At 39.4% G+C, this 49,888-nt stretch carries 39 protein-coding genes, 6 tRNA genes, 1 rRNA gene and 1 riboswitch; of the genes, 34 read left to right on the top strand and 12 right to left on the bottom strand.

Features of this window, described 5'->3' with window-relative positions; translation table 11 throughout:
• The 3 genes from rrf to glgP form a co-directional block, all read left to right on the top strand.
• Positions 1–87 (top strand): 5S ribosomal RNA (gene rrf / locus LO761_RS10735); the annotation flags it as partial.
• Positions 88–200: 113 nt separating this feature from the next.
• Positions 201–1,916, top strand: coding sequence for a glycogen/starch synthase (locus LO761_RS10730; RefSeq protein ID WP_272818279.1), 1,716 nt, complete (start codon positions 201–203; stop codon positions 1,914–1,916).
• Positions 1,900–4,464: an alpha-glucan family phosphorylase gene (gene glgP, locus LO761_RS10725; RefSeq protein WP_272818278.1), complete on the top strand. Its 2,565-nt coding sequence runs from the start codon at positions 1,900–1,902 to the stop codon at positions 4,462–4,464. The genes LO761_RS10730 and glgP overlap by 17 nt, the downstream gene beginning before the upstream one ends.
• 265 nt (positions 4,465–4,729) lie before the next feature.
• On the opposite strand, the gene LO761_RS10720 is transcribed toward glgP, so the two are convergent.
• Together LO761_RS10720 and LO761_RS10715 are read right to left on the bottom strand one after the other, a co-directional pair.
• On the bottom strand, positions 4,730–5,827 hold the full coding sequence (locus LO761_RS10720; protein ID WP_272818277.1) for a TlpA disulfide reductase family protein: 1,098 nt from the start codon (positions 5,825–5,827) through the stop codon (positions 4,730–4,732).
• Positions 5,828–5,903: 76 nt separating this feature from the next.
• Positions 5,904–6,845: a ribose-phosphate pyrophosphokinase gene (locus tag LO761_RS10715; RefSeq protein WP_272818276.1), complete on the bottom strand. Its 942-nt coding sequence runs from the start codon at positions 6,843–6,845 to the stop codon at positions 5,904–5,906.
• Positions 6,846–7,047: 202 nt separating this feature from the next.
• On the opposite strand from LO761_RS10715, the gene LO761_RS10710 reads away from it, so the two are divergent.
• The 11 genes from LO761_RS10710 to LO761_RS10660 all read left to right on the top strand — a co-directional run bounded on the left by LO761_RS10710 (position 7,048) and on the right by LO761_RS10660 (position 16,080).
• Positions 7,048–9,387: an ATP-dependent helicase gene (locus LO761_RS10710; protein WP_272818275.1), complete on the top strand. Its 2,340-nt coding sequence runs from the start codon at positions 7,048–7,050 to the stop codon at positions 9,385–9,387.
• A 9-nt stretch (positions 9,388–9,396) separates the two neighbouring features.
• The gene (gene nspC / locus LO761_RS10705) at positions 9,397–10,560 is read left to right on the top strand and encodes a carboxynorspermidine decarboxylase (RefSeq protein WP_272818274.1); all 1,164 of its coding nucleotides are present in this window, start codon (positions 9,397–9,399) and stop codon (positions 10,558–10,560) included.
• 117 nt (positions 10,561–10,677) lie between these two features.
• Positions 10,678–10,750, top strand: a tRNA-Gly gene (locus LO761_RS10700).
• Positions 10,751–10,763: 13 nt separating this feature from the next.
• A tRNA-Leu gene (locus LO761_RS10695) sits at positions 10,764–10,847 on the top strand.
• 6 nt (positions 10,848–10,853) lie between these two features.
• Positions 10,854–10,926, top strand: a tRNA-Gly gene (locus LO761_RS10690).
• Positions 10,927–10,932: 6 nt separating this feature from the next.
• A tRNA-Leu gene (locus tag LO761_RS10685) sits at positions 10,933–11,013 on the top strand.
• A gap of 13 nt (positions 11,014–11,026) precedes the next feature.
• Positions 11,027–11,099 (top strand) — tRNA-Gly (locus LO761_RS10680).
• Between the two features lie 61 nt (positions 11,100–11,160).
• Complete coding sequence (locus tag LO761_RS10675) at positions 11,161–11,499, top strand: hypothetical protein (protein ID WP_272818273.1); 339 nt, start codon at positions 11,161–11,163, stop codon at positions 11,497–11,499.
• A 39-nt stretch (positions 11,500–11,538) separates the two neighbouring features.
• A riboswitch (cobalamin riboswitch) is annotated at positions 11,539–11,743 on the top strand.
• 107 nt (positions 11,744–11,850) lie between these two features.
• Positions 11,851–13,428 carry a PL29 family lyase N-terminal domain-containing protein gene (locus LO761_RS10670; protein ID WP_272818272.1) on the top strand — a complete coding sequence of 526 codons (1,578 nt, stop codon included), beginning with the start codon at positions 11,851–11,853 and terminating at the stop codon, positions 13,426–13,428.
• 136 nt (positions 13,429–13,564) lie between these two features.
• Positions 13,565–15,019: an ATP-binding cassette domain-containing protein gene (locus LO761_RS10665; protein WP_272818271.1), complete on the top strand. Its 1,455-nt coding sequence runs from the start codon at positions 13,565–13,567 to the stop codon at positions 15,017–15,019.
• A gap of 62 nt (positions 15,020–15,081) precedes the next feature.
• The gene (locus tag LO761_RS10660) at positions 15,082–16,080 is read left to right on the top strand and encodes a YitT family protein (RefSeq protein ID WP_272818270.1); all 999 of its coding nucleotides are present in this window, start codon (positions 15,082–15,084) and stop codon (positions 16,078–16,080) included.
• A gap of 440 nt (positions 16,081–16,520) precedes the next feature.
• Here LO761_RS10660 and LO761_RS10655 read toward each other — a convergent pair.
• From LO761_RS10655 to LO761_RS10620, 8 genes are all read right to left on the bottom strand, one after another.
• Positions 16,521–16,593: transfer RNA gene (locus LO761_RS10655), tRNA-Gly, on the bottom strand.
• 79 nt (positions 16,594–16,672) lie between these two features.
• Complete coding sequence (locus LO761_RS10650; protein WP_272818269.1) at positions 16,673–17,323, bottom strand: HAD family hydrolase; 651 nt, start codon at positions 17,321–17,323, stop codon at positions 16,673–16,675.
• On the bottom strand, positions 17,323–18,030 hold the full coding sequence (locus tag LO761_RS10645) for an ABC transporter ATP-binding protein (RefSeq protein ID WP_272818268.1): 708 nt from the start codon (positions 18,028–18,030) through the stop codon (positions 17,323–17,325). Before LO761_RS10645 ends, LO761_RS10650 begins: the two co-directional genes overlap by 1 nt.
• 11 nt (positions 18,031–18,041) lie before the next feature.
• Positions 18,042–19,529: a DUF5687 family protein gene (locus LO761_RS10640; RefSeq protein ID WP_272818267.1), complete on the bottom strand. Its 1,488-nt coding sequence runs from the start codon at positions 19,527–19,529 to the stop codon at positions 18,042–18,044.
• A 12-nt stretch (positions 19,530–19,541) separates the two neighbouring features.
• Complete coding sequence (locus LO761_RS10635; protein WP_272818266.1) at positions 19,542–22,367, bottom strand: M16 family metallopeptidase; 2,826 nt, start codon at positions 22,365–22,367, stop codon at positions 19,542–19,544.
• 10 nt (positions 22,368–22,377) lie between these two features.
• Positions 22,378–23,310 carry a thioredoxin-disulfide reductase gene (trxB, locus tag LO761_RS10630; RefSeq protein ID WP_272818265.1) on the bottom strand — a complete coding sequence of 311 codons (933 nt, stop codon included), beginning with the start codon at positions 23,308–23,310 and terminating at the stop codon, positions 22,378–22,380.
• 37 nt (positions 23,311–23,347) lie between these two features.
• Positions 23,348–23,962, bottom strand: coding sequence for a LolA-like putative outer membrane lipoprotein chaperone (locus LO761_RS10625; protein ID WP_272818264.1), 615 nt, complete (start codon positions 23,960–23,962; stop codon positions 23,348–23,350).
• A gap of 1 nt (position 23,963) precedes the next feature.
• Positions 23,964–26,396, bottom strand: coding sequence for an FtsK/SpoIIIE family DNA translocase (locus LO761_RS10620; protein WP_272818263.1), 2,433 nt, complete (start codon positions 26,394–26,396; stop codon positions 23,964–23,966).
• Positions 26,397–26,502: 106 nt separating this feature from the next.
• Here LO761_RS10620 and LO761_RS10615 point away from each other — a divergent pair, with 106 nt between their 5' ends.
• From LO761_RS10615 to LO761_RS10605, 3 genes are read left to right on the top strand one after another with little or no spacing between them, the layout of a single operon-like run.
• A complete protein-coding gene (locus LO761_RS10615; protein WP_272818262.1) occupies positions 26,503–27,072 on the top strand; it encodes a DUF5063 domain-containing protein in 570 nt (189 codons plus the stop codon).
• Positions 27,073–27,074: 2 nt separating this feature from the next.
• Positions 27,075–27,749 carry a 3'-5' exonuclease gene (locus LO761_RS10610; RefSeq protein ID WP_272818261.1) on the top strand — a complete coding sequence of 225 codons (675 nt, stop codon included), beginning with the start codon at positions 27,075–27,077 and terminating at the stop codon, positions 27,747–27,749.
• Positions 27,739–28,923 carry a class I SAM-dependent rRNA methyltransferase gene (locus tag LO761_RS10605; RefSeq protein WP_272818260.1) on the top strand — a complete coding sequence of 395 codons (1,185 nt, stop codon included), beginning with the start codon at positions 27,739–27,741 and terminating at the stop codon, positions 28,921–28,923. Before LO761_RS10610 ends, LO761_RS10605 begins: the two co-directional genes overlap by 11 nt.
• A 381-nt stretch (positions 28,924–29,304) precedes the next feature.
• Here LO761_RS10605 and ilvA read toward each other — a convergent pair whose 3' ends face one another.
• On the bottom strand, positions 29,305–30,498 hold the full coding sequence (gene ilvA, locus LO761_RS10600; protein WP_272818259.1) for a threonine ammonia-lyase: 1,194 nt from the start codon (positions 30,496–30,498) through the stop codon (positions 29,305–29,307).
• 272 nt (positions 30,499–30,770) lie between these two features.
• On the opposite strand from ilvA, the gene LO761_RS10595 reads away from it, so the two are divergent.
• The 17 genes from LO761_RS10595 (at position 30,771) to LO761_RS10515 (ending at position 47,451) form a co-directional block, all read left to right on the top strand.
• The gene (locus tag LO761_RS10595) at positions 30,771–32,120 is read left to right on the top strand and encodes a Na(+)-translocating NADH-quinone reductase subunit A (protein WP_272818258.1); all 1,350 of its coding nucleotides are present in this window, start codon (positions 30,771–30,773) and stop codon (positions 32,118–32,120) included.
• Positions 32,121–32,141: 21 nt separating this feature from the next.
• The gene (locus LO761_RS10590) at positions 32,142–33,326 is read left to right on the top strand and encodes an NADH:ubiquinone reductase (Na(+)-transporting) subunit B (protein WP_272818257.1); all 1,185 of its coding nucleotides are present in this window, start codon (positions 32,142–32,144) and stop codon (positions 33,324–33,326) included.
• Between the two features lie 12 nt (positions 33,327–33,338).
• Positions 33,339–34,016 (top strand): Na(+)-translocating NADH-quinone reductase subunit C, encoded by a 678-nt coding sequence (locus LO761_RS10585; protein ID WP_272818256.1) that lies wholly within the window; start codon positions 33,339–33,341, stop codon positions 34,014–34,016.
• Positions 34,017–34,029: 13 nt separating this feature from the next.
• Complete coding sequence (locus LO761_RS10580; RefSeq protein WP_272818255.1) at positions 34,030–34,665, top strand: NADH:ubiquinone reductase (Na(+)-transporting) subunit D; 636 nt, start codon at positions 34,030–34,032, stop codon at positions 34,663–34,665.
• Positions 34,666–34,692: 27 nt separating this feature from the next.
• Complete coding sequence (gene nqrE / locus LO761_RS10575) at positions 34,693–35,319, top strand: NADH:ubiquinone reductase (Na(+)-transporting) subunit E (protein ID WP_272818254.1); 627 nt, start codon at positions 34,693–34,695, stop codon at positions 35,317–35,319.
• A 19-nt stretch (positions 35,320–35,338) separates the two neighbouring features.
• On the top strand, positions 35,339–36,613 hold the full coding sequence (nqrF, locus tag LO761_RS10570) for an NADH:ubiquinone reductase (Na(+)-transporting) subunit F (protein WP_272818253.1): 1,275 nt from the start codon (positions 35,339–35,341) through the stop codon (positions 36,611–36,613).
• Positions 36,614–36,677: 64 nt separating this feature from the next.
• Positions 36,678–37,259, top strand: coding sequence for a porin family protein (locus LO761_RS10565; RefSeq protein ID WP_272818252.1), 582 nt, complete (start codon positions 36,678–36,680; stop codon positions 37,257–37,259).
• Positions 37,260–38,124: 865 nt separating this feature from the next.
• Complete coding sequence (locus tag LO761_RS10560; RefSeq protein WP_272818251.1) at positions 38,125–38,610, top strand: PqqD family protein; 486 nt, start codon at positions 38,125–38,127, stop codon at positions 38,608–38,610.
• Positions 38,611–38,622: 12 nt separating this feature from the next.
• Positions 38,623–39,114 carry a hypothetical protein gene (locus LO761_RS10555; protein WP_272818250.1) on the top strand — a complete coding sequence of 164 codons (492 nt, stop codon included), beginning with the start codon at positions 38,623–38,625 and terminating at the stop codon, positions 39,112–39,114.
• Between the two features lie 231 nt (positions 39,115–39,345).
• Complete coding sequence (locus tag LO761_RS10550; RefSeq protein WP_272818249.1) at positions 39,346–40,662, top strand: DEAD/DEAH box helicase; 1,317 nt, start codon at positions 39,346–39,348, stop codon at positions 40,660–40,662.
• 128 nt (positions 40,663–40,790) lie between these two features.
• Positions 40,791–41,867: a 3-phosphoserine/phosphohydroxythreonine transaminase gene (gene serC, locus LO761_RS10545; protein ID WP_272818248.1), complete on the top strand. Its 1,077-nt coding sequence runs from the start codon at positions 40,791–40,793 to the stop codon at positions 41,865–41,867.
• A 12-nt stretch (positions 41,868–41,879) separates the two neighbouring features.
• Positions 41,880–42,800, top strand: coding sequence for an NAD(P)-dependent oxidoreductase (locus tag LO761_RS10540; protein WP_272818247.1), 921 nt, complete (start codon positions 41,880–41,882; stop codon positions 42,798–42,800).
• Positions 42,801–42,811: 11 nt separating this feature from the next.
• On the top strand, positions 42,812–44,059 hold the full coding sequence (locus tag LO761_RS10535; protein WP_272818246.1) for a DUF1015 domain-containing protein: 1,248 nt from the start codon (positions 42,812–42,814) through the stop codon (positions 44,057–44,059).
• 107 nt (positions 44,060–44,166) lie between these two features.
• Complete coding sequence (locus tag LO761_RS10530) at positions 44,167–45,207, top strand: nucleoside hydrolase (protein ID WP_272818245.1); 1,041 nt, start codon at positions 44,167–44,169, stop codon at positions 45,205–45,207.
• 100 nt (positions 45,208–45,307) lie between these two features.
• Entirely contained in the window at positions 45,308–46,225 is a 918-nt protein-coding gene (locus LO761_RS10525; protein ID WP_272818281.1) for a DMT family transporter, read from the top strand.
• Positions 46,226–46,357: 132 nt separating this feature from the next.
• Complete coding sequence (locus LO761_RS10520; RefSeq protein WP_272818244.1) at positions 46,358–46,846, top strand: 3'-5' exonuclease; 489 nt, start codon at positions 46,358–46,360, stop codon at positions 46,844–46,846.
• Positions 46,843–47,451, top strand: coding sequence for an IMPACT family protein (locus LO761_RS10515; RefSeq protein ID WP_272818280.1), 609 nt, complete (start codon positions 46,843–46,845; stop codon positions 47,449–47,451). Before LO761_RS10520 ends, LO761_RS10515 begins: the two co-directional genes overlap by 4 nt.
• A 128-nt stretch (positions 47,452–47,579) precedes the next feature.
• Here the strand turns inward: LO761_RS10515 and LO761_RS10510 are convergent, their stop codons facing one another.
• Positions 47,580–49,112: a carboxylesterase/lipase family protein gene (locus LO761_RS10510; RefSeq protein ID WP_272818243.1), complete on the bottom strand. Its 1,533-nt coding sequence runs from the start codon at positions 49,110–49,112 to the stop codon at positions 47,580–47,582.
• Positions 49,113–49,888 lie beyond the last annotated feature (776 nt).

The following is a 49,888-nucleotide window of genomic DNA, read 5'->3' as shown; positions in this document are numbered from 1 at the left end:
CCACCTCTTCCCATTCCGAACAGAGAAGTTAAGCCCCGTCACGCCGATGGTACTGCGTCAGAGTGGGAGAGTAGGCAGCTGCCTTCTTGAGGAGTCTTCCTTGAACAGGAAAGACTCCTCTTTTTTTTATAATTAACTCTTGAAAACTTTATCAAGTCATTTGATTTATGTAATTTTGCATTTGATTTAAAAAGGTTTAAATGACAAATGATTTAATGAAGCCAGATTATATCTTTGAAACAGCATGGGAAGTCTGTAATAAGGTTGGTGGCGTGTATACAGTCTTATCTACTCGTGCAAAAACATTGCAAAGCTTTTTGAAAGATAAGATATTTTTTTTAGGGCCTGACATTTGGCAGCATAAGGATAACCCTAACTTTATTGAAGACACGGATTTATTTGTCGCATGGAGGAATCATGCAACAGATGTTGATGGATTAAATATTCGAATCGGACGATGGAATGTTCCGGGGAAACCTATTGCTATACTTGTTGATTCTCATTCTATTTTTTCTCAAAAAGACAATTTATATGGAATGATGTGGGAAAAATTTCACGTTGATTCCTTACATGCATACGGTGATTATGATGAATGCTGTATGTTTGCTGTTTGTGCGGCAAAAGTTGCAGAGAGTTTCTATCATTTTAATAATTTGTCAAAATCGAATGTAATCTTTCATGCGAATGAATGGCAAACTGCTATGGCAGCTCTTTATATTCAAAATCGGGTTCCTGAGATAGCTACAGTTTTTACTACGCATGCTACAACTATAGGGCGTTCTATAGCTTTCAATAATAAGGATTTATATAAGTATATGGATCGATATGATGGTGATCAGATGGCCGGCGAATTGAATGTTCAGGCTAAGCATTCGGTAGAGAAACGGGCTGCTCAGTGTGTAGATTGCTTTACTACGGTGAGTGATATTACAGCAGCAGAATGTAGTCAATTGCTTGATAAATCTGTTGATGAAGTTCTGATGAATGGTTTTGATAATAGTTTTGTTCCGGATACTAAAGATTTTGCGTCAAAGAGGAAGATTGCTCGTAAAACTATACTGAATGTGGCGAATAAACTGATGGGTGCGAATATGGATGATAATACATTGATTTATGCTATCAGCGGACGTTATGAATTCCGGAATAAAGGCATTGATGTCTTTTTGGAAGCATTAAATCAATTGACTTCGGATTCGAACTTGAAGAAGAATGTATTAGGCTTGATAACTGTTCCTGCATGGGTAGGCAATGTTCGCGGGGATTTAAAGGAACGTTTGAATGAGAATAAATCTTATAATACTCCATTGGAATATCCTTATATCACTCATTGGTTGAATAATGCGGATAGTGATCAGATTTCATCTATGCTGAATAAATATGGAATGTCGAATGGAAATTCTTCAAAAGTGAAAATCATGTTTGTTCCTTGTTATTTAGATGGGAACGATGGCATCATTAATATACCTTACTATGATGTTGTTATAGGAAATGACTTGACAGCTTATCCGTCTTATTATGAACCTTGGGGATATACACCGCTTGAGAGTATCGCGTTCCATGTTCCAACTATTACTACCGATCTTTCCGGATTTGGACGTTGGGTGAATAAAGAATTGGGTAAAGAAGGAGAGCTTACTGACGGTGTGAAGGTCATTCATCGTACGGATGATAATTTTAATAATGTTGTCGGTCAGATAGAAAAAGTAATGGTTGAATTCTCAAACTTGACTGATAAAGAAATTGAACAAGTTCGGAGAAATGCTTATGTTTTATCGAAAAGAGCGCTTTGGAATAACTTTATTCAATATTATTATAAGGCTTATGACATTGCATTTCGTAATGCTCGAAAGCGATTAATGGATAAAAAATCGAATTTGAAATTATTATATTGTTACAAATATGAAAATCAAAATTAGTAATGCAAATGCTCCTGCTTGGCAGCCGATGGTTGTGAAGTCTCATATACCTGAGAAGCTTAAAAAACTGGAGGAGATGTCTCGCAATATTTGGTGGGCTTGGAATTATGAAGCTACTGAGTTGTTCAAAGATCTTGATCCTGAGCTTTGGAAAGAGTCTGATCGTAATCCTGTTGTCTTATTGGAACGTCTGAGTTATGAGAAACTGCAGAACTTGGCCAATGATAAGGCTATTTTGAAACGCATGAATGATGTTTATGTAAAGTTTAGAGCATACATGGATGTGAAGCCTAACACGAATCGTCCTTCGGTAGCTTACTTCTGTATGGAATATGGATTGACAAATGTATTGAAAATATATTCCGGAGGATTGGGAATACTTGCCGGTGATTATATGAAAGAAGCTTCGGATAGTAATGTTGATATGTGTGGTATAGGATTCCTTTACAGGTATGGTTACTTTACACAGACTCTTTCTATGGCAGGGCAGCAGGTGGCTAATTATGAAGCTCAGGACTTCGGAAGTTTGCCTATTGAGCGTGTCATGGATGAAAATGGTCAGCCGATGGTTTTGGATGTCCCTTATATGGATTACTTCGTTCATGCCAATATTTGGAAAGTAAATATTGGGCGTGTTTCATTATATTTGATGGATACGGATAACGACTTAAACAGCGAGTACGATCGTCCAATCACTTACCAGCTTTACGGTGGCGACTGGGAAAACCGTTTGAAGCAGGAAATCCTTTTGGGTATTGGTGGCGTACTGCTACTCAAGAGGTTAGGTATCAAGAAGGATATTTATCACTGTAATGAGGGGCATGCTGCTCTTTGCAATGTAGAGCGTCTCTGTGAATACGTTGAGGATGGTTTAACATTTGAAGAAGCGATGGAAGTTGTTCGTTCTTCTTCACTTTATACTGTTCATACTCCTGTTCCTGCCGGTCACGATTACTTTGATGAAGGTCTATTTGGTAAGTATATGGGAGGTTATCCTCGGCGTATGGGTATTGGATGGCAAGATTTGATGGATCTTGGTCGTACTAATCCGGGTGATTCTAACGAACGATTCTGTATGTCTACATTTGCTTGCAATACATGTCAGGAGGTTAATGGCGTTAGCTGGCTGCATGGAAAGGTGAGTCAGAAAATGTTTTCAGGTATATGGAAAGGATATTTCCCGGAAGAGAGTCATGTTGGTTATGTAACGAATGGTGTGCACTTTGGAACATGGAGTGCTACAGAATGGAAAAAGCTTTATGAAAAGCACTTTGATCCTTCTTTCTTGACTGATGAATCGAATGAAAAGATTTGGGAAGCTATTTATGAAGTTCCTGATGAGGAGATTTGGAAAACTCGTTGTGTGTTGAAACAGAAATTGGTTGATTATATCCGTAAGCAGTTCAGAGAGAGTTGGTTGAAAAATCAGGGGGATCCGTCGCGTATCGTCTCTTTATTGGATAAGATTAATCCAAATGCTTTGTTAATAGGCTTTGCCCGGCGTTTTGCTACTTATAAGCGTGCGCATTTGTTGTTCACAGATTTAGACCGTCTGGCAAAGATTGTTAATAATCCCGAACATCCTGTTCAGTTTTTATTTGCCGGTAAAGCGCACCCGCACGATGATGCAGGTCAAGGATTAATTAAACAGATTGTTGAGATTTCCCGTCGTCCGGAATTCTTAGGTAAGATTATTTTTCTCGAGAATTATGATATGCGGTTGGCCCGTTGTTTGGTATCCGGTGTTGATATCTGGATGAATACACCTACTCGTCCGTTAGAGGCTTCAGGTACATCAGGCGAAAAAGCGTTAATGAATGGTGTTGTTAATCTTTCTGTACTTGATGGTTGGTGGTATGAAGGCTATCGTGAAGGAGCCGGTTGGGCATTGACCGATAAGCGTACTTATCAAAATCAGGCGCATCAGGATCAATTAGATGCTGCGACTATCTACAGTTTGCTTGAACACGAGATTGTTCCTTTATATTATAACAGGAATGAGAAAGGTTACTCGGAAGGATGGGCAAAGACTATTAAGAATTCTATTGCCCAAGTTGCTCCGCACTATACGATGAAGCGGCAATTGGACGATTATTATGAGAAGTTCTACATAAAAGAGGCAAAACGTAATCATGAACTGGTTGCCAATAATTTTGCGAAGGCAAAAGAATTGGCTGCATGGAAGCTGAAGGTTGCTTCTGTTTGGGATCAGATTCAGGTTGTGTCTATGGAGAAGACAGAATCGCTGGTTAATGGAACAATGATTACAGGAAAGGATTATGAAGCCACTATCATTGTAGATGAGAAAGGTTTGGACGATGCCATCGGTATTGAATTGATAACGACTCATTTGTTACACGATGGAACAGAAAGCTTGTATTCGGTTGAGCCTATGGATGTTGTAAAGCGTGATGGTAACTTATTTACGTTTAAAGGTCAGATTAATATGTCTAATTCAGGCAGCTTTAAGATGGCGTTCCGTATGTTCCCTAAAAATGCAGATTTACCACATCGTCAGGATTTCTGCTACGTTCGTTGGTTTAATTAATTTAAGTAGAACTTTAAATAAAATAAGTAGGAGGGTGAACCATTTAGTTGGTTTACCCTCTTTTTATGGTCTGAATGTTTAGGTTATCAGATGAGTGTCTGTGTTTGCCAAGAAATAAAGTAAAATGATGCTGATGACTTGTTGTTTTGATGCGTATGAGAAAGACAAGTCATCAGCATCATTTTACTTTTTCTTGATTATAAAAATGTTTAGGTAAAAAGAAAGGGCGGTAAACTGCCGCCCTTCACATGAAAAGTATATATTGTTATTGGAATAATTCTCCCAAACGTTTTGTCAATGCATCACCACGCAAATCGCGCTCAACAATAATTCCTTGTTGATCGATAAGTACAGTTGCCGGGATTGCATTTATACCGTAAGCTTTTGCTCCGGCACTTTCCCAATATTTTAAATCCGACATTTGAGGCCAGGTAATACCCAAGTCTTTGATGCCTTTTTTCCAAGCATCGCCATCTTTATCCAATGAAATTCCTACAATGCCGAAGCCTTTAGGCGCAAATTGTTTGTATGCTGCAATCACATTCGGCATCTCCTGTCGGCATGGACCGCACCAGCTTGCCCAGAAATCTACCAGTGTATATTTGTTCTTAGTCACATAAGTAGAAAGACTGATATCGTTTCCGTCAGGATCTTTCATGGATATATCTGTATATTTCTGCCCAACGGCTGTTTTGTTCATCAATGTAACGTGCTCCTGCATTTTCTGAATAGTCGGAGTGTTGGCATATTGAGCAGGAATTTTCTCAAGTAAAGACTTAATTTGATTCAATTCAAAGGCAGAAACGTATCTTTGGAAGATTAAATAGCCTACAGGATTCTCGATATTCTTATTAATAGTCTGATAAACCATATCATAGATAAGGCTATCTTTTTGATTGGTAATATTATCCAACGAGTCGCGTTGAGCATCAGTCAGCGTAGAATCGTTTTTATAATTCATATAAAAATCGTTCAATTCCTTTGACATCGAAGAGAATTTGTCCTTGAATTCCTGATAGATATCGTTGTTGGTTGTTCTGGAAGCTTTACTTTCCTCACCTAAAAAGGCAGTGATATTACCGTTTTCAACAAACAATTCGTCGAAGAAGTGTTTATCGCCTTTTACATAGGTGATATAACGAGATACGGCAGTATCTTGACGGCCGGTGAAAATAAACTTCCCGTTTGTAACGATAGCAGAATCAAGTTTAATTAAGTTTCCGCCATCCAACTGCTGAAGATAGACGGTATCGCCATCGGCAATGCCTTCAGCACTACCATTAATTTTATAGCTTGGAGTGTTGTTGCAAGCAGCGAAAGCAAATGTGCTTAGTACTGCCATAGTGTAAACTAACTTTTTCATTTTACTTTAATTGATTTATAAAAGAAGAGGATACCTGAGACGGTGTCCTCTTTATATCTTACTAATAAGTATAGAATTAAATGATATACTGGTCGGAAATGGATTCGTTGTTCATGACACGACGAATGGTTTCAGCGAACAAGTCGGCAATGGAAAGCTGTTTTACTTTCGGACATTTGGATACATCGAAAGGAATACTGTCTGTGAATACCATTTCTTCGAGTTCAGACTTCATGACACGTTCGCAGGCCGGACCAGACATCACTGCGTGTGAAGCAATAGCACGGACAGACAATGCGCCGGCGTTTTTCATAACGTCGGCAGCCATGGTAATTGTTCCGGCTGTATCAACCATATCATCCATTAAAATAACATTTTTTCCCTTTACATCGCCGATAATCTGAATTGCGGCAACAACATTAGCTTTTTCACGAGTCTTGTTACAGAGTACCAAGGGAACACCTAAATACTTCGAATAAGTGCTTGCACGTTTGGAGCCACCAACGTCGGGTGTCGCGATAACCATATTCTCCAATTTCAACGACTGGATATAGGGCGCAAAGATTGCCGATGCATATAAATGATCAACAGGAATATTGAAGAAACCCTGAATCTGGTCTGCATGTAAGTCCATAGTTATCAAGCGGTCGATACCGGCAACACTCAGTAAATCAGCAACTAATTTTGCTCCGATAGATACGCGTGGTTTATCTTTACGATCTTGGCGAGCCCAGCCAAAGTAAGGGATGACAGCGACGATGCTCTTTGCCGATGCACGTTTAGCGGCATCAATCATGAGCAGCAATTCCATCAGATTGTCTGAATTAGGGAATGTAGATTGAACCAAGAATACATCACATCCGCGGATAGATTCTTCGAAAGAAACAACGAACTCACCATCGGCAAAATGTATGATGTTTAGATTACCAAGTTCACAGCCAAGACTTTTACAAATCTTTTCAGCAAGGTATCTCGATTTAGTACCCGAGAAAACTTTAAAAGGACTTTTTGAATTCATAATATTGCAATAGATATTATCTTAGTTTGAATGTTTTGCAAAGGTAAGACTATTCTTATAATTAGGGAAACGAATGAATGAAATATTTTCGTGAATTTATAAATAGGAAAAGTTCCCCTTTTCAAACATCTGTTTTTGCAAAGTGTTTTTGTAGCATTTATTTCAGTTTTTATCATTACATTTGTAGGTTAAACGAAAGAATATGTCTAATTATTTAGAAGAACTGAACGATAACCAGCGTGAGGCTGTACTTTATAATGACGGCCCCTCACTGGTTGTTGCCGGTGCCGGTTCGGGGAAGACGCGTGTTCTCACCTATAAAATAGCTTATTTACTTGAACAGGGAATGGAGCCGTGGTCTGTTCTGGCATTGACCTTTACTAACAAAGCGGCTCGTGAGATGAAAGCCCGAATAGAAAAGCAGGTGGGAGAACGGGCAAAATATTTGTGGATGGGTACGTTTCATTCTATTTTCTCTCGTATTCTCCGTCGAGAAGCCGAAGTAATTGGCTTTTCATCTAATTTTACCATATATGACGCGGCAGATTCCAAGAGTATGATAAAAACGATTATTAAGGATATGCAGCTTGATGATAAAACATATAAGCCGGGAATTATTCAGAATCGAATATCACTATCTAAGAATTATTTGATTCTCCCTGCCGATTATAGCAAAGATGTGGAAGCCCTGCAGGATGACGCGAATCATAGAATGCCTTTGGTAAGTGAAATTTATCGCCAATATGTAGATCGCTGTAAAAACAGCAATGCCATGGACTTCGATGATTTGTTGGTATATACGTATGTTTTGTTCCGCGACCATGAAGATATCCGGCGTAAATATGCTGATCAGTTTAAATATGTATTAGTTGATGAGTATCAGGATACCAATTATGCCCAGCACTCCATTGTTCTTCAGCTTACGAAGGATAACCAACGAGTTTGTGTAGTTGGCGATGATGCTCAGAGCATTTATTCTTTTCGTGGGGCGAATATTGATAATATCTTGAAATTTACTAAATTATATAAGAATGCGAAGCTTTTTAAATTGGAGCGTAACTACCGTTCTACACAAGAAATTGTAAATGCGGCTAATAGTTTGATAGCTAAGAATACAGACCAGATTAGGAAAGATGTGTATTCAAAGAAGGAGATAGGCGATCCGCTTCAGGTTTTTTCGGCATATAGTGATGTTGAAGAGGGAGCTATTGTGGTGAAACAGATCAATCATTTGCATTGTCGGGAGAATTGTAGTTATAGCGATATCGCCATTCTTTATCGTACGAATGCGCAGAGTCGTATTTTTGAGGAATCACTTCGAAAACAAAACATACCTTATAAAATATATGGCGGACTCTCGTTTTATCAACGTAAAGAGATTAAGGATGTTATATCCTATTTCCGATTAGCGGTGAATCCAAACGATGAGGAAGCATTCAAGCGTATTATTAATTATCCTACTCGTGGTATTGGTGATATTACACTGAATAAAATTTCTGTGGCTGCGTTGGAGAATAATGTGAGTCTTTGGACTATTTTGACCGATTTTGCAAATAACGGATTGGATATTAGTAAGGGAACTCTGAATAAATTGAATGGATTCCGTACGTTGATGGAGGAATTTCAAAAGCAAGCAATGGAAGTAGATGCTTATCAGGTGGGCATGAACATTGTGAAAGAATCCGGTGTTATTAATGATATCTACCAAAGTACAGATCCTGAAGATCTTAGTCGGCAGGAGAATTTGGAAGAGTTAATGAACGGTTTGAAAGATTTCGTTGATGGCAGACAAGAGGAAGGGAATGAGCACGTTTTGCTATCCGATTATTTGGCTGAGATATCTTTGCTCACTGATCAGGATAATGATAAGGATGAGAATGCCGATAAAGTGACATTGATGACCATTCATTCGGCAAAAGGGTTGGAATTTAGAAATGTATTCATTGTTGGATTGGAAGAAAATCTCTTCCCAAGTCCGATGTCACTCAATTCCGAACGTCAGTTGGAGGAAGAGCGTCGGTTGTTTTATGTGGCTATTACACGGGCCGAAGAACATTGTTTCCTTTCGTTTGCAAAGATGCGTTATAAATACGGACAGACAGAGTTTAGTAGTCCGAGCCGGTTTCTACGAGACATAGACAGTCGGTATTTGAATATGTCTCAGGATAGGGAAGAAGGGGTAGATACAGACCATGATGAGGAGCATTCGCGATTATCATTCCGTTCGACTAATTTACACCGTAAGCCTTTATTTGCTCAAACGAATAAACCGACCGCGCCAAACTCAACCGTTTCAAAATCTATTGTAAGTTCTGAAAGACACTTTAAAAAGATGAGTGTGGCAACCTCTGGTTCAACGGTTGGAAATCATGCCCCTGTCGGGCTTGATATTGGACAGGTTATTGAGCATGAACGTTTTGGAATAGGTGATGTAATCAATATAGAAGGTAGTGGTGATCAGTGTAAAGCGACAGTTAAATTTCGTAATGCAGGAACAAAGCAGTTGCTTTTGAAGTTTGCTCGATTTAAAGTGATAGAATAAAGTTATAATATGTTAGATATAAATAAAGTACCATCTCCTTGTTATGTGATGGAGGAGAGGTTGCTCCGTAAGAACCTGAGTTTGATAAAACATGTGGCTGATACAGCAGGTGTAGAGATAATTCTTGCATTTAAAGCATTTGCTATGTGGAAATCGTTCTCTATCTTTCGCGAGTACATTCATCATACTACAGCCAGTTCGAGGTATGAAGCGCGTCTGGCGTTTGAAGAGTTTGGCAGTAAGGCTCATACTTATTCTCCGGCATATACAGAAGAAGACTTTCCTGAAATTATGCGTTGCAGTGGATATATTACATTTAACTCGTTTAGTCAATTCAATCGTTTTTATCCTATGGTAAAAGCGAGTAATGAAAAGATTTCCTGTGGCATTCGGGTTAATCCGGAATATTCGGAGGTGAAGGTGGAATTATATAATCCTTGTGCACCCGGTTCCCGTTTTGGGATTACGTCAGATCTGTTGCCTGACGAATTGCCTGAAGGTATTGAAGGATTTCATTGTCATTGTTTATGTGAGAGCGATGCGTATGAGTTCGGACGTACACTTCAGCACTTTGAAGATCGATTCGGGCACTGGATGAATCAACTGAAATGGGTGAACTTCGGAGGAGGTCATCTCATGACTCGAAAAGGTTATGATGTGAATCACTTAATTAATTTGTTGAAGGAGTTCAAGTCTCGTTATCCTAACTTAAAAGTGATACTTGAGCCGGGGTCGGCCTTTGCATGGCAGGTAGGTCCATTGGTATCTTCTGTAGTAGACATAATTGAAAATCATGGTATTAGGACAGCGATATTAAATGTTAGCTTTACTTGTCACATGCCTGATTGTTTGGAGATGCCATATCAGCCAACAGTACGTGGGGCAGAGACATTGTCGTTTGATGCAGTGAAAAGTGCCAAACAAGAGGACCATATCTATCGGCTGGGGGGTAATAGTTGTTTAAGCGGAGACTATATGGGGAGTTGGAAATTCGATCATGAGTTACGGATAGGAGAACGAATTGTATTGGAGGATATGATTCATTATACAATGGTAAAAACAAATATGTTTAATGGTATACAACATCCGTCAATTGCTATTTGGCATTCTGATGATACGTTGGAAATATATAGAGATTTCCATTATGAGGACTATAAGAATCGGATGTCATAAAATCCTTTTTGTTCTAATGAAAAAATAAATAAAATGTTTGCTTGTTAGGAAAACAAGCACTACCTTTGCAACCGCAATCAAAAATTAAGGAGTTAATAGTTGTTTTGGTTGTCGTTTGCGGAAATAGCTCAGTTGGTAGAGCACGACCTTGCCAAGGTCGGGGTCGCGAGTTCGAGTCTCGTTTTCCGCTCGATTTATTGAATGGAGGAATGGCGGAATTGGTAGACGCGCTACTTTGAGGGGGTAGTGACAGTTTTGTCGTGTGAGTTCGAGTCTCATTTCCTTCACACACCGCGGAAATAGCTCAGTTGGTAGAGCACGACCTTGCCAAGGTCGGGGTCGCGAGTTCGAGTCTCGTTTTCCGCTCAGCAAGCCCAGGTGGCGGAATGGTAGACGCGCACGTTTCAGGTGCGTGTGTCGAGAGGCATGCAGGTTCGAGTCCTGTTCTGGGCACTAAAAAATGACCGCGGAAATAGCTCAGTTGGTAGAGCACGACCTTGCCAAGGTCGGGGTCGCGAGTTCGAGTCTCGTTTTCCGCTCGTAAAAGAGGAGTTTGAGCGTTCAGGCTTCTCTTTCTTTCTTTCTTTTCACAGTTTATTTATGGACATACGAAAAGCTCAAAAGTTGTTTGCCATCCGGAAAAATGTAGGAATGTTTATTGGATTAGGCTTTATACTCACAGCACTTATTTGTTTGCTGGGACTGACTTTCTATCCGCTCGATTTGAAGAATGCTCTTTTTGTTGGTATTCTTATCCTATTAGGTTTGGATAGTATTATTTCTACTGTTCGTCTTCAATTGGGACTTTATGTTCACGAGGCCAACAGATGGACGGTATGGAGTGTGCGCTTTCTGCTGGTTGTATCTGTTTTGGTGTTTTTCCTTATCTTTATTGTCGGCTATATGGTGCTTTTTCTGCACCGTCCTGTTTTTATTTAATTTTTTTATCCTTTGTTAGGAAAGTTGTAATACCTTTCGTATCTTTGTATTTGCAAAGGTTCAATATCCATCGCTTTTGATGGACATGATTAAATGGGAATCAGGTGAAAGACCTGAACAGTTCCCGCTGCTGTAAGTTCCATCTCTCTTGAGATAAGGGTAGCCAATCTTGCCACTGGTGTTAAACTGGGAAGGCGGGCTATCAGGAATAAGTCAGAAGACCTGCCTGTGCGTTTAGGATTGCGGTCTGCGGGTTATGGACTCTTATCTGTCTGACATTTCTTTAAGTCAAGGAAATATCTCGCCGGTGTAATCCTTTTGTATTTGAATACTAATTTAATAGATACAAGTATGAAAAGGATTTTTGGTCTTTTGATGGTTGTAATGACCATTTTTACCGTAACCTCATGTTACGATGACGATGATTTGTGGAATTCCGTAAATGCGCTCGATGGTCGTGTCACTAATTTGGAATCTCAGGTACAAACTGTAAATTCAGGTATTGCTACGATTACTTCTGTTATCTCTAACATCCGTCAGAGTACGATGATTTCCAGCTATACGCAGACTGCTGACGGTTATACGCTGACTTTCTCCGATGGCAAATCTATTTCCCTGAAGAATGGAACAAACGGGAAAGATGCTCCGATAATTGGAGTAAAAGCTGATACGGATGGTGTATATTATTGGACAATCACTACGAATAAAGAAACTACTTTACTCACCGACGCAGAAGGAAATAAATTGGCTGTTTCCGGAGTTACCCCTTTAATGGGAATTGACTCCGAAGGTTATTGGACGGTTGATTTGGGAAAAGGGGTTGCTCGTATCCTCAATGCCAAAGGTAAAGCTGTTAAAGCTACCGGTGAGCCGGGTGATAGTTTCTTTAAATCGGTTGTTGAAAACGAAGATATGGTTGTTCTGACATTGTCCGACGGCTCTGTTATCAATCTTCCCAAAGTTTTTGCTTATGGGCTAACGGTTGTTGATTTTGATGGTGGTTTCAAAGCCGGTGAGACAAAATCATTTGCATACACACTGAAGAATGCAGATGATTGCATGGTTTACAGTTTTCCAGATGGTTGGAATGCAAATGTAAAAGAAGGAAAGTTAAATGTTACCGCTCCTGCTTCTGCTGGATCCAATGGTTATATTAAGCTGATAGTTGCTGATGTTAATGGAAATCTGAAGATGTCTAAACTTGCTGTTTATATTTATAAGGGTGTGAAGACGGTAGATTTTGAAGGTGACTACTGGAATGCGCTGATTCCAACTCTCGATTATAACGATCCATTAATTTATGGTAAAGGTTATGGTAGTAGCGTAGACTATAAGTGGAGCGATGCTGCAACTTCTCTTTCTCATGAGTTCCCTTCTGTATGGGGTAATAAGAATTATATGGGCGCAGGTATTGCTATATCCAATAAAGTATTGACCGACTTGACTCAAGGGAATTATAATCATGAGTTAGCTGTTCCTGTTACCGGTGGTCATGGCGGATCAAAGAACTTTGCTGTTCATCATGGTAACAGCGATGGTATGAACGGAATAAATGAGACCAGTTTGCCGAATGTTTATTTCAGCGATGGAACAGAAAAGGTGATTGACAATATGTATGTTTGCCCAACAACTTATTTGTTAAATTGCGTTTCTGCGGATGGTGCCTATACAAAGGCACTGACTGCTGAGGACACATTGTATCTCACAGCTACGGGATACGACGCTTCCGGTAGTAAAACCGGCGAAGTTACTTTCTACATAGCTAAAGACGGTAAGTTTGTGAAAGATTGGACGAAATGGAATCTGGCTCCTTTGGGTAAAGTTAGCCGTGTTTACTTTAATGTGGACGGAAGTGCTAAAACTTATAATACTTACGGCTTTAGTCAACCGGCATATTTTGCTTTCGATGATGTAGCTGTTCGTTATTAACATTCCCAATAATTAATTATATAGATTTGATAGCTTGCGGTGTAGACTTTATGTCTGCGTCGCAAGTTTTTTATCTGTTTCTTTCATTCTATACCGATTTAGCCGTACTTTTGCATTGGTTTTAATGGAAGATATTATGCACAAGATCATTGAAATAGAAAACGGCGTTACACGTCATCCTAATCACCGAATGGTGAATCCCATCGATTTTACGATGTGCGATGGTGAACAGATAGCTGTTGTGGGCGCGAATGGTGCCGGCAAGACTATGTTTGTTGAAACTATTACGGGTAAATGGCCTTTATTGTATGCGAACAAAGTAAAATATGATTTTTCTCCTTCAGCCTCACCGTTAATTTCCGATAATTTGAAATATATAGCTTTCCGCGATGCCTATGGCGATGCTGATGTGAACTATTATTACCAGCAGCGTTGGAATTCGCAAGATTTGGAAGATGTGCCTCTCGTCCGTGATCGACTCCCGGAAGCTACCGACCTTGAATTTAAAAAAGAGATATTTAATCTTTTTCAAATGGATGAGATGCTTGATAAGCCTATCGTCTTACTTTCCAGTGGTGAACTCAGGAAGTTTCAGCTGACTAAAATGCTTTTGAACCATCCGCGGGTACTTATTATGGATAATCCGTTTATCGGACTGGACGCTCCGACGCGTAATCAACTCAAGGAACTGATAAATAAGCTGATACATCATTCAAATTTGCAAGTCATTCTGGTTCTTTCGAAGACGGATGATATTCCTTTGTTCATTACACATGTTGTTAGTATTCATGACCGCTTTATGGAAGAGAAGATGCCTGTTGATGAGTATTTGAAACAACGACGGCTTATTCCTGCACATGTTCTTTCGAAGAAGAAGATACAGATGATTTTGGACTTGCCATACGCTGCTAATCTTTATCATACTGAACATATAGTTGATTTGAATAAGGTGAGTATTCGTTATGGAGAGCGGACTATATTGAAAGAATTAAATTGGACAGTGAAATGTGGAGAGAAATGGGCATTGAGAGGAGAAAACGGTTCGGGAAAATCTACATTACTGAGTTTGGTGTGTGCCGATAATCCGCAGAGCTACGCTTGCGATATTACGCTTTTCGACCGTAAAAGAGGTACCGGAGAAAGTATTTGGGAGATAAAGAAACATATTGGATATGTTAGTCCGGAAATGTATCGTGCTTATCTAAAGAGTTTGCCTACTGTTGATATTGTCGCCAGCGGATTACACGATTCGGTCGGATTATACAAAAAGACTCTTCCCGAGGAGAAAGCTATTTGTGAGTGGTGGATGGATATTTTTGGAATAGGCGATTTGGCCGATCGCAATTATTTGGATCTTTCGAGTGGTGAGCAACGACTTGCGCTGTTGGCTCGTGCATTTGTAAAAGATCCTGAGTTATTAATTCTTGATGAACCCCTTCACGGCCTTGATCTTGTTAATTGTCGGCTTGTTAAAGATATTATCGAAGCATTCTGTCGTCGAAAGGATAAGAGTATGATTATGGTTACCCATTACGATGAAGAACTTCCTTCGTGTATTGACCACACGATATTCTTAAAAAAGAATGTATGATTAGTTGGTGGGTATTATTATAATTTGTATATTCGCTGCATTAAAAATCGAAGTTTAAGTATATGACTCAGTTGAAAGAGATTTTAGCGCCGACTAAGCATCTGGATTGGTGGTTGGAATGGGGATTGTTGTTTTTTGGATGTACGATGATGGCAATCGGTTTTGTCTATTTCATCAATCCTTATAAGATAGTCCCCGGCGGGGTATATGGCGCAAGCATTGTTCTTCATAATATATTTCCAGGTATTCAGGTAGGAACGTTCGGATATATGTTTGATGTACCTTTGATGTGTATTGCCATGATTCTATTGGGTAAAGGATTCGGTAGCCGTACAATCATTGCCGCTCTGACGTGTCCGTTGCTGATGAACTTAATGTCTAAGTTTTCGTATCCGAATCAGGCTGCTTTAGAAGCTTTAGACCCGAAGCTGCTGTTAGGCGGAGTGATGGATTTCTCTAACCACTTAATGCTTACCACTTTAATTGGCGCGTCGGTTATTGGTATTGGTTGTGGTCTGATTGTTCGTGCGAAAGCTACATCGGGTGGAACGGATATCATCGCGATGATTATCCAGAAGTATTTCCACATTAAATTTTCGAAAGCAATCTTTATGTGCGATGCGGTAGTTGTTCTTTCCGGCTTGATTGTCATTGGATTTGGAATAGGCAGCCGCCAGTCTACAGGAGAACCTTCCATTTATCTTTCATTATACTCATTGATAGCAATTTTTGTAAATTCAAGGGTAGTAGCGTATGTCTTGAACGGTTCGAAGGATGATAAGATTATCTTTATTATTACTGAACGGAATTTGCCGGAACTACATCGTTATATTTTAAAAGATATGGATCGTACGGCAACTTCTATTAAGAGTAGCGGACTGTATACCGGGAATGAGAAAGAAATGTTGTTTCTGGTGGTTAGTCACCGTGAGGTCATCTCGATTAACAAGAAGATTAAAGAAGTAGATCCATCGGCTTTTGTTGTTGTGACCGATGCTTACGATACGTATGGAGAGGGGTTTAAACCGCTTCCTTCGATGAATGATATCCAACCGGAATAATTTCGAATTAATAATTAAAACTCAAAGTTGATATCTTTATTCTTTTTTGTTAAGAGGAAGAATGTTGTGGAGTGAAGGATGTGAACGATTGAAAAGTTCGCATCCTTCATTTTTATTTTCTAACTCATCAGAAGTTTTGAACAACTCATGCGTATCATTTACTTAACTCATGCGTATGAGTTGAACGATTCATCCGCATCATTTATTCAACTCATGCGTATGAGTTGAGTGGTTCATGCGTATCATTTAAACAACTCATCTGTATGACTTTCTAAAATGACGCTGTGACCTTATCGGTTGATGGTCGTTTATCCGGATGTTATTGCTTCAACTCTTTAGTATCGGTAAAGTCGGTAAATATAAATCTGTGATGAAAAAGATTAAATATGCTTAGAATTATTTGCATTATGGGAAGTAATTACCCATTTTATTGCAATAAGAGCGGTAAACGGGGCTCGAACCCGCGACCTTCGGCTTGGGAAGCCAACGCTCTACCAACTGAGCTATTACCGCGTTTGTTTGTGCTGCAAATATACTATAACTTATTAATTTGGCAAACTTAATACGGTTTTTTATTATTGAATATATATATCTATTCCAACTTTTTGAGATAAGGCAGCAAAAACAGGTTATTGAGTATTTTACGATGAGGATAAATCTCCAGTTCCTTACGAGAAGTTATCCCGTTTAGTACTCCACAGAAATCAATATGGGCGTTTTGGGCAGTTTGTGCGTCAATTACACTATCTCCGATATAAAGTGTTTTTGTACGATTGGCATGGAGTGCTTTCAGTACTTTATTGATGCCTTCAGCATCCGGTTTTGATTTCTTTACGTCGTGAATGCCTAAAATAACATCAAAGAAATTATCAGGGAAGTATTGCCCCATCATTTCATGAATAAGTTCTTTTCCTTTGGAGGAAATAATCCCAAGTTTCGCGCCGTTTTTCTTTAATAATTCAAGTACTTGTTTTGTTTCCGGATACAGACAAGTAAGGGAAGTCATGTGCTTAGCAGCTACCTCATGGTATTCACGAGCATATTTGGCAATAAGCGTTTGGTTTGTTACTTCGGTAAGAAGCCTAAACGAATCTTCCAACGTTTTTCCGATGGTTTGTTTTATATCATCTTCTTTCGCTACATAGCCATATCTTTTTAAAATAGTCTGAAAACAAAAGACTATACCTCGTGAAGAATCCACTAAGGTATAGTCAAAATCAAAGAGATAGGTGGTATATTTCATTATTCGGCTACTTCGAAATAGTCCTCTAATTCTTTTTCAGCCGAACCATCTGCGTTTGCTATGTCACGGAGAATTTTACCATTCTCAAGGAGCGCAATACGCGGACAAATATCGACGGTATGTGTTAAGTTATGGCTGGAGATAAGGATAGTAGCATTGGTTTCATCGTGATAAGTTTTCAGCTCATGTTTGATAACCGACTGTGAGGTAGGGTCAAGAAAATTGAAAGGTTCATCAAGGATAAGCACTTGTGGATTGTTCAGCATAGCGGCGATAATCCCAATTTTTTGCTTATTACCTGCCGAGAAGTCTCGGATAAGTTTCTTTTGGTTAAGAATCTCATCATGCATCAGTCGTTCAAATCGTTTCAGTCGTTCAAAGATATGGTCTTTTTTTATATTACATATCTTTCCGATGAATTCAAAATATTCTTCCGGAGTAAGATAATCGATTAAGAATCCATCATCAATGAAGGCGCCGGTGAATTCTTTCCAGTCTTCATTCCGACTGACGATAATATCATTGATAGATACCTGCCCTTCATCAGCTTTCAGTAAATCCAGAATAAGTCGGAAAAGAGTAGTTTTTCCGGCTCCATTATTACCAACCAATCCGAGCATATCGCCACTGTTAATGGTGTAATTTTCTATATTGACGGCTTCTTTTTTGCCAAATCGTTTTATTAAATGATCAATAGTTATATTCATAAGTTTTATTTTTAACGGGTAGCACGGAAGCCTTCCATATTCTGATATCTGCGTTTCATCAAACGGTTATAAATGTTCTTTATCCAGAAGCGATGAGTTATGATGAAGCCCAGTCCTACTACCGACTCGATAATAAAGGCTCCATTTTGCCCGAGGATAGTTTTTAGGAATATATCAACGAGGAATGGAATAAGGAACGCGCTTAGTGTGATAACCATTTGTACCGGTGAGTTTGCTTTGTTACTTTTCATGATAGAAGCGTTCAGGGGAAGTGTTCTGTTATTATATACTGCGAGTTGTAGCAGCAATGCAAATACAAATCCCATAGTGAACAACGCATAAGCAACCGGTCCGATGAATGGCATTTTATCTTTATATACCGGTACTAACATTACCACAAAAGGAATGATGACAAACAGACAGTTAATGTAGTACTTTGCTCTAAGCAGCGTGTAGATAGATTCTTTACGACTCATCAGTCCGTCAATGTAATTACCTTCATAGCACATTACTTGTCCTAACATCATGACTCCCAACACACAGAAAGTATAAAAAGAAATATACGACTGCATGCCCTGACCATCATAAACATTGCTAAACGCCAATCCAAATACAAATATGAGCATAAAGATGAATGCCGAGACGAATTGTTTCTTTGCAGTCTTATTACGTGTATAAAGTTTTAGTTCCAATCGCATATAATCGCCGACAAGTCCGTATTTGTCAAGAAATTTATATTGTGATACATGTTTGATCTTGGAATCTTGCTTCTTTGATATTTCATCGTACAGATAATGCAATTGCATGGTACCGCATAGCCAGAACATGAAGAGGATTCCTAATAGAACTATAAGATAATAGATTACATTGCCTTCGATGAACTTTTCTCCTAAGTTCATGGTAAACATGCTGATATGGTTTCCGGGGATTCCGAATTCTAAGAAAGTGATTAGTGCATAAGCAATAACCGGAACTATAATAAGGAATTGATGCTCATCATAAAGTATTTTACAGAAAGTAAACCAGTATGCATTCAATATTATAAGTAACCATATACCTATTAAATAGGTAAAAATACCAAGAAAGCCATAGAACTTTATGATGGTAATAAATGCAAAGGGAACAAAGAAAAAGAACCAGAGGAAGTTATAGCTGCTTGTTCCTTTTTGCAAAAGGAAAGAATTGATTAAAACATTTTTCTTGACCGGCAATAGTAAGTAAGGCTTGAGTTCTTGTGAGATAGGAGGTTCAGCCATAATACGCAGGAGTACGTCTGCTAACAAGATGTAAATCAAATTCTTATTTAGGACGTGGTATGGCTCCATAGTAGGAAAACTTTCTTCAAATGCCATAGGAAGCATTACTCCCATAAAGATAAGGAGTGCCGCGAAGTATGCAATCATAAAATAAATAAGAAACTTGGCAAAACGGTTTGTATCAAATGCAGGATTCCGTTTTGCTGCAAGTTTCTTATTTTTCCGAATGATAGGGAATAGCATAAACTATCTGTATTATTTTATATCGCCAGATGTCATACTTAACTGAATAATATTCTTTTGTTTCAACAATGCATTAGCAAATTCTTGAATATCATTCATGGTAATCGCGTCGACAGTATTGTCATAATCCGTATTCATATCTGTCTTATACCAATAGTACTGATAGAGTTGATTTATCCAATAACCATTTAATTTTTGGTTTTCTTTATATTGCTTGTGAAGAAATTCTTTCGCTTTAGCCAAGTTTTCAGCCGGTGCGCCGTTTTTTACAAAGTTATCAAGTTCATCGATGACAATTTTTGTCATGGCAGAACGTTTGTCAGGATCGGTATCGAAATAGATTTGAAGCATAGCTTCACCTTCCGGTTTTGGATACTTACTGATTTCTCCGTAAACAGATACACCGTATGAAGCCCCTTCTTTTTCACGTACGCTTTCCAAGTAAGACATGTTTAATAATTGAGAAAGCATACTCATTTTCAAATCGTTCTTTAAGTCGTAATCCGTTTTTCCACTGGCAACGATGATGACGGTTGCCTTTGGTGTCTGTAAATCCTTATGGAATACATTAGTATATTCCCCTTTACGGATATCCATTTCCCGATCAACAAAGTTTTCTTCACGATTTATGGAAGGAAGGCCTCCTAAGTATGTTTCAATTAACGGAGTAGCAGTTGTTTGATCTATATTTCCAACAAAAATGAAAGTAAAATCGCTTGCATCCTTGAAGCGGTCTTTATACATATTTAAGATATTGTTGTAGTCTATCTTGTCAACCATTTCAGGAGTAAATGAAATAGCACGCGGGTGATGATTATAGATGGCAACACGAATAGAATCACTGAATGCTTTTTGCGGCATAGCTTTTGCGTTCTCCAATTGAGTTTTCAAACGAGTCTTGTAAGATTCGAATGCTTCTTGATCCATACGTGGAGCAGTGAAAGTGAGGTAAGTGAGCTGGAGCATTGTTTCCAAATCCTTAGGAGAGCATTTACCGTTAATTTGTTCTGTTAAGTCACCAATATTAGATGACGCGGACGCATCTTTACCGGCTAATGCTTTTTCTAAGTTGATAGCACTAAAATTACCTAAGCCACCTAACTCAGCCACACTGTTCAGTTGATTAATGTTAATAATGTTGCTGGTTTCGTACAAGCTTGATCCTCCGGGGCTGAAAGCTTTCATAGAAATTTCATCAGCTTTAAAATCTGTAGTCTTCAGAATAACTCTTACGCCATTTGACAAAGTAAGGATCTTAGAATTAAATTTACCTTCTTCAGTCTTAATGACTTTCCCTGCCTGTGGTTTATCATTTATCAGAGGTTCATTAGAAACTTTATCCTGATATGGAGTTAGCTTTTCAGACTTCACGTAGTTGATTAAATCTGTGATATGTTCTTTAGTGGGGTAATTGAACCCTTCCTTGTCAGGCATGAACAAGGTTACTACCATATTAGAGTCGTTGACTATTTGTGGAATAATCTGATTGATTGCTTCTACAGGAATGTTAGGAACGATTTGATTATATAAGGTATATTCGTTTTCAATTCCCGGAATGGGTTCACCATCAAGGAAATTGTTAACATATTCATTAACATAGCTATTGTTTTGAGTTTTGTTACGCTCGTTATATTGCTTCTCCAGACTGCGGAGAAAATTAGCTCTGGCACGTGCATACTCTGATTTAGTAAATCCGAAATCCTTCATACGCTTTACTTCACGGAGGGAAGCAACAAATGCTGTATCAATGCCATCATCCTTAGCTGAAGCAAAAAGAGTGAAAGCATCTTTTGTTTTTGAAATCATGTAACTTTCATCTCCACCACTTGCTCCCAGGTATGGAGGATTAGCTTTTTGAGTCAACTCTGTTAAACGGTCGTTAAGCATAGTAGAAGCCATCTCTTTCATATACTCAATAAGCAGATATTCTATATTGTTCTTTTGCTCTGGCTTAATAGCCTCGTGTTTGAACATAGTGAGGATTTGAGTAGTTGGAATTTCTTTATCTTTAGCCATACTGATAATGGTATAGTCTACATCAGGAACTTCGAAATATTCTCTTTTGGCAGGATTTTCCGGCATCTTTACATCTGCGAATATATTTTTTATTTTAGCCTCAATATTATCAACATCAACATCACCAACGACAATAATACCTTGCTGGTCGGGACGATACCACTTCTCGTAGTAGTCGCGTAAAGCTTGATGAGGAAAGTTGTCTACTACAGACATTAAGCCGATAGGAAGACGGTGACCGTAACGACTGTTGGGATAGATTTCGGGAAGTACCTTCTCATACATTCGCATCATGGCATTCTGGCGAGTACGCCATTCCTCATGAATAACACCTCTCTCAGAGTCAATTTCTTTCGGATCGAGGGTTAATCCGTCAGCCCAATCATGTAGGATGAGCAGGCAGGAGTCAGCAATACCGTCACGTGATGTTGGAACATTCGATATATTATATACTGTCTGGTCGATACTTGTGTATGCGTTCAGATTCTGACCAAACTTCACTCCAATGGTTTCCAAATAGTTGATGATGCCTTTGCCTGGGAAATGTTTGGTACCATTGAAGCACATGTGTTCCAAAAAATGAGCCAGACCACGCTGATTTTCTTCTTCAAGTACAGAACCCACTTTCTGGGCTATGTAATAGTCTGCCTGATGCTGTGGTAGTTCATTATGACGAATATAATACGTAAGTCCGTTATCTAATTTACCTGTTCTTACATTAGGATCATTAGGCAACGAAGACATTTGTTGTTGCGCAAAACAAAATGTAGCACTGCCAAGCAATACTGTATACAGAAATATTTTTTTTAATAGCTTTTTCATTGTTGTGTGATTATAATGTTGTTAAATATCTTTCTACTTCAATAGCTGCTTTACAACCACTTGCTGCTGCGGTAATAGCCTGACGATAGCGCGGATCTGCTACGTCGCCGGCTGCGAATACTCCTGGAATTTTAGTTAGTGGAGTACCATTTATGGTTTTGATATAACCAACTTCGTCAGTTTCTAAGTATGACTTGAATATATCAGAATTGGGTTTATGCCCGATAGCTAAGAAGAATCCGTCTATTGGAAGGTCATAGTAGCTTTCATCTTCTTCTCCTTTACGTTTAACTAAGTGAACGCCTTCTACACCTTTCTCTCCATATAGACCTATTGCATTGTGCTCAAACAGGACTTCAATATTTGGGGTGTTCAGAACACGTTCTTGCATAATCTTAGATGCACGCAAGTATGTTTTTCTTACAATTAAATAAACCTTTTTTGCTAAGCCGGCCAAATAAGTAGCATCCTCACAGGCTGTATCGCCACCTCCGACTACGGCTACCACTTTCTTACGGTAGAAAAAGCCATCACAGGTAGCACAGGCACTTACACCTTCACCGGCATATTTCTTTTCATCAGCTAATCCTAAATATTTAGCACTGGCACCGGTAGAAATAATCACACTATCGGCCTCTATCTGAGTACCTTCATCTGTAGTTACAATAAATGGCTTCTTGTCTAATTCTGCCTTTGTAATAATTCCTGAGCGGATATCAGCTCCGAAGCGAAGGGCTTGTTGACGTAAGTCTTCCATCAGTTGTGGACCGTCTACACCTTCAGGATAGCCTGGGAAATTATCAACTGTTGTAGTAGTGGTTAATTGTCCGCCAGGCTCCAGTCCTTCATATATGACAGGTTTTATATTTGCTCGTCCTGCGTATATAGCGGCAGTATATCCCGCCGGTCCGGATCCAATGATTAAACATTTTACTCTTTCCATATTATATCAAGTTTTATTTTTTTATTTATTTGCGGAATTATCTTAAATCAATAATCTCTGCATTTGGATATTTACTTTTGTCATATTTAAATATGGCATCGTTATACTTCTGATGCAATTTATATGATATTATACTGATGATCTGTTCCGGCTGATTTTTTGCCTTTATTTTTATGTCTTGAGGTAAATAATCTTTTGTTATATACAAGACAATTTCGATGATGTTAACTACCCTTTGTGGTTTTAAGATAACTTTATAGTAGATCTTTCCTTTTACATTCTTTGTGCCTTCATATATATAGTTGTATCCTTGTTTATAAAAAGAAAGAAGGGCATACGGATTGATATTTTGCAATTCTTCTGAAGTGGGATTACTGATATTCACTTCTTCGTTATCTTTCATATAGCTCCATTGAGTCTTTCCATCGAACCAACTTTCAACATTTCCGTTGTTCAGATAGAATTTCTCTCCTTCCAATAGGATAGAACCGTTTTGTGAACCACTAAATGTAACACTGATGCCTCCCGCGTTCTTTATGTTTTGGGCTGTCTTATCCAAAATCTCCATGGCTTTATCGCTTTGCTGGGCATAGGCTGTAGTGCAGCAGAGTAGGAGAGTAACTATGCAAATATATATATTCAGTTTTTTCATTTTATCCTTTATTTCTAACATTACTTAATTTCGCGTCCAGATCCATTTGATCCATACAGAGTACTTCACGAGCTTTACTACCTTGTGACGGACCAACAATACCTGCATTTTCCAACTGATCCATGATTCGTCCTGCACGATTATAACCTAATGCGAATTTACGTTGAATCAATGAAGTAGACCCTTGTTGGTTATCTACAATTAGTCTGGCAGCTTCCTCAAATAAAGGATCTACTTTATTTATATCCATATCACCGATACTGGAAGATGCATTGTCGACTGTTTCCACTTCCGGTAGAATAAATGCAGTGGGATAGCCCTGCTGCTCATGGATATGATTAACGACGTTCTCTACTTCCGGAGTATCGACAAAAGCACACTGAACACGGACAGGCTCATTGCCCTGAAGGAACAGCATATCACCTTTACCAACCAGTTGCTCTGCGCCCGGACGGTCGAGAATCGTTCTGGAGTCAATGTTCGATGCTACCTTAAATGCAATACGGGCAGGAAAGTTAGCCTTGATGGAACCGGTAATGATATTGGTTGTAGGACGCTGTGTAGCAATAATCATGTGAATACCTACGGCACGAGCCAATTGTGCAATGCGGATGATTGGAAACTCTACATCTTTTCCTGCTGTCATAATAAAATCACCAAATTCGTCAATGATCACTACAATATAAGGTAGGAATTGGTGTCCATTTTCAGGGTTCAATTGGCGGTTAATAAACTTGGCATTATACTCTTTTATATTACGTACTGAAGCTTTTTTTAATAGGTCATAGCGGGTATCCATTTCTTTACAGAGTGAGTTCAATGTATTGATAACTTGAGTAGTATCTGTCAAAATAGGTTCTTCTGTATCAGAAAGCTTGGCTAAATAATGGTCTTCAATAGGAGCATAGATAGAGAACTCTACCTTTTTAGGGTCAATGATCACAAATTTCAACTCTGCTGGATGCTTTTTGTATAGTAAGGATGTTACGATAGCATTCAGTCCCACTGATTTTCCTTGACCGGTAGCACCTGCAACTAATACGTGTGGAGCCTTGGTCAAATCGAACATAAACACATCATTGGTAATAGTTTTTCCCATAGCGACAGGCAGTTCCATCTTAGTTTCTTGGAATTTCTTACTGGCCAGGATAGGGCGCATGGGAACTATCTGAGGATGTTCATTGGGAACTTCAATACCTATGGTTCCTTTACCGGGGATAGGAGCAATAATACGGATGCCCAATGCTGCCAAATTCAAAGCAATATCGTTTTCCAGATTCTTGATTCTGGCGATGCGAACTCCTTCTGCAGGAGTAATTTCATAGAGTGTAATGGTTGGACCAACACTTGCCTTAATGGAACTGATTTCTATTCCAAAACTATGTAACACTTCGATGATACGATTTTTATGGGCATTTTGTTCATTCATGTCCACATTAGGTATGGCATCATCGTATGCCTTCAGAAGGTTTAGTGTAGGGAATTGGTAATGTTCCAAATCAAGTCGTGGGTTATAAGGAGTTGTTATTTTTCCTCTTTCTGCATCCTCCGGAATTTCATTTATAATGGTGAAGTCCGGTTCTTTTGCTGCCGACTTTGCTGTCATTGACTGTTGTGACTTTGCCGGTTCTTTATTTAAAGAAGATTGAATGAAATTTTCCGGATTCACATTCTCTGTTAGTCCGTTCACTTTATGTTTGTCTTCATTTAAATCAAAATCTATTTCTGTCGTTTCCGAATCTGTGTATTCTGTCTGTGAAGCTTCTCTATCATCACTTACCTCTGGTTTTGGAGTCCGTTTAAAATTCGGATGAAGAATCTTTCGGATAATATAGATTGTTTCATTACTTACATAGATGAGAAATAAAATAGCAACTACTAGTAGCAACAATACTACTCCGGGAACTCCTATAAGTCCTTTCAGAAATTCACTGGCATTATGTCCATGCAAACCTCCCGGATAGAAGAAACTATCTGCCATTGGTTTCTCAAAGAAGAAGCCCATCGCGATAGAGAACCATATCATCAGAATAGTACAACTCAGAAACCATTTCCATAGGTGAAACTTATAGGCACGCATTAACTTTAATCCGGCTATGGCAAGGAACAAGATAATAAAGTATGCTGCGAATCCAAAACAACGATTGATAAAGAAGTCAGATACATGTGCTCCTCCCAGTGCTCCGTAGTTCTGTACCTGACGAGTCGCTTCTTCCAAATTCCCTGAAGTATTTTCAACAATACTTTGGTCGGCAGCACCGGTGAAGAAATAAGAAGTGAAGACCAGAAGCAGATATACGGCAACAATGAGGAAAATTAATCCGATAGCGAAATGAGTAGTTTCACTCTTAAAAATATTCGAAATCGTATGTATCTTCCCTTCTTGGTTATTTTGAGTTCTGTTATTTTTAGGATATATATTTTTCTTTGGCATAAATATTCTATATAATAATTTTACAAATGTACGTGAAAAAGATGAGAAACCCGATTATTTTCTTCTTTTTTTCATATCTTTGCATTTCAAAAGTACAATTATACTTATGAAAAATAAGAGTGAAGTCATTTTTGACAAAAACACTATCGAGTTCGTTACTGTAGCGGCAGAGTTTTGTTCTTTCCTTGAAAAAGCAAATGAAAGAAGTCGTGATGAATTTGTAAATACAGCTTTGAAATTCCTTCCTCTATTGTATCTGAAAGCATCACTTATTTCTCCATGTGAGAGAATGGGAGTAGATGAACTTGAACAATCGGTTTCTGAGGGAGACTATGAATTTATCCGTACTTCTGTCAAACAGGTGATGAACTCTCAAGATGACTATTTAGAAGTGTTTACCCCTGATATACAGTATAGCGAGGGAGCGCTCACATGTGAAATCTCAGAGGATATGGCAGATATTTACCAGGATGTGCGTGATTTTGTCGAGATGTTTAAAACCGGAAATAATATAACGATGAATGATGCGCTTGTTACTTGCAAGGAACATTTTGCCGATTATTGGGGGCAGAAATTAGTGAACTCCATGCGGGCTCTGCATGATGTGAAATATAATCAGCATGATGAAGAGGATAATGGTAAAACGCAAACTGATTATGCTGATAATGACGATTAATTATGTCTAAAATTATTAAAGATTATATCATAAAACAAGAGATGGCAGAGATGCCGAAGATTCTGTTTACCGGACGAATTATCATTGTTAATACTGTTTCTGACGCAACTAAGGCTGTTAATTATCTGAATTCTTTTCCTGTGGTTGGAGTGGATACAGAGACTCGTCCCAGCTTTAAGAAAGGGGTGATCCATAAAGTGGGATTGCTTCAAGTTGCTACTGATGACACTTGTTTTTTGTTCCGTTTACATAAAATAGGTATACCCGACTGCTTACACGAATTCTTGGAGAACAATGTGCTGAAGATAGGTTTGTCACTAAAAGATGACTTTAGCAAGCTGTGTATTCGGAAAAAGTCAATCGACCCATCGAAAGGTAATTGGTTGGAGTTACAACAGTATGTTCTTCGATTTGGTATCAAGGACATGAGCTTACAGAAGATTTATGCTAATCTGTTCCGGATGCGTATTTCTAAAACGCAACGACTTTCTAATTGGGAGGTTGATGCTCTTACAGATGGACAACAATTATACGCTGCTACTGATGCTTGGTGCACATTGCGTATCTATAAAGAGTTGAAGCGGATGGAAGAGGAAAACGATTATGAATTGGTGGTGACCAAACCGGATGTACCTGTATATTCAGAAGTCGAAAATATAGAAAATGATGGTATATAAAAGAGTACAATTAAAGCCAGGCAAAGAAGCTTCTTTGCAACGCTTTCATCCATGGATTTTTTCCGGTGCAGTTCGTAGTGTAGAAGAAAAACCTGAAGAGGGAGAGGTAGTTGATGTGTTTACAGCACAGAATGAGTTTATAGCTCGCGGACATTATCAGCAAGGAAGTATTACCGTTAGAGTGCTTACTTTTCAACAGAAAGAGATTGATACCGATTTCTGGTACAGCAAGTTAAAATCGGCTTATGATATGCGTGTTACATTAGGACTTGCCGAGAGCATTATTACTAATGCGTACCGTTTGGTTTATGGTGAAGGAGATGGGCTTCCGGGATTAATTATTGATGTTTATAATCACACGGCTGTTATGCAGACGCATACTGTCGGAATGCATCAATCGCGTAAAGAAATAGCCGATGCACTTATAAAACTGATGGGGAACAAACTGAAGAATATTTATTATAAGTCGGAGGCTACATTGGCTGCCCAAGAAAAGATGTCAAGTACGGATGGATATCTAAAAGGTGGCTGCGATGAGAATATTGCTATGGAGAACGGACTGAAATTTCATGTTGACTGGCTGAAAGGGCAAAAAACGGGATTCTTTGTCGATCAACGTGAAAACCGTGCACTGGTGGAACGTTATGCTAAAGGTAAGACCGTGTTAAATATGTTCTGTTATACAGGAGGATTTTCTTTTTATGCACTTCGGGGTGGAGCTAAGTTAGTTCATTCGGTCGACAGTTCTGCTAAAGCCATTGAGTTAACCAATCGGAATGTAGAACTCAATTTCCCTAATTGTGCTTGCCATCAGGCTTTTGTTGATGATGCTTTCAAATTCCTTAATGGAATGAATGATACTTACGACTTGATTATTCTCGATCCTCCCGCTTTTGCAAAACATAAGGCTGCAATCCGTAATGCATTAAAGGGGTATTCCCGCTTGAATGCCAAAGCGTTCGAAAAGATTCGGCATGGAGGACTTTTGTTTACCTTCTCTTGTTCACAGTTGGTTGATAAAATCAGTTTTCGTAATGCTGTCCTTACTGCTGCTGTTCAGAGCGGGCGTTCGGTGAGAATTCTTCATCAACTTACCCAACCAGCCGATCATCCTATTAATATTTTCCATCCAGAAGGGGAATACTTGAAAGGATTAGTAGTTTATGTGGAGTAACAACTAAATAATGTTAAAAGAAAGTGGCTTTGTCTTCAAAAAATATGTTGAATAACATAAAAGTTATATCTTTGTACCGTGTTTTTCATGGTATTAGATTTAAGGTTAAGTGAGATTGGGAGTTCGTGAGGATTCCCTTCTTTGTTTTTATACCTGCCAAGGAAGATGGGCGACAACATGCAAACAGATACGTATCACATTCGAATGTGATACGCATGAACGGATGAACTCATCCGCATGAGTTGATCAAAACTTCTGATGATTTAAGAGAATCATACGTATCACTTTTCACTTGCTTATGGACACGCTTCCCAATACAAACGGACGTTTGTACGTAATCATCTTATGATATGACAAGAGTTGAAAGAGTAATGGTTGTTTTTACACCAACTTGAAGCCTGCTTTCTTTAGCGCATTCTTAATCTCTTCAACATGTTCCTGATTCTTCGTTTCAGTTGTTAATCGAAGGATGCAGGCATTTACTTTTTCACTGTCAGAGTTACGTTCGTGGTGAACACTGATAATGTTACCTCCCAATTCGGCAATGATGGAACTGACACCAACCAACTGCCCGGGTTTATCGTCCAATTCCACACTTAGAGTGCACTGGCGACCACTCTTAGCCAAGCCTCGATTGATGACACGGCTTAGAATAGTTACGTCAATGTTACCTCCACTTACAATACAAACCGTCTTTTTTCCTTTTACAGGAACTTTATTGAACATTACGGCAGCTACACTGGCTGCACCGGCACCTTCGGCCACCATCTTTTCTACTTCGACCAAATGAAGAATAGCGGCACAGATTTCATCTTCGCTTACTGTAACCATACCGTCTACGTATTTCAAGATGGTATCGTAAGTAATCTGTCCAGGTTCTTTTACGGCAATACCATCGGCAATGGTTGATACTGAATCCAGGCGTTCTATCTTTTTATCGTGAATACTGTTCACCATGCTTGGGGCACCTTCCGACTGGACGCCATAAACTTTAATATTTGGGTTCAGAGATTTGATAGCGTATGCAATGCCGGAAAGCAAACCTCCGCCACCAACCGGCACTACTACCGCCTCTACGTCAGGCAATTGTTCCAACACTTCCAGTCCGATAGTTCCTTGACCGGCTATAACGTTCTCATCATCAAACGGATGAACGAAGGTATATCCTTTCTCATCACGTAGTTGTAATGCTTTATTGTATGCATCATCGTATACGCCCGAGACCATACAAACATCAGCACCCAGTTTCTTGGTAGCTTCAATCTTACTGATAGGAGCTACGTCGGGCAGACATATAAGCGATTTGATTCCCATTGATGTGGCAGCCAACGCTACACCCTGTGCATGGTTTCCGGCAGAGCAGGCAATTACGCCTTTCGTCTTTTCGGCATCGCTGAGTTGTGATATTTTATAGTATGCTCCACGTACTTTAAAAGAACCGGTCTTTTGCAGACATTCCGATTTCAGATATACATTGCTTTCCAAATTTATTTGTGGAGCGTGAACGAGGGCCGTATTACGAACAATCTTATTTAGCACGTAACGCGCTTTGTAGAAGTTATCAAGTTGTAGCATACAATCTCCTTTTGTAGTTGATTTTATAGTCTTACATAATTTGCGATGCAAAAGTAATATTTTAAATCACACCCTGTTATTTTATGTAGAATTATTTGCTGTACACTTTTTTATCCCTTCTATAATTAAAAGCAAGGAAAGATACAGATTGTTTCTTCATACTTGAAAATACTTTCCAATCTTTTTCGAATTAAGTTGCAAATATTCTTTTTTATAGTAATTTTTTGTCTACTTTTGCAGCGTAAATTAAATAATCATTTTTTTAACTCAATATGACAAATGTGATTAAATTACACAAAGGTCTTGACATCAATCTGAAAGGCAAACCGGTTGAGGAAATGATACAGGTGAAAGAAGCAGAGAACTATGCGTTGGTTCCTGATGATTTCCACGGTATTACTCCGAAAGTGGTTGTGAAACCCGGAGACGATGTAAAGGCCGGAGATGCTTTGTTTGTCGACAAAAGGCATCCCGAAGTGAAGTTTGTATCTCCTGTCAGCGGTGTGGTTACAGCTGTAACAAGAGGCGAACGTCGAAAAGTGCTAAACATCTCAGTTGCTGCTTCGAAGGAACAGAACTATGTGGATTTTGGTAAGAAAGATGTCTCGAAGTTGAATGCAGATGAGGTGAGAGCCACATTGATCGAATCGGGACTTTTTGCGTTCTTTACGGAACGTCCGTATGCTGTGGTTGCTGATCCTGCCTCGAAGCCAAAAGCTATCTTTATTTCTGCCTTTGATAAGAATCCGTTGGCAGCTAACTTTGAATTCGTACTGAAAGGTCAGGAAAATGATTTCCAGACCGGTTTGGATGCACTTGCTAAGATTGCCAAGACATACTTGGATATTGCAGCAGAACAGAAGAGTCAGACATTGACGAATGCAAAGAACGTAACAATTACAGCCTTTGACGGTCTGAATCCTGCCGGTAATGTAGGTGTTCAAATCAATCATATCAGTCCTATTAACAAGGGCGAGATTGTTTGGTCCGTCGGTGCTGAGGAAGTAATTTTTATCGGCCGCCTATTCAATACGGGGCATGTAGATTTCACAAGAACTATTGCCCTTACAGGTTCTGAGGTTGCAAAACCGGCTTATCTCAAGGTGAAAGTAGGTGTACAGTTGAAGAACATCTTCGAAGGGCGTGTTTCAACCGACAAGGACGTCCGTTATATCAGTGGTAATGTTCTTACAGGTACTCAAGTTACTCCGGAAGATTTCTTAAGGGCGCATTCTACCAGCCTGACTGTTATTCCTGAAGGTGACAAAGCTGATGAGTTCCTTGGATTCATTCGTCCGCGTTGCGATCAATTCAGTACCAATCACAGCTATTTCAGTTGGTTACAGGGAAAGAGAGAGTATACACTCGATGCACGTATTAAAGGCGGTGAGCGCCACATGATCATGTCGGGCGAGTATGATAAGGTTTTCCCTATGGATATATTTCCTGAGTATTTGGTTAAAGCTATCATCGCCGGTGATATTGACCGCATGGAAGCTTTAGGTATTTATGAGGTTGCTCCTGAAGACTTTGCACTATGTGAGTTCGTTGATTCTTCCAAGTTGGAGGTTCAGCGTATTGTTCGTCAGGGTCTTGATATGCTTCGAAAAGAATTGTGCTAAGTTAATTAAAAAGAAATATTAATGAACGCTTTAAGAAATTATTTTAATAAGATAAAGCCTAATTTTGAAGAGGGAGGTAAATATCATGCTTTCCGATCGGTTTACGAAGGTTTCGAGTCATTTCTCTTCGTACCGAATACTACTTCCAAATCGGGTGTCCATATTCATGATTCCATTGATAGCAAGCGAATCATGTCTATGGTGGTTATTGCGTTGATGCCGGCCATGTTGTTCGGTATGTACAACGTAGGTTACCAGCATTTCAAAGCTATTGGAGTTGATGCCGGTTTCTGGTCTTTGTTCGGATATGGTTTCTTGGCTGTGCTGCCAAAGATTATCGTATCTTATGTTGTAGGTTTGGGAATTGAGTTCGTTGCTGCCCAGTGGAAGCACGAGGAGATTCAGGAAGGTTACCTTGTAACCGGTTTGTTGGTTCCTTTAATTGTTCCTGTTGAATGTCCGTTATGGATTATTGCAGTTGCTGTTGCTTTCTCGGTAATTTTCTGTAAAGAAGTATTCGGTGGTACCGGTATGAACGTATTCAATCCGGCTTTGATAGCACGTGCATTCATGTTCTTCGCATATCCTGTTAAGATGAGTGGTGATGCTGTATGGGTAGCTAAGGATGCTATTTGTGGTATTGGCGCAGGTAATGTAGTTGATGGCTTTTCCGGAGCAACCGCTTTAGGTCAGGCTGCAACGGCAACTTCTTCTGCAGGTTTTGCTCCATTCAACATGGATATGATTACCGGTTTAATTCCGGGTTCTATTGGTGAGACCAGCGTTATTGCTATTGCAATCGGTGCTGTTATTCTGCTGTGGACAGGTGTTGCAAGTTGGAAGACCATGCTTTCAGTATTTGTTGGTGGCGCTGTTATGGCACTCATCTTCAACGCTGTCGGTCCTGATACGGCTATTGCGCACATGCCTTGGTATGAACATCTTTGTTTAGGTGGCTTCTGCTTTGGTGCTGTGTTCATGGCTACTGATCCTGTTACATCGGCTCGCACTGAGATTGGTAAATATTGGTACGGATTTCTTATTGGTATAATGGCAATTGTTATCCGAGTATTGAATCCGGGTTATCCTGAGGGTATGATGCTTGCTATCCTGTTATTGAATGTATTTGCTCCGCTTATCGATTATTTCGTTGTGCAGAGCAATATCAGTAAACGGGCAAAACGTGCCATAAAGTTTAACAATTAATGCCTACAGAAAATGAATACAAATAGTAATACTTATACTGTCATTTATGCTTCGGTAATAGTTGTTATCGTTGCATTCCTTCTGGCTTTCGTAAGCTCTGCTTTGAAATCGAAACAAGATGCTAATATCCAGCTCGATACCCAGAAACAGATTCTTGCGGCATTAAATATCCGTGACGTAAAGGATGCTAATGCTGAGTTCCAGAAGTATATTAAATCCGATAAATTGGTTGCTGAAGACGGAACACTGACTGACAATGTTGAAGGCTTTACTACTGCTTATGAGAAAGAAGCAAAGGAAAAAGGCCGTTTACATGTTTTTGTAGCTGAAGTTGATGGTCAGACCAAATATGTTTTTCCGGTATATGGTGCCGGTCTTTGGGGGGCTATATGGGGATATGTTGCATTGAACGATGATAAAGATACTGTTTATGGAACTTATTTCTCTCATGCAAGTGAAACTCCCGGGTTGGGTGCAGAAATAGCTACAACGCATTTCCAGAATGAGTTTAAGGATAAGAAAGTGATGAATAGCAGCGATGTCGCATTAAGCGTTGTAAAGAACGGCCATGTAGAGGACGCTGAATATCAGGTTGACGGAATTTCAGGTGGTACCATTACATCTAATGGTGTGGATGCTATGTTGAAGTCTTGTCTGAGCAATTATAAAAACTTTTTAAATAGTAAATAAGGAGGAAAAGAATATGGCAAAATTATTATCTAAGAAGAATAAAGAAATATTCGTTAATCCTCTGGGCATGGACAACCCTGTAACTGTTCAGGTGTTGGGTATCTGTTCGGCATTGGCTGTAACTTCTAAACTGGAGCCGGCTATCGTAATGGGACTTTCCGTTACTATTATCACCGCTTTCAGTAACTTGGTTATCTCTCTTATTCGTAAGACTATTCCAAACCGCATCCGTATCATTGTCCAGTTGGTTGTTGTGGCTGCTTTGGTAACAGTCGTTAGTGAGATTCTGAAGGCTTATGCCTATGATGTAAGTGTTCAGCTTTCTGTTTATGTAGGCTTGATCATCACAAACTGTATCTTGATGGGACGTCTGGAGGCATTTGCCATGCAGAACGGTCCATGGGAATCTTTTCTCGATGGTGTGGGCAATGGTCTTGGTTATGCTAAGATTCTGCTGATTGTGGCCTTCTTCCGTGAGCTTTTGGGATCGGGAACATTGTTGGGCTTCAATATATTGAATTATGAAGCTATTAAAAATATCGGTTACCTGAATAACGGCTTGATGATGATGCCTCCTATGGCGTTGATCATTGTTGCTTGTATTATATGGTATCAGCGTACTCGTCACAAAGAATTGCAAGAAAAGTAATTCTAACTTCAAAATTAAGACAGAATTATGGAACATTTTTTTAGTTTAATAGTCCGCTCTATTTTTGTGGACAACTTGATATTCGCGTTCTTCTTGGGTATGTGTTCTTATATTGCCGTATCCAAGACCGTGAAGACAGCCGTTGGTCTGGGTGCTGCTGTTACCTTTGTGATGATCGTCACATTGCCTGTTAACTACTTGCTGCAGACTAAGGTCTTGGCTGAAGGTGCTTTGATTGATGGTGTTGACTTGAACTTCCTGAGCTTTATCTTATTCATTGCGGTTATTGCAGGTATTACTCAGTTGGTCGAGATGATCATTGAAAAATATAGCCCGTCTTTGTATAACTCATTGGGTATATTCCTTCCGTTGATTGCCGTTAACTGTTCTATCATGGGTATTTCCTTGTTTATGCAGCAGCGTATCGGCTTAGGTGCTTCCGATCCGAAGTTTATTGGTAGCTTGGGCGATGCATTCGCTTATGCTTTAGGCTCAGGTATCGGTTGGTTGTTGGCTATTGTCGGTCTGGCAGCTATTCGTGAAAAGATGGCATACTCTAACGTACCTGCGCCACTTCGTGGCATTGGCATCACTTTCATCGTAGTAGGATTGATGGCTATGGCATTTATGTGTTTTTCAGGTTTGAAATTATAAAAAGAAAGGAATATAGACAATGAATACAAATTTGATTTTATCGAGCATTGTAGTATTCCTGATAGTAATACTTTTGCTTGTCATCATTCTGTTGGTAGCAAAGCACTATTTGGTACCATCAGGAAAGGTAAAGATTTCAATTAATGGCGGCGACAAGATACTGGAAGTTGAGTCGGGTAACTCTTTACTGAACACATTGGTTACTAATGAAGTTCATCTTCCTTCTGCCTGTGGCGGTAAAGGTTCTTGCGGACAGTGTAAAGTTCAGGTACTTGCAGGTGGAGGTTCTATTCTTTCATCCGAGGTATCTCATTTCTCACGTAAGCAACAACAAGATCATTGGCGTTTGGGCTGTCAGGTTAAAGTAAAGAACGATTTGGACATTAAGATTCCTGAGTCCATTTTAGGTGTTAAGGAGTGGGAATGTACCGTTCTTTCAAACAAGAATGTATCAAGCTTCATTAAGGAGTTTAAAGTTGCTTTGCCTAAAGGTGAGCACATGGATTTCGTACCGGGGTCATACGCGCAGATTCGTATTCCTGCATTCGATTGTATCGACTATGACAAGGATTTTGATAAGGAGCTTATCGGTCCTGATTATATAGGAACATGGCAAAAGTTTAATATCTTTTCGTTGAAGGCTCATAATCCGGAACCAACAATCCGTGCATACTCTATGGCCAATTATCCTGACGAGGGCGATATTATTACATTGACTGTCCGTCTGGCTTCTACACCATTTAAGCCACGTCCACAGATTGGATTTATGGATGTACCTACCGGTATTGCTTCATCGTACATCTTCTCGCTGAAACCGGGTGATAAGGTAATGATGAGCGGACCTTATGGAGATTTCCATCCTAATTTTACTTCCGGTAAGGAAATGATATGGATTGGTGGTGGCGCAGGTATGGCTCCTTTACGTGCGCAGATTATGCACATGCTGAAGACGTTGCATACCCGCGACCGTGAGATGCACTTCTTTTATGGTGCTCGTGCCTTGGTTGAGGCATTCTTCCTTGAGGACTTCTGGGAATTGGAGAAAGAATATCCTAACTTCCACTTCCATTTGTCACTCGACCGTCCGGACCCGAAGGCTGATGAGGCCGGTGTTAACTATTATACCGGATTTGCGGTTAATTGTATTCGCGATACTTATTTGAAAGATCATGAAGCTCCGGAGGATTGTGAATACTATCTTTGCGGACCTCCAATGCTTATCAAGACTGTTACGGATTATCTCGACAGTCTGGGTGTAGAACCGGATTCAATTATGTATGATAACTTTGGATAATTAATAAGACAGGTAGATTAAACAGTGATGTCATGTCTAATAGATAATTAGAAAAAGAATAAAGATGAAAAAGATTTTATTAACAGTAGCAATGATGTTTGCTTGTATTGCAACATTTGCTCAACATGCTGTGGGTTCAGTCACTATTCAGCCGAAAGTGGGTATGAATATTGCTTCCATGACTGATATGGACGATGGAGACGTGCGTATCGGAGCTGTTCTTGGTGCCGAATTCGAATATCAGTTAACTGATATATTTAGTTTGTCGGCCGGTGCTTTATATTCCATGCAAGGTATCAAGGCTTCGGAAGATGGTGTCAAGGCTACATTGAAATTAGATTATATCAATATTCCTATTTTGGCTAATATATATGTAGCTAAGAACTTTGCGTTGAAAGCTGGTCTTCAACCGGCATTTAATGTCAAGAACACTATCACGGGAAAATATCAAGGAGTAACAGCGTCAACCGGTAATCCGATAGATGCCAAAACTCTCGAGGTAGCTATGCCTATAGGTGCTTCGTATGAATTTAATAACGTGGTGATTGACGCACGCTATAATTGGGGATTAACCAAGGTCTTTGACACTGGTGATTCCAGAAACAGCGTATTCCAATTATCTATCGGTTATAAGTTCAACTTATAATTGAAATTTCATTCAAGATAGTCTCCTCTCTTATTTGATTAAGGGAGGAGATTTTTTTATTTGCTAAAAGCAAAGAGATTGTTCTTAAGAAGATTCAATAGGTTCAGAATATATATATTAATGTGAGTTTAATGAAATAACAGAAAGGTTATGTAGAAAGCTACTAAGGTAGAATACGGTCTTACAGTATGTTGATGAGGTGTTTTTCCCTTTTTGTTTGATTCATTAATATGGTCATAAAGAGATGGAGGAAAAGTCATGCGTATGAGTTACTAAACTCATCCGCATGAATCGATCAACTCATGCGGATGAACCGATCAACTCATCCGCATCACTTTTCATCTTCATCCGCGTCACTTTTCATCTTCATCCGCATCACTTTTCATCTTCATCCGCGTCACTTTTCATCTTCATCCGTATTGCTTTTTATTTTCATACGCATCGGAGCAGTAACTTATATGGCTGATATTTTCTATAAGCAGTGTATCTATATAAAGAAGAAGCAGGTGATACACAGATTTGTATTATTTTAAATTCCGCGAAATCCGTTATATTGTCTTCATTTATTCGAAAAAAAACTAAAAAATATTAAATAATTCTTCTGGAATATAAATTCCTTTTTTGTGAATATATAAATAGCTATGTTTGTTTTCCTTTTTGGGAATATTACTAATATAAAGTAATCAATACGAACAAATAAAGTCTTATGTCGTTTTTCTTGTTAGATTGGAATTAACGACGGTTTTATAAGTGATAGCGATTATTTATTTGCTATTGCTTTTTTAAACTGTCATCATATAGTGGCAGGAATAAATAATCGACATTGAGCACTTTATTTTTTTTGATGATATTGTTTTCTTTAATAATGAAAAATACAGAAGTAAAGAGGGAGGAAGACTTGCTACAACATTCTGATAGGAATAATGGGATGAATGCATTGGTAAAAAGAAAATATCAATTACCTATAGCTTACCTATATAATGTTTCTCCGGAAAAAACAGTCAAATCACCAGCTGATATGACAGAGATGGAGTTCGGTGCCTTTGTTGAGCAAATAAAACAATTGGAAAATGAAGTTGTTTACCGGATAAATCCCGATCTGGTTGAACGTCGGATTGGCAATGAATGGATTCTTGTCCCCACGGGAGCGTTTGCGCAATATTTTAACGGGATGATAACGCAAAATGATATCAGTCATTTTCTGTGGTCTCAATTCAGACAGCCAACAGCTGTGGGAAAAGTCATAGAAATCGCGAAAAGAGAATATGAAGGTTCGCAGAGTATTATGGAATTGCAGATCCGTCAATTGGTGGAATCATATCGTAAAGCAGGATTGTTGATAGAAGTATAAATACGAAATATTATGATTGAAGAAAAGAAAAAATGGGAAACTCCCGTTACAGAGGTAGAGGTGTTTACACCACAGGAATATGTGGCCGCATGCGCGAAAGCATGGGTAATAGATACCGGAAAAATAAATCAAACAAATTTCGGTTTTGGACATTTGGCGTATGATATTGATGGAAGTGGAACTCTCACAGCCGCGGATAAGCCTGTTCAAGGCGCAACGACATCATTTGCCGGTCTTGGTCAAAATTATTATTTGAATCGGGATCCGAATACACACCTTTTACTTGTTACCGGACCTGCTCAGTTGGGTGTTTTATATGATGGAAACGTCACACCGGGCGTGAGTAATGAACATTGCAAGCCATGTTATATAGTACAGGCTACACAATATGTTTGGGATTCTTCCATTCCCCCTTATGGAGGTTTTAAAATTGATCCTACAGGAGAAGGCTCTCATACATGGTTTACAACGGGAGGTCCGTATGCTGTCATGAATGCTTCCTGACACTTTCGTAGGATAGAGGCCTGAGATAGAATATCTTTATAAAGATAATATAAAAAGCAAAGCCATTACCCGGGTGATTGATGAGTATCATTCAGTAGAGGTAGGAACATCATTTGTTTAGTTTATACGTATTAATTCATTCGTTTCAACAAGATAATTTTTGGATTTTCTATGACATATTCCATTTTTCATTTACTAAACATTCCGTATCTTTGCGGAAAATAAGGCATTATGGAACTTAATAATATTTTGGTAAATCTGAAGATAGAGCAGTTGACTCCTATGCAGCTGGCTTCTATTGATGCGTGGAGAAAGGGAAAAGATCAGATACTGCTGTCTCCGACAGGCTCTGGGAAAACACTGGCCTATTTATTACCGTTGCTTAACACCTTGAAAGAAGGTGAGGAAGGTGTTCAGGCCGTAGTGCTTGTTCCGTCGCGTGAGCTGGCTTTGCAGACAGATCAGGTGTTTAAACAAATGGGAACTCCATTTACATCAATGAGTTGTTATGGTGGTCGCCCTGCCATGGATGAGCACAGGAGTATGCAAGGTATTCATCCATCAGTAATCTTCGGTACTCCGGGGCGTATGAATGATCATCTGAGAAAAAAGAATATTGATGCTTCGACTGTAAAAATACTTGTTATTGATGAGTTTGATAAATGTCTGGAACTCGGATTTCAAGAAGATATGTCGGAAATTATCACTAAGCTGCCTAACCTTCGGCGCAGATTCTTGCTCTCCGCGACTGATGCGGAGGAGATTCCTCAGTTCACCGGAATGGAAAAGACCATTAAATTGAATTTCCTGAATCCGGATGAGTTGATTCCCGATCGTATATTATTATATAAGGTATTGTCACCAGAGAAGGACAAATTAGAAACACTGTACAAATTACTCTGTTCACTGGGCAGTGCATCGACATTGGTCTTTGTTAACTATCGCGAGAGTGTGGAGAGGGTAGGAAATTATTTACACTCGAAAAAGTTTCCGTGTGGTATGTTTCATGGAGGAATGGAGCAAGACGATCGTGAACGTGCACTATATAAGTTTCGTAACGGAAGCATTCACGTGCTTATCTCTACCGATCTTGCGGCTCGTGGACTGGATATTCCGGAGATTCAACATATTGTGCACTATCACTTGCCGGTGGACGAGGACGCTTATATTCATCGTAACGGTCGAACTGCCCGTTGGGATGCAGGAGGAGAGGCTTATATGATTCTCGGCCCTGAAGAGCAGTTGCCTGAATATATCAACGAGCAACCGGAAGTTTATGCGTTACCGGCAGTTACGCCCAAACCTACCCAACCACTGTATGCTACTATATATATAGGTAAAGGGAAAAAAGACAAGGTGAACAAGGTGGATGTAGTAGGATTCCTTTGTAAGAAAGGAAAACTGTCGGTTAAGGAGATTGGAAAGATAGACGTGAAAGACCATTATTGCTTTGTTGCCATAGAACGCAAAAAGTTAGCTAACGTACTGAATTTGATAGGGAACGAAAAGATAAAAGGCGTTAAAACAATTATTGAAGAGGCAAATTAGTGTCATTTTGAAAGTATGAGATTAAAAATCTGCTAAAAATCTTGCTATTTTGCTTGTTAATTGAAAATATAATATTTATATTCGCAAAAGTAATTAAACCTAAGTTTAACAATAAAAATTTAAATCAAATGAAAAAGCATAATTTTAATGCAGGACCATCTATTCTCCCGCGTGAGACTGTGGAAAACACAGCGAAAGCGATTTTGGATCTCAATAATTCCGGCTTGTCTCTGATGGAGATCAGTCATCGTAGTAAAGATTTTCAGGCTGTCATGGATGAGGCAGAAGCGTTGTTTAAAGAGCTTCTCCATATTCCTGAAGGCTATTCCGTGCTATTCCTTGGTGGTGGCGCAAGTTTGGAATTCTGTATGGTTCCTTATAACTTCTTCGAGAAGAAAGTTGCTTATCTGAATACAGGAACTTGGGCTAACAAAGCAGAGAAAGAAGCCAAAGGCTTGGCATTTGGAGAAGTAGTTGAGGTTGCCTCTTCAAAAGTAGATAACTACACTTATATTCCAAAAGGATACAGCGTACCTTCGGATGTAGATTATTTTCACATCACAACAAACAATACCATCTATGGTACAGAACTTCATGCCGATCCGGATGTAAATGTTCCAATGGTAGCCGATATGTCTTCAGATATTTTCTCTCGTCCGATTGATATATCCAAATATATCTGTATATTCGGTGGTGCTCAGAAGAATCTGGCTCCGGCAGGTGTTACTTTTGTCATTGTTAAGAATGATGCATTAGGAAAGGTTTCTCATTATATTCCGACGATGTTGGATTATCATACTCATATTGAGAAAGGTTCAATGTTTAACACACCTCCTGTAGTTCCTATTTACGGTGCTTTAATGACTCTTCGCTGGTTGAAGGCTCAGGGCGGTGTAGATGAGATGCAGCGTCGTGCTAAAGAAAGAGCAGATATGCTTTACAGTGCTATTGATGGCAGTAGATTATTCCGTGGAACAGTAACTTGTGAGGCTGACCGTTCTTATATGAATATTTGTTTCGTTATGAAGGATGAATATAAGGAGTTAGAGTCAGAGTTCGTTACATTTGCTACTGAACATGGCATGGTAGGCGTTAAGGGACATCGTTCCGTTGGCGGTTTTCGTGCATCTTGCTATAATGCATTACCAAAAGAGAGTGTTCAGGCATTGATAGACTGTATGAAAGAATTTGAAAATAAACATTAATAAGCTGGAACTATGAAAGTATTAATTGCAACTCAAAAGCCGTTTGCTAAAGTAGCTGTTGACGGTATTAAAAAAGTAATAGAAGAAGCCGGTTATGAATTGGCTTTATTGGAGAAATACGAACAGAAAGAACAGTTGCTTGATGCTGTGAAAGACACTGATGCGTTGATTATCCGTAGCGATGTGGTAGATAATGAGGTGTTCAATGCTGCCAAGAATTTGAAGATTGTGGTTCGTGCAGGTGCCGGTTACGATAATGTAGATTTGGCTGCCGCTACTACTCATAAGGTTTGTGTAATGAACACTCCCGGACAGAACTCTAATGCTGTAGCAGAACTTGTCTTTGGCTTGATGGTGATGGCGGTTCGTAATTTCTATAACGGAAAATCGGGGACAGAACTCAAAGGTAAAAAGTTAGGTATTCTGGCTTTCGGAAATGTTGGTCGTAACGTAGCCCGAATAGCTAAAGGTTTCGAAATGGAAGTTTATGCTTACGATGCATTTTGTCCGAAGGAAGTCATTGAAGCTGCCGGTGTTCATGCTGTTGATTCAACAGAAGCTCTTTTTGAGTCTGTTGACATTGTTTCTCTTCATATTCCTGCAACTCCTGATACAAAGGAATCTATCAACTATGCATTAGTGAACAAATTGCATAAGGGAGGAATTCTGCTTAATACAGCCCGTAAGGAAGTTATCAATGAGACTGAACTGATTAAATTGATGACAGAGCGTGAAGACTTGAAGTATGTAACTGATATCATGCCGGTAGCCGATGCAGAGTTTAAGGAGAAATTCGCAGACCGTTATTTTTCCACTCCGAAGAAGATGGGAGCACAGACCGCAGAAGCTAACATCAATGCCGGACTTGCCGCAGCTCACCAAATAGTAGGATTCCTGAAAGATGGTATCGATAAGTTCAAAGTCAATAAGTAAAACCTATTGATATGGCAACAGTAAAACCATTTAAAGGCGTTCGCCCACCGGTAGATTTGGTTGAACAGGTAGTTTCCCGTCCGTATGATGTGCTTGACTCGGCTGAGGCAAGAAAAGAATGCGAAGGGAATGAGAAATCACTTTATCATATCATCAAACCTGAGATAGACTTTCCGGAGGGGACGGCAGAGGATGATCCGCGTGTTTATGTGAAGGCTGCAGAGAACTTTAAGAAGTTTCAAGAGAAAGGGTGGCTGGTTCAGGATGATAAGGAATATTACTACATTTATGCCCAAACCATGAATGGGAAAACTCAGTATGGACTGGTGGTAGGCGCTTATGTTCCTGACTATTTGAATGGTGTTATTAAGAAACATGAGCTCACACGTCGCGATAAAGAAGAGGATAGAATGAAACATGTGCGTGTGAATAATGCGAATATTGAACCGGTGTTCTTTGCTTATCCCGATGATGCTGTACTTGATGCAGTAGTAGCTAAATATACGGTTAATAAGCCTGTTTATGATTTCACAGCCGAGGATGACGGATTCCGTCACCGATTATGGATTATCGACAATGATAAAGATATAGTAACTATCACTGAGGAGTTTGCTAAAATTCCTTCCATGTATATTGCTGATGGTCACCACCGTTCAGCTGCTGCTGCATTGGTTGGTGCCGAGAAGGCGAAGCAGAACCCGAATCATCGGGGTGATGAGGAATATAACTTCTTCATGGCTGTCTGTTTCCCTGCGAATCAGTTGACTGTCATTGATTATAACCGTGTGGTAAAGGACTTGAATGATAATACACCCGAACAGTTCTTGGATAAGGTACGTGAGCATTTTGATGTGGAACTGAAAGGTACGGAGATTTATAAGCCTACTAAGTTACACAATTTCTCACTCTATTTGGAAGGGAAGTGGTATAGTTTGACTGCAAAGAGAGGAACCTATGATGATAACGACCCTATTGGAGTACTCGACGTGACTATTTCTTCTAAGTATATTCTTGATGAGATTTTGGGTATTAAAGATTTACGTTCAGATAATCGTATTGATTTCGTTGGTGGTATTCGTGGCTTGGGTGAGTTGAAGCGCAGAGTGGATAGTGGTGAGATGAAAGTAGCGTTGGCATTGTATCCGGTTTCTATGAAACAAATCATGGATATTGCCGATACCGGTAATATCATGCCACCTAAAACTACGTGGTTTGAACCGAAGTTACGTTCCGGTTTAGTCATTCATAAGCTGAGTTAAGATAGTTTTTGTCTTTTATAAAATAATGTATAGTAATCCTCGGATTCTTTGTGAAGAATTCGAGGATTTATTATATTTGTCTGTTGTAAATGAATAAAAAGTATATAATGAAACAGAGAATATCCCTTGTAATATATTGCGTGCTGACTGTTCTTTTCACAGCGTGCGGTAGCAAGAAACAGAATCAAGAGAAGACAGAGCAGATGACAGAACAGAAAAATTCTACTACATTGGTTATCTTTGATACCGATATGGGGAATGATGTGGATGATGCATTGGCTCTCGATATGCTATATAAATATCAGGATGCAGGAAAAATTAAGATATTGGCTATTATGACGAATAAATGTGAGGATGGATCGGCTAAATTTCTTGATATCATGAATACATGGTACGATTATCCGGACATTCCGATAGGAGTGTGTCGTAATGGAGCTGACTGCAGTAAGGGACCTAACTATGCTTTGAGCGTTTGTATGATGAATTTATTCCCTACCACCATTAAAGACTATAACGCATTGCCTGACGCAGAAAAGTTATATCGTCAGATTCTTTCTGCTCAACCTGATGGTTCCGTAGTGATCATTTCTACCGGATTCTCAACCAATCTGGCCCGACTTCTCGACACTCAGGCAGATGAATATTCAAAGCTGACAGGTAAGGAACTGCTTGCGCAAAAGGTAAAATATATGTCCCTGATGGCTGGAGCTTTTAAGATGGCCGAGCATACAGAATATAACATCATTATGGATATTCCTGCAGCGAAAAAACTGTTTGCGGAGAGTCCTGTTAGGATTATTACTTCCCCGTTCGAGGTCGGTCTGGCTATCGAATATCCGGGAGCCAGCATAGAGAATGACTTTACATGGGCTCCTCAACACCCGATGATTGAGGCGTACAAGGCATATATGAAGATGCCTTACAACCGTCCTACATGGGATTTAACAGCTGTTCTGGAGGTATTGGAACCGAATAAATTCATGACGCTCTCAGAGGAAGGAAAGATTACGGTTGCCGACGACGGTATTACCACATTCACTCCGCAGAAAGGTGGAAATCAGTATTATTTAATGACAAATGATGAGCAGAATAAACAAATTCTTGACTTTTTCTTAAAGATTATTCCTTCAAAGCCGAAGAATAAGTAAACCTTTTATTAAAGAGATTGAATCTTTATAAAATATAGATAGGACCATTTGTTTTATTGTCCTTAATGATGTACTTTTGCGCGGTTTTCATAAAGGTATGATGAGTAATAAGACAAAAGGGGTTGCTTTGGCTGCATTGGCATCAGCCAGTTACGGATTGAACCCGCTGTTTGCTTTGCCACTATACAGTGACGGACTGAATGCCGATAGTGTGTTGTTGTTCCGTTATGGATTGGCTATGGTTTTTATTGGCATTATTATGAGGATAAAGGGTATCTCATTTCAATTACAGAAGAATGAAATCTTGCCATTGGGTGTGATGGGATTGCTTTTTTCTTTCTCCTCATTGGCTTTGTTCAGTAGTTATACCTATATGGATGCGGGTATTGCCTCGACTATTCTGTTTACTTATCCTATTATGGTAGCTTTGCTTATGGGAGTATTCTTCAAAGAACGAATCTCTATTATCAGTTGGGGGGCTTTAATCATCGCTTTCTTAGGAATAACACTCTTGGGAAAGACTTATAATGGTCAGACTTTGAGCGTGATAGGAGTCATTCTTGTATTGATTTCTTCGCTGACTTATGCCATCTACATGATTGGCATCAACCGTTCTGTACTGAAGTTGATGCCTGCTTATAAACTGAATTTCTATGTCTTGCTGGTTGGCTTTTCCGTTTTTGCTTTCCGAATTATTTTCTCTACTTCATTTCATGTGCCGACAACACCGTTTTATGGGTTGTGTACGTTAGGTATTGCACTGATACCTACCATTATCTCTTTGGTTACGCTTACCAAGGCTATTCATTATATAGGTTCCACCGACACAGCGATTTTAGGTGCTTTAGAGCCTATGACAGCCATCTTCTTTGGGGTGTTGATATTTCATGAACAACTCACTTTCCGCATAGTTGTAGGTATTATATTGATTCTTGGATCCGTTACCATGATTGTCTTTGAGAAATCTTTAATGAATAAAATCAAGTTGTCCTATCGTCGTCGACATGGCATCGGCTGATGCTCTTTTCTTATAATAGATTTGCTTAAGAAGCATAAAAGGACTAATTTTATGCCGCTAATAAAAGAGGACAGAGGAAATATTTGTCTGTATTCAGGGGTAGTTTCTGTCTTCTTAAAGAATAAATAGTATATGGATAATTTTGCTGCCATCGACTTTGAGACTGCCAATAATCAACTTTCCAGCGTGTGCAGTGTGGGAGTGGTGATTTACAGAAATGGAGAGAGGGTGGATGAGTTCTATAGTCTCATTCATCCGGAGCCTAATTACTATCTTTACCGGAATATTCAGGTGCATGGCATTACAGAGCGTGATACATGGAATGCTCCCATTTTCCCTAAAGTATGGGAACAGGTGGCTCCAAAGATAGAAGGTTTACCGTTGGTGGCTCATAACAAAAGGTTTGACGAATGTTGCCTGAAAGCGGTGTTCAAAACTTATTGTATGGATTATCCTGATTATATATTTTATTGTACTTATCTGGCGTCATTAAAGTTGAAAGGACTGGAAAATCATCAGTTACAGACCGTGGCTGCTTACTTCGGTTATGATTTGCTTACCCATCACCATGCGTTGAGTGATGCTGATGCCTGTTCATGGATAGCGAAAAAATTACTATGATGGCTGACGACGAGTATAGAACTGTGAAAGGGGTGTCGGAAGGATTCTATTCCGAAAAGCGGAGTAAGTTTCTGAGCTTTGCCATGCCTGTACACTCGCAAGATGAAGTTCGTGAGTGGCTAAAGAAGTATCAGAAAGTGTATTATGATGCCCGTCATGTCTGCTATGCCTTTATGATTGGTCCCGATCGGAAAGAGTTTCGTGGAGCGGATAATGGAGAACCTTCTGGGACGGCTGGCAAGCCTATCTTGGGACAGATCAACTCGAATGAGTTGACTGACATACTGATTATAGTGGTGCGTTACTATGGAGGTATCAATTTAGGTACCGGCGGACTTACTCGGGCTTATAAAGCTGCTGCTGCCGATGCCATCGCTCATGCTGACATCATAGAGAAGACGACGGATGAGGATGTCGTCTTTACCTTCGAATATCCGTTCCTTAACGATGTGATGCGCATTGTGAAAGAAGAAAATCCGAAGATAAAGAGTCAGAGCTTTGAAATGGATTGTGTGATGACACTTCGTATACGTCGTTCACTCATGCAAAATCTTCGTTCCTGTCTTGAGAAAGTGGAGACTCTGCGTTTTCTGTCCGACGATTGACAACACATCTCTTGTTGAAGTGTTCCGTATAAACACCCGAAGCTATATATATAAGTTTCCGTATTCTTCAGAAGTATTTGCAAAGATGCCGATTTAAAAGTGATGCATTTAACGTTCGCTTGTAGATCTTATTTTCTTTTACTCTTAAAAAACGCTTCAAAAAAGTCCATTTGCGGTTGGTTCTGCACCGGTCCTAAATGGAATCCCTCTTTTATAATCATGACAGTAGGTTTATCTTTTTGATACGAAGTCCAATAAGGGAGATTGTCACCATTTGGGTCTCCGGTCTTGGTAAAGTTTATCCAGTACTTTGTCATAATCTGTTGTATATGTTTCTCGGTATCTGTCATTTTGCCGTTACCGAACGTGTATCCGTAAGCGAAAGGCATTTCAGCTACATGACTGGCTCCTCCACGGCTGCTTGACAGCATGGTGTTCTCGGAGTTTTGGTCAAAGTAGTACATGTAAACTCTGCTCTTGCCGTTAGCAGTCTGTAAGTTAGCCCAAGCGTATGTTCCCCACGCAAAGCTGCCGTCTCGGAAGATATCTGATTGCGCGAAATACGTTTCCTGTTCGTTTGTGGCAGGATAAAGTTTCAGTAATTTATCAGCCCATTCCCCGTAGCTTTTTCTGATACGCTTTTCGTAGTCGACGACTGATACCGGACGACAGAACATAGATCCTTCATCCGAATTGGTTCCCATCAGTACATCCACATCATTATATTTTCCTTGTTCATACAGTTTATATTGATCATCGGTAATGACATACCCATCTACTACCGGCCAGAACAGTTCCATTTGGGTGGCTGTGGTGAGTTTATCAAAAGGTAATTTACGCAATGCTTTCAGATTCTTTGCTTTTAAGCTATTTTGAAAGTTGACTCCCATCTGCTCTGCGGCCTGCATGGTCGACATGGCTGTGTTGTCTCCTCGTTGGTCGGCTACCGGCCAAAACGAGCTTCCACTTTCACAAATGGCAGCACGGAACAATCCCTTTGTCAAAGGAGAAGCACATAAGATGCTGACGGAGATGCCTCCTGCCGATTCACCTGCAATGGTTACCTTTTCAGGGTCACCGCCGAAAGCTGCTATATTATCATGAATCCACTGCAAAGCCATAATCTGATCGAGTAATCCGTAGTTGCCGGTTATACCTTGGGGAGATTCTTTCGCAAGTTCGGGGTGAGCCATAAATCCCAATGCGCCAAGGCGATATTCCACGCTGACATATACGATGCCATTGCGGACAAAGCTGTCTTGAGTGCCGATATAAGAGCCTGTTAGGAAAGCCCCGCCGTGAATCATGACAAATACCGGTAGCTTGTCGTTTTTTGTCTTGGCAGGCGTTTGTACGCACAGATACAGGCAATCCTCACTCATGTCATCCGTGCCACCTTGAGTTGGATTAGACGGCTGTGGAGGGCGTTTTCCCCATTGGTCGGCTTTATACACACCTTTCCATGGACGCTTGCTTACCGGAGCTTTCCAACGAAAGTCTCCGATAGGAGCTTCTGCGTAAGGGATACCTTTATAAAGGGCAAATCCATTCTCTTCAATACCTTCTATTTCGCCTTGCGCGACAGTTGTTTTGAGTAATTGGCCTTTTACACTGCCTAAACATATTATGCCGAGAACAGTGAGGAGCAATATCTTTTTCATTTCCTATATAATTAAAATAAGTACTCTGTTTATTTTTGTCCAAAGGTAATTAAAGAAGGTAATAAAACAAATTCACAGTCAATTTATTTCGCGTAGATTTGATTTGTTATTTGTCTTATATTTTATTATATAAATAATGTGTGTTCGCCGAATTTAAAATAATACGAGTTGTGTATCATTGTTTCTTCTTAAAAGGATACACTGCTAATGTCAATTATATAAACTATTATTCCGATGCGTATGAAGATGAAAACTGATACGTATGAGTTGCTCAATTGATCCGCATGAGTTGTTCGGTTTATCCGCATGAGTTGTTCGGTTCATCCGTATGAGTTGCTCAATTGATCCGCATGACTTTTTTCCATCTCTTTATGACCATTTTAATGAACCAGACAAAAAGGGAAAAATACCTCACCAACATACTATAAGACCATATTCTACCTTCGTAGTTTTCTGCGTGACCTCTTTGTTGTTTTATCAAACTCATGTTGAAATGAATATAAGTATGGAAAAACAAAAGAGAAAGTAAGCATTTAAGATAGAAGCGCAATTCTCGTGATGGCGTTTTAAAGTAGAACTTAGGAGATTCTTTTTAAGATTAAAAAAGATAATGAATTGTTTTTTTATTTAAAAAATAATCGTACCTTTGGGCGTAATGGACATTTGGTAGGCTGAAACCTCTCAAATGTCCTTTATTCATTACCTTTGCAGCATTTGAAAGCTTATGAATAAAAAAACTGTATATTCTGTAACAGTTCAAATGTTAAAAAGAATGG

This window comes from Phocaeicola oris, assembly GCF_021295095.1.
Lineage (GTDB): Bacteria > Bacteroidota > Bacteroidia > Bacteroidales > Bacteroidaceae > Phocaeicola > Phocaeicola oris.
The sequence above is the reverse complement of the archived record's forward strand: the minus strand, read 5'-3'. Positions and strand labels throughout refer to the sequence as shown.

What these genes read in the sequence shown, in the direction of transcription:
- LO761_RS10730 (WP_272818279.1), top strand. Translation starts at nt 201, where the DNA reads ATGACAAATGATTTAATGAAGCCAGATTATATCTTTGAAACAGCATGG.
- LO761_RS10515 (WP_272818280.1), top strand. Translation starts at nt 46,843, where the DNA reads ATGATGGCTGACGACGAGTATAGAACTGTGAAAGGGGTGTCGGAAGGA.
- LO761_RS10555 (WP_272818250.1), top strand. Translation starts at nt 38,623, where the DNA reads ATGATTGAAGAAAAGAAAAAATGGGAAACTCCCGTTACAGAGGTAGAG.
- LO761_RS10675 (WP_272818273.1), top strand. Translation starts at nt 11,161, where the DNA reads ATGGACATACGAAAAGCTCAAAAGTTGTTTGCCATCCGGAAAAATGTA.
- serC (WP_272818248.1), top strand. Translation starts at nt 40,791, where the DNA reads ATGAAAAAGCATAATTTTAATGCAGGACCATCTATTCTCCCGCGTGAG.
- LO761_RS10565 (WP_272818252.1), top strand. Translation starts at nt 36,678, where the DNA reads ATGAAAAAGATTTTATTAACAGTAGCAATGATGTTTGCTTGTATTGCA.
- LO761_RS10550 (WP_272818249.1), top strand. Translation starts at nt 39,346, where the DNA reads ATGGAACTTAATAATATTTTGGTAAATCTGAAGATAGAGCAGTTGACT.
- LO761_RS10560 (WP_272818251.1), top strand. Translation starts at nt 38,125, where the DNA reads ATGAAAAATACAGAAGTAAAGAGGGAGGAAGACTTGCTACAACATTCT.
- LO761_RS10610 (WP_272818261.1), top strand. Translation starts at nt 27,075, where the DNA reads ATGTCTAAAATTATTAAAGATTATATCATAAAACAAGAGATGGCAGAG.
- LO761_RS10710 (WP_272818275.1), top strand. Translation starts at nt 7,048, where the DNA reads ATGTCTAATTATTTAGAAGAACTGAACGATAACCAGCGTGAGGCTGTA.
- LO761_RS10520 (WP_272818244.1), top strand. Translation starts at nt 46,358, where the DNA reads ATGGATAATTTTGCTGCCATCGACTTTGAGACTGCCAATAATCAACTT.
- LO761_RS10635 (WP_272818266.1), bottom strand. Translation starts at nt 22,367, where the DNA reads ATGAAAAAGCTATTAAAAAAAATATTTCTGTATACAGTATTGCTTGGC.
- glgP (WP_272818278.1), top strand. Translation starts at nt 1,900, where the DNA reads ATGAAAATCAAAATTAGTAATGCAAATGCTCCTGCTTGGCAGCCGATG.
- ilvA (WP_272818259.1), bottom strand. Translation starts at nt 30,498, where the DNA reads ATGCTACAACTTGATAACTTCTACAAAGCGCGTTACGTGCTAAATAAG.
- LO761_RS10535 (WP_272818246.1), top strand. Translation starts at nt 42,812, where the DNA reads ATGGCAACAGTAAAACCATTTAAAGGCGTTCGCCCACCGGTAGATTTG.
- LO761_RS10625 (WP_272818264.1), bottom strand. Translation starts at nt 23,962, where the DNA reads ATGAAAAAACTGAATATATATATTTGCATAGTTACTCTCCTACTCTGC.
- LO761_RS10715 (WP_272818276.1), bottom strand. Translation starts at nt 6,845, where the DNA reads ATGAATTCAAAAAGTCCTTTTAAAGTTTTCTCGGGTACTAAATCGAGA.
- LO761_RS10670 (WP_272818272.1), top strand. Translation starts at nt 11,851, where the DNA reads ATGAAAAGGATTTTTGGTCTTTTGATGGTTGTAATGACCATTTTTACC.
- LO761_RS10585 (WP_272818256.1), top strand. Translation starts at nt 33,339, where the DNA reads ATGAATACAAATAGTAATACTTATACTGTCATTTATGCTTCGGTAATA.
- LO761_RS10540 (WP_272818247.1), top strand. Translation starts at nt 41,880, where the DNA reads ATGAAAGTATTAATTGCAACTCAAAAGCCGTTTGCTAAAGTAGCTGTT.
- LO761_RS10580 (WP_272818255.1), top strand. Translation starts at nt 34,030, where the DNA reads ATGGCAAAATTATTATCTAAGAAGAATAAAGAAATATTCGTTAATCCT.
- trxB (WP_272818265.1), bottom strand. Translation starts at nt 23,310, where the DNA reads ATGGAAAGAGTAAAATGTTTAATCATTGGATCCGGACCGGCGGGATAT.
- LO761_RS10660 (WP_272818270.1), top strand. Translation starts at nt 15,082, where the DNA reads ATGACTCAGTTGAAAGAGATTTTAGCGCCGACTAAGCATCTGGATTGG.
- LO761_RS10665 (WP_272818271.1), top strand. Translation starts at nt 13,565, where the DNA reads ATGCACAAGATCATTGAAATAGAAAACGGCGTTACACGTCATCCTAAT.
- LO761_RS10525 (WP_272818281.1), top strand. Translation starts at nt 45,308, where the DNA reads ATGAGTAATAAGACAAAAGGGGTTGCTTTGGCTGCATTGGCATCAGCC.
- LO761_RS10590 (WP_272818257.1), top strand. Translation starts at nt 32,142, where the DNA reads ATGAACGCTTTAAGAAATTATTTTAATAAGATAAAGCCTAATTTTGAA.
- LO761_RS10620 (WP_272818263.1), bottom strand. Translation starts at nt 26,396, where the DNA reads ATGCCAAAGAAAAATATATATCCTAAAAATAACAGAACTCAAAATAAC.
- LO761_RS10510 (WP_272818243.1), bottom strand. Translation starts at nt 49,112, where the DNA reads ATGAAAAAGATATTGCTCCTCACTGTTCTCGGCATAATATGTTTAGGC.
- LO761_RS10650 (WP_272818269.1), bottom strand. Translation starts at nt 17,323, where the DNA reads ATGAAATATACCACCTATCTCTTTGATTTTGACTATACCTTAGTGGAT.
- nspC (WP_272818274.1), top strand. Translation starts at nt 9,397, where the DNA reads ATGTTAGATATAAATAAAGTACCATCTCCTTGTTATGTGATGGAGGAG.
- LO761_RS10595 (WP_272818258.1), top strand. Translation starts at nt 30,771, where the DNA reads ATGACAAATGTGATTAAATTACACAAAGGTCTTGACATCAATCTGAAA.
- nqrF (WP_272818253.1), top strand. Translation starts at nt 35,339, where the DNA reads ATGAATACAAATTTGATTTTATCGAGCATTGTAGTATTCCTGATAGTA.
- LO761_RS10605 (WP_272818260.1), top strand. Translation starts at nt 27,739, where the DNA reads ATGGTATATAAAAGAGTACAATTAAAGCCAGGCAAAGAAGCTTCTTTG.
- LO761_RS10615 (WP_272818262.1), top strand. Translation starts at nt 26,503, where the DNA reads ATGAAAAATAAGAGTGAAGTCATTTTTGACAAAAACACTATCGAGTTC.
- LO761_RS10530 (WP_272818245.1), top strand. Translation starts at nt 44,167, where the DNA reads ATGAAACAGAGAATATCCCTTGTAATATATTGCGTGCTGACTGTTCTT.
- LO761_RS10645 (WP_272818268.1), bottom strand. Translation starts at nt 18,030, where the DNA reads ATGAATATAACTATTGATCATTTAATAAAACGATTTGGCAAAAAAGAA.
- LO761_RS10720 (WP_272818277.1), bottom strand. Translation starts at nt 5,827, where the DNA reads ATGAAAAAGTTAGTTTACACTATGGCAGTACTAAGCACATTTGCTTTC.
- nqrE (WP_272818254.1), top strand. Translation starts at nt 34,693, where the DNA reads ATGGAACATTTTTTTAGTTTAATAGTCCGCTCTATTTTTGTGGACAAC.
- LO761_RS10640 (WP_272818267.1), bottom strand. Translation starts at nt 19,529, where the DNA reads ATGCTATTCCCTATCATTCGGAAAAATAAGAAACTTGCAGCAAAACGG.